Source organism: Halococcus sp. AFM35, assembly GCF_051195015.1.
Lineage (GTDB): Archaea > Halobacteriota > Halobacteria > Halobacteriales > Halococcaceae > Halococcus.
Window position 1 is genome coordinate 1 of the sequence record NZ_JBNTJU010000016.1, and the last position, 55,978, is coordinate 55,978.

Below are 55,978 nucleotides of genomic sequence, written 5' to 3' on the forward strand. Positions count from 1 at the left end.
GGACGCAGGTTGAGCGAACGAACGATGCGGTCAAAGACTGCGGCCTCGGGACGCTGCGCGCCCGAGGCCGCGTCCACACACGAGCGCAGGTGTTTCTCGCGCTGTGTCTCCGTCTCGTCGTCGCTATCACCAACTACGAACGAGGAGATAATCCAGGAAGCACCGTGATCACGGTGTGAGAACTATTCTATGACGATCTCGTTACGGGGTTTCCAACTCGAATATCTCGACAACCAATCTCGGATATCAGTCTCTGCGGTGTGTTTGCTCGGTAACGGCATATCCAGAGTCAATCGACGTTCAGTGTTAGTCGCGTATGTTGCCACACACGCCTGAGAAATTGCGGATGGCTCCTCCCATGTTTGAGTAGTTCCGTCTTCACTCTTACCTGCCACTCGGACGACATCGTCTTCAATAGTCCCGCTGAGTTCCTCCATGAGTTCCTCCAACAGATAATCGAATAGTTCGTGCTGCGGGAGTGGTATCACAACGGAGGGGTACCATTCGAGAACTTCAGGATCAAATGATACTAGCACCTCCTCCGCATCAGCGAACAAGGCCTGTACGGTGTCTTCTGGCGGATTACGTGATATCGGTGGGTTAGCTTGTTCTGGAACACTCAAGCGATAGAGCTTCTGATAGGGTGCATCCTCATCTTCAGTCAACTGCCGGTCAAGCATCGTGAATGTCCAGCCTTTGTTTCGAAGCACCTGACTTTGCGTGAAGAGTTTCTTCACTACGCCGGGATTCACAAGCGGCTCAAACGAACGATCCGAGTATCCAATTCTCCCAACGTCTGGATGGGAGGCCGTCCAGCCGTAGAGTTTAGCTTCTTCGATGATGTCTTCAGCCTGAACCGCACCAAGGTTCTGAGCTAGCCCAACCTGCTTCGATTTCTGCGCAGCCTTTTTTGATTGGGCTTCTGCATCGGCGGCAATAGCTTCCCCCGATTTCGTCGACTCACCCATCGCGACATCCTGAACTTCACTTTCCAGACCTTCAAGAATCGGGCGGAGAGGTCCAACGGCTTGTTCGAAGAGGTTGATACGCTCTCCGAGAGCCTCGTAGATCTCCTCATCAATTGTATCCTTATAAATATAATTCCAGATTATCACCTTCTTGTTCTTCTGCCCAATCCGGTCAATACGACCTATTCGTTGCTCTACCTTCTGTGGATTCCATGGCAAATCATAATTGATGAGCGCGTCGCACGCCTGTAGGTTGAGTCCTTCACTGGCAGAATCTGTACAGACAAGAATAGATAGATCACCCCCGGGGTCAGTAAATTCACGTTTTACACGCTCCTTCGATACACTTTGCCACATCTCATTGGTTGAGTTGTATATCTCACCTCCGTTGCCAGAATATGTACCGACATTTGGATGGCTAAGGCTGACTTTTCTCTTGATCGCGTCTAGAGTGTCCTTGTACTGAGTGAAGATGATAACAGTATCTCGAGCTAATGAACTGAGATTGTTCAGATCCTGCATCAATTGCTCCAACTTGGGGTCCTCAGGGACATCATAGAGTTGCGCGATGAAATCTTCCAACTCGCTCAATTCGAATCGGCGAACCTGTTCCCCGGTTGAACCAGTTGCTCCAATTTCGTCAATAGTTATTCCATACTCGCGTCGAAGAACCTCTTCCCGGTCAGCAATCGCTCCTGTTTGAAAATCAGTAACAGAAACGTCAGAAACATCATTGAAATCGGACTGAAGATTACTGCGACGCCGCTGCAGTGATTGATCAACTGCAAAGAGACTTGATGTGAGACGTTGTCGATAGGTCGTCATTACGAACCCAACGGCGGTCTTTTCCTTTCCCTCCAGCAACTTTTTCGAAAGGTCGTATACATCGTCGATATACGTCTTGATCCGGTCGTAGAGTGGTTTCGCGTCTCCAAGTTTGACTAGGTGGGTCTCCACCTCTCGCTTAGGAATGTTCTTATCAAGGAGACCTGCTCGCTTGCACATACGGAGGGTCTGCCGGGTGTTCCGAAACACGCGGGATTTGACTGGAGTTGTCTCTTCCCCGAGAGAAAGGAGAAATTGAAGGCCATCGACTGAAAGTTCGGAGAATTTGTCTTCCCAGTCGCGGGTGCCGAGTTTCCCGGTCCCAAGTACTCGGTTGAGTCGCCGCCGTTCGCTTAACGAGAAACCACTACTATCGATTCGCTCGTCTACCCATTCAGCAACGTCGTTGTGTGTTTGTACGAAGGACTGAACCATCCCAGCCCACGTGCGAAGATGTGTGAGACCCTCATAGGGCTCAAGCTTCCATTTCGAGGCGAGGTCGGGAAGTATTTCTTCAACGGTTTTCGACCCGTCAGCACCGATTTCAGTGAGTGCTTCGCTGAGATCCTGCTGCATCTCGAAATAGGTATCAAACGACTCGCGATCGTTCCATCCTTTTGGAAGATCGCATAGTCTGAGAAGGTCGAACAGTTCCGTTATCTTGAGTTGCATCGGCGTCGCGGTCAACACGTAATTGCACGCCGTGTCGTTCTGCAATTCTGTGAGGAGATCGTAGAGATTCGTTCCCTCGCGACCGTGGTGGGCCTCATCGACGAGCGTCAAGTCCCATTCGAAGCTACTCTTCTGTAGGTCCTCCGGATGTTTCTCCTGTTTGTGAATGCTTGGTGAGAACATCCCCATGTTCTGGATACGCCGGGCGGTGTGCCACGAAGCGAGAATTACCGTCGGCTCGTCCCGGTCGGAGACGAACTCGCCGATATGTGAGTCGTTCCACGCGTCAATAGTCTCGTACTCAGAAAGCGAGTGCTCGATACCGTAAGCATCTCGCAGGACGCGCTGTGAGCCGCTGTACTCGTAGGAGTAAGCGTTGATGTTGAACTTTTCCAGTAACTCTTCTTGCCACTGTGGCTGGACTGTGGCGGGGACGAGCAACAGGGCGTCGCTCACCTCACCGATAGTGAGGAGACGCGAAAGAGTGAGCCCGGCCTCAATGGTCTTCCCGAGGCCGACCTCGTCACAGAACAGAAGGCTCTCGGGGTAGATACTCGCTGCCGTGTCGGCAATGACACGCTGGTGAGGCCACGGATCAATCGAACTGATATCCTCGGCGATGTGGAGTGCACCAGGGAGGAGTTCACGCTCGTTGGCGATGCGGGTAACTGTCGCTTCGGAGGCAGGCGGCTCACTCGACTCCTTCAGGCGTTCGACGTGTTCTTCCATCTTCTCGTCGGATTCGGGCTGCCAGTCGAGGATATCCTGCTCAATGGCCTCGTCGATGTCCGTGACCTCGACATCCTCGTGCCCCTCGTTCCAGAGTCGTTCGAAGGTCGCCAAGTCCTCCTCAACGTACTTGTTTTCGACCTCGTCCCACGAGCGGTGGACTTTGAATCGCTCGTAGTTGCGGTACCACGCGTTGTACGTCTCGTTGATGCTCCCCTCGAACGTGATTCGGTTCCCCTCGGCGTCGGTCGCGATACCGAGCTTGGGATGGAAGATTCCCGAATCGGAGTTGTTCCGTGGTTCAGCAATTTTGAGTTGGAGACGTTCTTCATCCATCATCTGGGCGATGAGTGCGAGCCGTGATTCGCCTGCCTCCGAGAGGGGAGCGTCGTCGGTGAGAACTGGTTTGTTCTCTTGGCTCAACTGTTTTGAGGCGATGATTCGGATTTCTCCGTCAGATTCGAACGCGGACTCGATTCCTTGCAGCGCGTCAGCGAGGTTCTGAAGGCTCAGGTAGCCGGCGAGGCGGTCGTATTGCACAGTCTCAGAAAGCATTGGACGGTAAAACGACCCGACAAGAGTGTCTGTACCTCTGAACTCGCTCTCATATATGCGATTCCAAGTGTAATCTCGGAGGGCCATTCAAATGGTCAGAAGTCCTGTAAGGTAGTTCGCTCTTGCTCTTCTTCGTGATCGCTGCTCAGAAACTCCATGGAGATATCTAGTAGTTCACCTGTATCTCCTGACGATAGATTGATGAGCAGCTCATGGTCAGGATGGTCATTCGGAAGGACCTGAATGAGACTCTTGACCGTTCGCTTGAACCAGGGAGCGTTTTGCAAGTCGCGTTCTTGAAGCCAGTTCCAAGCGTAATCTCCACCCTTCGTATCGAGGACATTCAAAGCGGCATGAACCGCATCTATGTCGTTGCTGAATGACTCTTCACGCGGATCTACTGGATAGGCTCTCTTCCTCCGTTTCTCACCTGCTTCAAGAGCGGTGAAGTCACGCACACGGTAATCTTCCCCCTTCAGGAGGAGTTTGTCTCCACTTTTACCCCAAATTTTCGTATCTTGTTTAATTTCGTCTATTTGAACACCAACACCTAAGCCAAGTTGGCGGGCTTCATCATAGGGGATATTCTCTGTCTCGTAGACCAGCCACGATAGGATGTACCATTTGGTCAAAGCATCAACATCATCAATACTGTCTTCTAGTTCGCGTTCAATCAGAACCTCAGTCACCGCAGCACGTGCTTCTTCCAGCGCTTGTTTCGGACGAACTGGGTTGTCATGTTTATCGACAACAGGGTACTCTTCCGTGAATACCCTTAGAGTTGGACCGAACGCCCCGATTATGACATCGGTCTTGGTGAGGTTGAGATTCGAGTTCAGCAACTTTGTCGCCTTCTCTCTGGCTGCGTTTCTTGTCCGTTCGCGGATATCACTCCATAGTGTCGGCTGACGTGATTCTTTCTGAGGATTAGCTGGCTTCCGGCAGGTGAGAAGAAGTGATGAGTCAGCCGAAGACTGGCCCTGAACACCGATTCTGCTCGGGGTTTCACTAGAAATCGTGTGAGTTGCGGTAATAGTGAAGCTAGAGTCCATTATCGACATAGTCAGCGAATCCCATGCCCCAATCTCTTTGTCAGTAAAATAGATTGTTATTACTCCGCCGGGTTCAAGAACTCGGTAAGCTTCGGAGAAGATGCTTCGCATGCGGTCCTCATAGCGCTGTCGAGGTGTGGTGTCCCCCAACACCTCTTCGCCGAGGCCGGGGTTTTCTACTGCCTCGTCTTCCTTGTTGGTCTCTGTAGAACTGAACTTGTCCGGGAACACGTCGTTCAGATACTGACGCTGCCATACGTAGAAGGCATCAGATATCTCTGAATAGATGATGTTATCTCCATATGGTGGATCAATAACTACTGCTTGGACAGAATCGTCTTCCACAGGCAGGTTCCCAGCATCCCCTTGGTTAATTGAAATAAGATCTTCCTGTTCTTTGGAGACGGTGGGGTAATATCCTACCACTTTCTCGTAGAAATTCAACACGTTGCTTGTCCAACTCTCGTAAGACTTCCCGCCGGAGAGCATGTTGCTCTCTCCGAAGTGCCACTGGAACGAGAAGTTATTATTTCCAAGCATATTGTCAACAAAGCCTCGATTGGCTCGGATTGGAGTCAGCCGCGAATTATGGTTAATTTGTCTCGTTCCAATAAGAGTCAACAATACCAGAATCGCTTCAGCGGTTTCATCATTGTATTCTTCCCGTATCTCAGGTTTAACGTCGTCAAAAGCGTTGAGATAGGCTGCATGGGCTAAGAGTTGGCGCGGTGTATACAGGTCTCGCCATTTGGTGATTCCGTAAGGACCTGCTCGGTCATAATAACCAATATATCGATCCTCTTGAAGCAGGGTACTAAGCTGCAAGTTGTTGTTTACACGATCCTCTGCTGCCTCAATAGCCTCAAAATCATCCTGCGTAGGTGAGTGATACTTCGTCCCATTGACTTTGTCTACGAACTTGATTGCGCACACCTCAAATTCGAACTCTCCATTCTGAAATTTGGAGACTAGACCATCCCTTTCCGTAACGACTCCACAATGGAGACACTCTGCATCGCCCCCGTCAACAGTCCCCTCGCTCGGATCGAAATCCATTGAGTCGTCAATTTCGACGACCTTGTACGTGAGTTCGTCATCCTTGTAAACCGGCTGAACCGCGTATCCTCCACTTCCTCGGTCATCTTTATTGAACCACCACTGGTCAGAGAGAGGGAAACGACCGCCGCAGCTGGGACACTCGATACTGTACGTCCTGAAGTAGTAGTTTGGCTCTATCCCATTCCGAGATGGGAAGTATTCTGAGAGTTCTTCTCGAACTGCTGAATTGACGCGTTTCGCCCATTCTTGGACCTCCGACTCAAGCGAGCCTTCCGTCCTTGCGTACTGTAGAATTACCTTGTTCAGTACCCATGCGACTGGGTTCAGCTCGTTGGATATAGTCGGGAGTCCGTACCGTGAGGACTCAAACGGTATCGTGCCACCACCAGCTGTCGGGTCTATAACCGTCGGGAGGTCGCCGCCCCACGTCTCACGAAGAGTTTCATGTAGCCTACTTAGTTCGTCATCCGACGGAATCCTCTTATGAGCGTATGAGTAACCGAAATGGTCCTCAATAGACCCTTCTCGTTCGGTTTTCGTAGATTCTTTTCTCAATATATAGTCAACGATTGACCCGTCAATCTGCTCCTTTGGGCCTACGCACATCAACTTAAGCAAATCATCATCAGTGATGTCTGGAGGCAACAACGACGAGAGAATCGCTAACCTAGTAGTCACCGTAGGTCTCCTCGCGAACCATTTGAAAATGCGTCGGTGAGGAGACATCGTTTCGCTATAAGATTCTTTTACACTCTCAATGCCCGCCACGGTAGACGGAATAGGTTCTTCAATTTTCAGCGGCGTCAACTGAATCTCGGAGTCTGATTTTTCATGATTCATTGTAATTTAGTTCACGTGGTCGGAGAGGAGCACTCGGAGCGCTTTCACACCGTTCGGACTGGATGGAGATCGGCACTTCGCGTGCCAGTAGTAACACTCCTCTAGACTTATTCGGGCGATGCTGTCTGCGACGGTAGTCAGCTTCTCGTACTTCTGGAGGCGCTTCATCGCGAGGAACGCAATAGTCAGTCGAATCCCGCTACTCTCAGAGAGTACGACCGAGCCCTCCCCCCGCATCACGAAGCCAGGGTCAATCCCGCTGTCGTTCAGCACGTCACGAACCAGCCGGTAGACGGCCTGCTGCCGGCTGTCGGACAGGGTCGTGATTTTTAGGGCGCACCAATCGTTCCACTGCCAGTCGTTGGGTGCGCGGGCTGAGGGAGCCCCGACTTTGGAGAGGTCGAGGACGCCAGTCGAATCTTCCTGCACGTTCGGAATCGCGTCCGTGATGCTGGTCCTCGTGAGCTTCCGGTTGCTGTTCGCTCGACTGAACCGCTTCTGGCGTCCATCTGCAAGGTCTTCGGGAATCAGTTCGTACAGCGTGAGGCCAGCGTCGTCGCCCAGCCGACGCGTCAAGGTGAATGTCGGTCGGCCGCCGTATATGCTGCTGCCGTAGGCGAACGACTCTGCCTCGATGCTCATGCGCTCACCTCTTCACTTTGCTCCGACGCCTCCTTCACAACTCCTGAGACCACCAGTTCAACGTTGTTAATCCCACCAAGGCTTTCAAGCGCTTCCTGTAGCACGTTGAGCGTAGCCTCACGGGTGTTGTCTTCTATCGACTCCGTGTCGATAATCAAGACAGCCTCACCTTCGGAGTCTCCACCAGCGCTGATGAAGCTCTCCGGGATGTGGTTCGTTCCGAAGTGGTCGGCAAACTCGGTCGCAGACCCCTCGAAACCTGCCTCGAAGACGCTGGCAGAGGTGTCGGTTCCTTGTGCGACGTATTCGAACACGATGGAGGTAGCTTCCCCGATGGTATCTAAGTCTTTGAGCTTGTTTGAGATGAACCACGCTTTTTCCCAGACTTGGTCACCCTCCAGTTCGATTTCGATGGAATCGACCTCAACGACGATCTTGTTACTGGACACGTCGTAGTTGTCCCGCAAACTCATCTTCTTCTGGTCGATAGCACCGTTCACGTCCGAGAACGCGCCCTTGATTGCACTCGGCGAGTCCGTGCCGACGTTGAACGACAGCTCGGAACGCTGCGGCGGGCTGGTGCCGCCATTAGTCCCACTACCGCTAGTTCCTCCACCCGTGCCACCAGTACCACCTGCGCTCCCACTGTCAGAGCCACCTTCCTCCTCAATCTCCTCGGGGAAGTCAAGGTCGTGCTCAGCAAGTAGCTTTTCGGCGTCACCGTAAACGACGTGGTTCTCGCCAATCAGAACACTCGACATCGGGAGGTCCGTCGACATCTGTTCGGCCTCGGAGAACGTTTTCTCACCTTCCGCGGTGTTCACGGTCATACCCCCCGAGCAATACCCCTCGCCAGCCGTGTCGTCCCAGAACACGTACGTCGTCATATCACTCGTCGTCACGGCCCGAATGGTTGCTCGAAGCGGTCTTGGGTCGAGGAGGATACGGATATCCGTCCGCTTCGCGACGAGCTTGCGGATATTCAGCGTCGTCATCGAATCCGGATCTGACTGCCAGATACGGTTCCGGAACCACGCCGTCCCGAGTGCGCCTTCGTCCTGCGTGATGAGCTTGTCGAGGCTTGCGAGATTCTCGAAGACGATGTCGTGGAGGTCGGAGCTATCGTTGACGGAATCGATTGTCTCATTCGACAGCCTGCCAGAGTTCGGGTAGTAGAGATGCCGGTAGGACTTTCGAACGGATTCACCGAGGAGTGCGGATTCCTTTTGAAGACGCTCGTCGAGGTCGTCACGCTGAGCGCTGTTAAGTTCGGCCTCCCATGCATCTCCGTTGAGAATCCGCTCCATCGCTTTCACCCGCTGGGCGTGCTTGAGCGCGCCGTCCGTCTCTTGTTCGCCAGCAGAGAGAAATACTATATTATTTCGGTAGACACGTTTTTTCTCCGAACCCGGCGAATTGCCCGTCTTACTCGCCAACGTCTGGAGTAGCTCAGGCGGGTTGTCGAGATTGCTCGTGACGGTCACCGCGTCGAATCCCATCACACAGAGTCGAACCGTGTCATAGTCATCCGGAACCTCATAGGGCGCCTGCGGGTCGTATATCGTCTCGAAGACTCCACCGCCGAGCGCACTTCGGATGGTCTGTTCGAGGCGGTTACGAGCGACTCCAGACTCGATTTGCTGCGCTTCGTTGGTGATGAGCCTCGAGATTTTTGGCTCTCCCTTGAATCGGAGAAGACCGTTCTCCGTCTCATATAGGAAGAATGCCTCTGTATCCGGGTTCGATCCTGTCTCGTTCAGGTTTTTCAGGGCGTCACGATAGTGGTCAATGTCCACTCCGGGCTCTAGAATCATCTCCCAGAGTTTTCGTCGGGTTACACCACGACCACGGTTTCCACCAGAGACGATGCTCTTCCAGAGGATACTCGTTCCGAGGTAGGTTGCGATTGGTGGATGCCCCATCGACGTCCAGTTCTCGTCTTCGTATTGGCAGGCAGATTTGCCGTCATTGGTGTAGACATCCGATTTCGAGGCCGTACGAAGATCCTGCTCGATGTGCTCGAAGAGGTCAAGGAGTGTTGACCACACATGATCGTCCGAGGGATGCATATCGAACGTCCGAACGAAGTGGCGACCCTCGTTCGTACTGTGGTCCTTCCAGATCCGGTAGACCGCTCGAGAGACAAGTTTGAGTGCGCCACGAGTACGCTGAAAGCTCGGCAGAGTGTCGATTTCCTTCCCGAGAAGATCGATGAGTGTCGGGTGGAAGGGATATGTCCGTTCGAGTTGCTCTCGAAACTCTGCTTTCGTGACTCTATCCGGAAGTTCGTCCTCAAATGTCCGGTAGTAGGCCTGGTATTCCCCAGCTACCTCAGCAGCTATACCTTCATCAACTGACTCAAAAAGACGGTGACGGAGAACCGCAGCTACTTCGTCATCCTCGGTGGGCGTGACGGAATGCTCCGTCCGTTCAGAGATTTTATCGAGGTCGGCGATGAGCTCCTGTACGTCCTGTGCTCGGTCTTCAAAAGCGGTCGAAGACACCGACAGGATGATTGTTACTGCGTCGGTATTTTGGCTGGCTCGCATTAGAGACCACAGGAACGAATTTGTCTGGTCGGCAAGCGTGGAGTCTTCTACTCCGACTGCAGCCGCCTGCTCGAAGTACTGCGCAACTTCGTCAATCAGCACAAGGCCGGGATCATCAAGCAGATCGAACAGTTCGGCAATGTCTGCCTCTCCAGGAGCGATACGCTGATCATCGTAACCACTAAACAGAGCGTATCCATTCGCTCCTGCTAACTGATAAGCGATCTCGCCCCACATAGTTTGCGTGTCAGGAGCGGTGTCGTCCCCTTTGTTGCACTTCGTATCCGACGCGCTGACATACCCACCTTCGAAGACAGCAGTCTTGACTGAGAGCTCGGTTGTGAGTTCCTTGAGAGTCTCACGGGTTTCCTCATCCGTAATATACTGGGTGAGATCCTCGATAGCTTCTGGATGTCGTGATAAATGATACGCAGCGATTTGAGAGTGGGTTTTCCCGCCACCGAATACAGTATCAAGCGATAGAAGACCGTCCTCGCCGCTGTACTCTCCAGTTTCCCTCCCTACATACCGTTTGGCGAGTAACGTCAAGAGAGTCTGGAGGCCATCGGTAGCGTACGTTTTCGAGAAAAAGGTGTCTGGATCAGCATAGATGTCCGGTGCTTCGTCTTTGAACGCGACATCAGAGAGCTTTGCAGCGAATTCGTTTTCAGATAAGGTTCCTTCCAATACGTCATCATGCGGAGAGCACGATTCAAAGAGCGTTGGAATCTCTGGACCCATCGATAATAGTAGATGTCTTTGGAGGGGTTATAATGGTTTGTACCCAGCGACATGTGTGAGTAGAAGGGGTAGTCCGGCTTAATCAGGGTGTCCAGAAGGTACTCCTTTCTGACCCCTGTCCAGAGCCCCGGCTGTTGATAGACTCTCCCACTCCCTTCCCAGAAGTCCCGCTAACTGAGTATCGCCCTCAGAACCGCAAATTGACGGATGAAACTCCTGCATCCGTGATATCTGCGTTCCAACTGGGCAGTCAGAAGGATCGTCTGACGAATCAGCTGGTTCAATAGAATTATCGCAGCGGCCATCCCTCAACTGACGCGAGGGGATGTGGACGAAGAGTCGAGAGTCGTTAGTGACCTGCCTCAAGCTCGGTACCGATTTGCATCTCTTCGAGTTTGTCGCTGACAGTGTCGAGTTTCTCGTCGATGTCTGTAACGAACTCGCTTGCCTGGTCGGTTGCGATTGCACCGTTATTCGTCGGTTCGATCAGCTGTTCTTCTTCAAGCACCCGCAGCGAGTAGCGCACTTCGTGGTGTTCGTATCCCGTTTCGTTCGACATCCTCACGATGCCGATGGGTCCGTTCTCAAGAACCAGCTCTAACACTCGGAAGTGCCGTGATAGCATATCGGCCTCTTGTTCCAGTCTATCTATCATAATGTACAAATCACGTATTGATGAAGGTTAACTCTTATTGCCGTCTTTTGACTCTCTGACCGTGGTGAAGTCTGTCCCTGAATCCCTGCTTCGCTCACCTAGTCTCCGCAATCAGCCATCTCAGCCGCTTTCTGACTGTGTCTCGAACGAACTCGCCGGCGAGAACTCGGTTAGTTCTTCGATCTCCTGCTCCAAGCGTTCGACTTCCTGACGCAGGACATCTGCCTCGGGATCGTCGCTGACCGCCAGCCGGTCTTTCAGCCCCTGCAGGCGCGTCTCCTTGCGCTCTTCGTCCACCTCGGCTTTGCGCACGTACTCGCTCTCGGAGACATCATAGACGTCCTTCTCGGACACTGGGACAACATCCAGCGCTTCCTCGACCTTGCTCCGGTCGACACCGAGCAGTTGCTCGCGGTCGATGCCAGTCTCTTCGAACGCGTCGAGCACTTTCTCGTCATCTTTGAGCGAGCGATTCCGCCGCGTCGTTCGCTGGACAGAGCCATACTGACCGTGCAGCGGTCGGTCGTGCCCGACGCGCTCTAAAAGGACATCGGTCACATCCTTACGGAGGTCGTTGGCGTTGCGCTGGACGTCTGACAGTAACGTATAGAGGTTGACCAGCACGGGCGTCTCGACGTCATCGAGAGCGGCCATGTCCTCGCGTTCGAGCGCATCGATCAACAGCAGCATATCCGCATAGACGTCGATATCCGGCTCCTCGCGTTTGTTGTCCTGTTCGTCGTCCGCGCCTGCGCTCATTGACAAGTGCGGTGCATCGTCCAGCACGGCGCTCTCATCTGCCTCGTCGAGTTCGGTCAGCGTGCTCTCGCGTTCGTCGAGCACGTAGCGCGGATGGAGTCCAAGCACCGCCGCGTACGGTTCGGCTTTCGGCGGCAGCCGGGAGAGCTCGAAGCTATCGATAGCCTCGCGTGTGTGCTCGGTGAGCGCTTCGAACTGCTCGCGTTGCAACGGCTGCGAGTCACCCGAATCGACGTCTTCGATGATGATGCGCTGGTCCTGGACGTCGGTGATGCGGAATCGCTTCGAAGCCAGCGGTGTGATCAGCGTCGCCTCGTCGGGCAGGTCCTCACAGCGTTCGGTCAGCGTCCCCCACGTCGCAGCGAACGGGATGGCCATGTTCACTTTCAGAGAGCGGACGTGAAAACACCCGTGGGAGACACACCGGATTTCGAGTGACAATCACGGCTCCGTAGCGCGGTTCAGTCCGTGCCTCACGTCGGTGTGGGAGGGGCACGATACACGGTGAAACCGCCTCCGCAGGTCATGACTCAATCTCATAGAACGCGATCTCGCTTGAGTCGCATCTCGGGCAGGAGACGGCTTCAGGCTTGACGTTCGCACCGCAGTGCCGGCACTCGGCGATAGACTTCGATGCTGAGCGCGCCAATATCCGTCTGACTGTCTGTATCATGAAAGGGAGAGAGCGTGTGAGACTCTTTCGAGGCCCAGACCGTTCTGTCCTCGATACTCGGCTACCCCTCGGACGATTATAGAGGCTTTCCAACCGGAGTGAAAGTGAAACCTCGCCAATTTCGAGGTGCCGGTCACTCGTCGGTCGGCGTGATGCGAATCTGTTCTTCGACGAAATAGATGTACCCGCGGCTTTCGAGTTGTGCAAGCGCGTCTTCAGCACCCGCTTTGCTGACGCTCTCGACATCGGTGATCACGTTGATGGCCTCGTCTTTCGGGAGTTTCTCGCCGGTCCCACCCGCGGCGTCGGTCAACAGGGTGAGCGTGTCCTCGGCGAACGGCGGTATCCGCCGCTCTTCATCCATACATATGCTTCCAACCGCCAGTATATGAATCTGTATCAGCCAATCAAGCGTCAGAGCTCGTCGAGATGCTCGGTACCCTCTTTGGAGACGTTCGCTTCGGTGATCGTCTCGGGCATCCAGTTGGGTTTGTCCTCGGGGGCGTCGCTGCGCCACGCCCATCCTTCGTAGATGTGGAGTTTCTGCGTTCCTTTCTCTCGGAGACGGAACTGGTCGCGTGACGCCTGACCTTCGCTCTCTGCCGGGTCGAGCCGTCGAGCGACTTTCAGCGCTGCTTGACGTGGTGTGTTCCCGGAGAAGACACTTGTCTCCTCGCCGGTTTCCTCGCGCAGTGTGAAGTTTCGCTTGTCGCTTGCCATGAGTTCCTCACGCGAACATCGCACTACTATGTGATAAATGTACCCCAGTCAGGCGGTTTCTCTCGACAAATAGCCACTCTCTACGGCCGAATAATGACTAGCGATCTGTAGAAGTATCCGAGTCATCCTGCACTCGCGTGAACGCGAAGTTCTCGCGAGCGTTGGTGATCTCGACAGTCACTTCATCGTCAGGGCGCGCTCCGGGAACGAACAGCACGTATCCGCGCTCAACTTTCGCGATCCTGCTCTATTGAAAATGGACGACGGCGCAGGGATCGAAGCTAATCAGAGGTGGTCGTTGAGTATACTTTCGGTTTGATTTACGGTACAATATTGTGATTTTACCGTAATTCTGTGTAGCAAATCAGTGATTGCAGCTATACGGTAGCTGCTCCGACTGAAAAGTCGCCAACCTCACGTAGTCTTCAAACAATTTTGTCACTAGAACGGTGAGAAACGCTCATTCGATCTGATTTGAGAACTTCTATCCCGACGCCGTACCGCATTTTCAATAGAGCACGCGATCCCATCGCCTTGCTCGCCCAGCGATTCGATGGTCACCTCGCGGACGTCACCGCTCGATACCGGTGGCGTCGGCGACGATGACGATGACGCCCCTGCTGTCGCTGACGCTTCAGCCGGTTGATTCTCGCTTCTACCGGGTTGGGTCTCGTCCAAGATCACCACGCGATAGGTCTCGCCGGCTGAGACCTGCCCCGTATCCAGTTCCTCCCGTGGCACCTCGATGCTGTAGGAGCCTTCATCCTCTTCGACCGAACCAGTGAACAGACACTCCAGCCGGTCAGGGATCTCGACCATTAGACGCTCTCCGTACTAGCAGCGTTCAGTATCACTTTCGATGAGCAACCTCTCAAGGAACGAGCATCGCGAAGAGAAACTCTACTCATGGGCTGTCAGGCCTCAGCTTCAGTAGCCACGTACTGCTCTTCCCATTCCCGGCGGGCCTCGATTTCGCGGTGGCCACGCTGTGTGACCTCGTAGGAGTTCGTTCGGCGGTCGATCTGGCCCTTCTCGATCAGTCCCTTCTCGACGAGCGTGTCGAGATTTGGGTAGAGCCGCCCGTGATGAATTTCGGTCTCGTAGTACTCTTCGAGTTCGTCCTTGATCGCCAGCCCCTTCGGCTCGTCCTGTCCGGCAGCAGCGTACAGCAGATCACGCTGGAAGCCAGTCAAATCATACATGTCCAAAAGGTGGCCGTTCTATCAGCTAAAATATATCGATGTGCAAATATCGGACGAACTATTGAACCTTATTCCCCCCCCCCTTCTCTCCGAGACTATCGTGAAACTCCGTAGAGGCGGTTTTGTCGCCAATTCCCCCTCACACATCTCTCTGAGAGGACTGTTTGTACCTCAGATCACCCCAACCAGCGAACTTCACAAAGTTGTACTCTCCCAACGGTGAGTAAGTCAGTTGTGAGCACGGGGTTGAAGCTACTCCCGACAGCGATGTGAGTACCACCAGCGCGGTGTGAGAGCGGTACTCTCTCCATACACAGAACAGGATACTATGGTGGGTTCATCGTTTTAGCCAACAAACTTACTTGTTTCGAGTCCGAAGGGAGCGTAGAGGCAAACAACCATGTCCTCAGACCCTGCCGCGGTGGCGGCCGAAACTCCGTGTCCGAATTGTGGGTCGTTGCGCGCCGAACTCACGCCGGCGGAGGAACTCGAATACGAGTGCCAAGACTGTGGCGAAGGGTTCGACCTGCCGCGGATCGGGTAGAACTCGAAACCCGTGAGTTGACGACCGCAAGGAGTGTCGCTGAGGATGAGGTCAGACCAACTCCACTGACATCTGTCGTCAGAAGGTGAACTCCTTCCTCCGTTCTCTGATCTAGCTGTGAGGCTGAATGAGGCAGTTTACCCGTCAGTAATCGACCCATGCTTGCACCGCAGTCATGTACGGAACGATTATTCCTGTTTTCGAGCTATCGTTTGGCAGGCGGTTCTCTGACGGGGTTTACCTCGCGGCCGCTGACGACGGCTGACAGTCGCCGCCCCGAGCCGCCGCGGACTCGATGAGCATCTTCCCGTGGCGGTTGTGGTGGATAAACTCGATTCGGCCCTTCGAGAGTTCTTCGAGCGCTTCGGCGGCACGGTAGACCTGCCGCCATGCGAGCTTCTCGCCGGTCGCCGTCCGGACGAGGCTCTTGAGTCCGTCCTTCAGAACGCGGCCCTTCGGCGTCTTGTTGGACCACTCCCGCCAGTGGTCGAAGATTGAGACCGCGCGCTCGATGGAGGGCGTTACGTCGATGCCGGTGTCCTCGGCGTCCATCCGACTGAGGCGCTCGATGGGAGTCATCTCCGTGTCCTGTTGGGTGGTTTCGGCGGCGCCATCTCCACCTGTCGCGTCGCCAGACCCGGCCTCAACGTCGTTGAGTTGCTCCTCGACGTCAACGATGTCCTCGATGATGTGTCCGCGGCTGGCTTCGGCGCGTTCGAGTTCGCTCTGCAGCTGGTCGCGCTCGTCCTTGGTCTCCTCGACGCGCGCTTCGAGCTGCTCATGGGAACGACGAAGCTCGTGGTTTTCGCGCGCGAGAGCGTGACGGTCCTCGCGCCGCTGCTCATGAGCGGCGTCGAGTTCGGAACGGACATCTTCGAGTTCCGTGTGAAGTCGCTCGTTTTCGCCCTCAACGGCGTCGAGACGCTCCAGCGCCTGCGATAGTTGGTCTTCCAGTTCGTCGGTCGTCGGTCCGGTAGATTCAATACCGGTGGCTCTCTCTGTAGACATAGAGGCTAACTGGTTCCTCGGTTTCGGGGGATGTTGGTACCATCCCCCGGCCCGCATGGGTTGTTTCGCGAGCTACTGCAACACCGAAGCCGGCTAACTTGAATCTATGGGGTTCGCTATCGGCAATCTCGCTCCTTCGTTCAAATCAGCCTTCTTTCAATTGCCGATGTAATCGGATAGAGAACTATCCGCCTGTGCGCTTAGGCTCCGCCGATCCCGCTCCTTTGGATTCCCTCGCCGAGCCGGTCGGCAGTCTGGTCGCAAAGGTCGGTGCGCTATAGCGATTACTGGAGTAATTCATAGTTTTGCGCGAGTTCTTTCCAGCAGATGCGAGATACAGAGCGCGAATCGGTCACGCATGCGAAGCCAATTCATCCCGAACCGTGGCGGCAACCTCCTGTTGGGTCGTCTCTTCAACGCGTTTGCCGCTCCATCCCAGGTCAAGAGCATCGTCTCCATATCGAGGAATGATGTGAACGTGGGCATGGGGTACGTCTTGTTCCGCCGTGACGCCGTTCTCCTGGACGAGAGTGAAGCCATCAAGTTGGTAGGCCGATTCGAGCGCATCTGAAACGTGGCGAACGGTTTTGAATACCCTTCCGGCGAGAGATTCCGGCATGTCGGTTGTGGTTTCGTAGTGGGTCTTGGGAATAACGAGCGAATGCCCCCGAGTCGCAGGTTCGACATCAAGGAAGGCAAGCGAATGCTCGTCTTCGTACAGTCGATATGCAGGCAAATCCTCAGCGAGGATTGAGCAAAATACGCAATCTGTCATAATTGGTCAGTTCATCGCACCACCGATAATTCCACCGGCTGTCAGTACAACGCATTTCGTTCGTACAGCGTACAACCTCTGTATCGCGCACGTCTCTATTGAGAGCTATTGGGTAGTTTGGGTACCCTGTACTGCATGGAGAGCGCGAGTCGGTCAGGAGACGGCGCTCTCACTCAATACATCGGCTCGGGGACCACGGCAGGTAAACCGACCCGGCGACTGCCGACTACGACTCGGAGGACGCCCCGACCGCGTCAGAGATCGCCTGGAGGTCGGCCTTTCTGAACGTGGAGTCGTCTGCCGCCTCCGGCGACTCCGCGACGCCGACCTGCGCTCGGATGAGTCGGCGCATCTGCGTCGTCGACGATCGCCTCGACTCGTCGACGTCGACTTCGAGCGCCTCACAGATCGCCTGTAGCTCCTCCTTCGTAAACGATGCCTCGAATTCCCGTTCGAAACGACCCGCCGCCGCTCGAATCGCGTTCCGCACCTTGTGGACGGTCAAACTCATGAGTTTTCACTCTCCTGTCGCCACCCTCAAGCTTCCTACTCGATACGCTGAGCGTTTCAGAAGATGCGGATCGGATATAATCGTTGACCATTGCTGAACTCATACTCTAAGTCGGTCACGCCGATTTCAGTCGGTCAAGAATTTGCCACAGTAGAAAGTGTGAACAGATTCACAAATCACTATAGCTGTGAGTTACGAGGGTCAGACCCGATCAAAGTGTGAGTACACCTGCTCGGTGGTTTGGATCGTCGCATGGCGCAACCGCTTGGTCACATCATATAGCGTGTTTCCCTCTTCTCGGTTGAGCATCCGGTAGGCGACGCTGTGCCGGAGCGTGTGTGGTGTGACGTCGCTCGGCCCACCTTGACCGTTTACTGTAAATGGACGAGTCTCAGCGGCCTCGGCGGCGTTTCGTACGACGTTCCGGACGCTCTCGTTGGTCATTCGGTCGGCCTGTCGTGAAGGAAACAATGCGTTGCTGTCTTTCCAGCGTGAAGCGAGATACATTCGGAGCGTTCGGATGGTCTCGGGATGGAGTTCGATCTCAACGTACTGCGGCGAGCGGTCGGTCGGGTAGTCCTTCTGAATCTTTCCGGGGAGCATAGTGATCTCCTCGTCGAGGTCGAGCATTGAAACATCGAGTGCGACGAGCTCGCTGACTCGCAAGCCGGTATCGTATAGCAGCGCCAGCAGTGCGTCGTTGCGTGCGGCAAGATAGCTCGCGCTGTTTGCGACGGTCGCACTTCGCATCTCATCGACCTGTTCGGGTTTCAGCCACGCGTTCGCTCGCGGGTTGTACTCAGTCGCCGACTCCGACTGGGATTTAGACTGAGTTTGGGAGTTTGCTGGTTCGCTCATTCTGACCTGCTTTCTTTATATGTGAACGGGGTGAAAAGCGTGTTGAGTTTGGGATTTTATCGACAGAGTCCAAAACTCGCCCGGAAGAGTACCATGGCAGATTTTCGAACATCGGCTGGTATAGAGATCAGCACTGATTCTCGGAAATTTTTCTTCTGAGTCATCCAACAGCAGGCGGTAGAGTCACTCTGAACCGTCCACGGTAGCAGATGCGGATGAGAATCTATGAACTCCTCTGCTGATGCCTATAGCAAGACGTCCAGCACTACAGCGAAGTGCTATAGTAATTCGCGAAAGCGTTCGGATTTTCTAGCGTGATAGGTTCCTGTATGGCTGAAATCAGCGTGACCAACTCAGAGGGTGCAAAGGTACCATAACGAATCTACTAGCCGATTTCTGCGGGCGTTAACCACGGTTTGGGCAGCTTCTTGTTCAATTTGAAACCAATAATTGGCATAACGAAGCCCAAGAGTATACTTTGGTTGTCATTCATGTCGCAAAAACACTTATAAGCCAACAATCCCTGTATGTAAGCAAGCGCGGTGCGTCGAAGGAACAACCAATGGGAATCCTGGAATTGTAGGTTCGAATCCTGCTGAGAGCATGATGGCGGTTCGGAGAGTACCATCATAAAATTCTTTCGACAAATGAGCAAGGCAACACTCGTTTCGGCGATTATCGGCACCGTCTTTGCAACGACCGGCATGGCGCTTCCGGTTACCGTAGCGCTCATCGCGTACATCGGCATTGGGCTGAAGAACGTTGCTCTCACTCCTCCGGCCGCTGTCTGCTGAGAGCCATCTATTGCTCGTTCAAGTGGTTGCCACTTTATTGGCCAGAATACGGGTATAGGCGCGGCGGTTTAGATACAGTTTGAATTTCCCGCTACTGCATGATCTACGCTTAACGCTCTGCACATCAAGCCTCACTCACACTCTCTAACTTTTCAGGCTGAATTATGAGAACAAGGGCTAAGTTGCAGGCTTGGCATATCATAATAGACAATGGAGCTGACAGAGGCCCGAATTCAGAATTACAAATGTATCGACGATTCGGGATGGGTCGATTTCGAGAGAGTTACATGCTTTGTAGGGAAAAACGAGTCTGGCAAAACCGCTTTTCTACAAGCGCTGGAGAAGTTGAATCCGGTTGATTCCACTGGCAATTATGATCCACTTGAGGAGTATCCCAGACGATATTATACCCGATATAAAACACGCCACGAGGCTGACCCAGACATAGTAGCTAGTGCCCGTTACGACCTCTCCAGCCAAGAAATTGAGGATATTGAATCAGAGTATGGTAAGGGGGTCTTGGCTACTGATACAGTAGAAGTAACAAAGGATTATCAGAATAATCTTCATTGGAATGTCGAAATTAACGAAGAGCAGATCGTTCAGAAGCTACTGGGTGATTATGAACTCCACAACAGTACCCAACAGTCCCTTTCCTCAGCAACTACCCTAGAAGAACTTTGGACCGGTGTTGAAGACTCTGAGGCGAGTTCTAACGAGTTTTCGGATTTAATGACCGAGGTACAGGCCCTTCGGGGTGGGAGTTTAGATAATGAACTTGGAGAAAATATACTCAGATCGTATTTACCCCAGTTTTTATATTTTGACGAGTATTCAATCATGGAAGGAGATGTTTATCTCGACCACATCCGCGAAAAACAAAGACAAAGCAACCTGTCTGATTCTGATGAGACGTTTTTGTCATTGCTCTCTATCGCAAATCTGGACTTGGATGATTTCAGCCAGATTGACGATTATGAAGGGATAATAGCGGAATTAGAAGCTGCTTCTAACTATATCTCCGAGCAGGTGTTTGAGTACTGGACGCAAGGTCCGAACCTGAGAGTTGAATTTGACAAATCCAATGAAGAATCAGACGACCTTCCGGATCAAAATCCCAATCAAGCGCAAAATCAGAATCAAAACCAACCTCAGGAAAAGCAACCTGTCCTCCACGTCCGAATTTACAATGATCAGCACAAAGTCACTCTCCCGTTTGATGAGCGATCAAGGGGATTTGTCTGGTTTTTCTCGTTCTTGGCCTATTTTGGAGACATGGAAAATGACAACCGAGAGTTAGTACTTTTGTTGGATGAACCTGGTCTGAATCTCCACGCGAAGGCACAGCATGATTTCCTGCGTTTTATAAATGACCGTCTCGCGCCAAATCACCCGGTTGCATATACTACTCACTCACCATTCATGCTGGAGCCAGAGAGATTACACCGTTCGCGTCTCGTTATTGACGACCCAGAGAGTTCTCACGAAGGCACAGAGATCTCAGATGACATTTTGGGTTCTGATGAGGACACCCTCTTCCCCTTACAGGCGGTTTTGGGCTACGACCTGATTCGGACACTGCTAATTGGTCCAGAGTGTCTATTGGTGGAAGGAAAGTCAGATATGATCTATCTTCAAGTGATGTCGGATATTCTCGATAGAAAAGATCGAACACCACTGAGTCATCGCTGGACAATTGTTCCAGTTAATGGAGCGGATAATGTACCCACGTTCGTGTCGCTCTTTGGAGCGAGCAATCTCACGATAGGTGTCTTACTTGATGACGACAGTAGAATCGATCAACGGCTAAGGGAGATTGAAGAAAGAAGCGTATTAGACTTAGACCATGTAAAAACCGTCTCTGAGTTCATTGATAAAGACGAAGGTGACACGGAGGATCTGTTCTCTGAAGATTTCTACGCCTCGGTAGTATCAGAAGCTTATGGTTTCGAACTGAGAGCTGTGGAAGATGTTCCTGACACAATTAGCTTGAGTGATTTTCAAAGCCAGCACCCGCGAATCACCAACCAATTTGAATCTTACTTTGAACGGTGGCATGTTAACGAAGGGACGTTCAGACATCACGACCCTGCATCTGAACTCCAAAAGAAGAGAGACTACTTCGAGGAACGTATCGACGAGGAAACAGTGGACCGGTTTGAAGAACTGTTCAAAGATATGAATTCGATTATTGATGCCGAGTAAATCTCCCATGTCAGTAGTTAGTAGTGAGAACTCTCGTTCGGAAGGATCGCTCATCTCCCAGTTCCGCCGAGATCCCACGAATTGAGACTGTCATCTCCGACTATTCCGAGTTGTCAGCCATTCGTCTGACGTGAACTAATGTGTTCCGACCGTGAACGTGGTGTTAACGGTGTGAACAGATGGAGCACTTCGCTGTGCGCGTGCCGGAGGATACGCTGGAGGCTATCGAGGAGTACCGCGAGAAAAACGGCCTCTCAAAGAGCCAAGCTGGCCGTGAGCTGCTTGTGAACGGATTGGAACACGAGCGGGTAACACGTGAGAACGAGCGTTTACGCCGGCAACTCCAAGCGGCGAACAGCCGGCAGGACGATGTGGGCGAACTTGTCGAGTACGTGGAGGAGGAGCGAGCGATGCAGCAGCGCGAGCGCGAGCGGCGAGACGCGCCGCTGTGGACGCGGGCGAAGTGGTACGTGTTCGGTCGGTCGAACGAGGCGACGGCCGACTGACCCGGACTCTCGCAGCACGCACGGAACATGGTTTTCGTCAGCGGTTGCGTGCCACTCGGTTCCCTCGGACGCCCAGATCGATTTGGGAATAAGTTAATGTGTATACCCCATGTACGTTGTTCTCGTCCAACTCACTGGAGGAACATAGATGCTCACAAAAGCAGAGGTTGACCGGATGGCAGACATGGAGAAGGTCATTGAGGAAGACTGGGAGTGGGGTCAAAGAGGACCTAACTTAGAGGCAGAAGCAACAGTTTATTGCATCGATGAAGAATTTAACCTCTTGATGAAGGGTTGGATGCGGGAAAGTTATGGATTTACTTTGCTATACCGAGGATCAAAAATCGTTCGTAGATGGGACGATAGTATCCACACGAACCCGAATGGAGAGAGATTAGAAGGCTCACACAAACACTACTGGGACGGACAGCATGAAGACCGATTTGCATACAAAGTAGATGATATCGCGACAGATGATGTTGATGAAGCCTTTATGGACTTCCTCAACGAATGCAACATAGAACTGCGCGGCAACTACGACAGGCAAAAGAGGTTATGAAATGTCAACCAAATGTGACACCCTCATCCGGCCAGCACTCAATTCGGTGTTCGACGAGCAGATGCAGATTGAGGGATCAAATGGCGACTGCCGTGTCGTAGTACCGTTTGATCGCGCTGACTTCGACGCTATCACACTCTGGATATCGAGCCAAGCCGATCAGTACGTTATATCTGACCGCGGAGAGACATATGGAATGCTGTATTTATCTAACGTGGATCTGCGCCAAGAGAGGCGACAGAAGCGCCTGGAGAGCACTAAGCAGCGCTTCGACTTGGAAGAGGCTGAGTATGAGATACGTCTCAGCGCAGATAGCGAAACACTAGGAGAACGAATTCTTGACGCAATTCAAGCTGTACAGTCAATCTCCTATCTCGTCTATACTCGGCGATCATACTCCCAATCATCATTCCGCGAAGATGTTGGCAATTACTTGTCGGAGCATGACATCCACTATAGCCGAAACGCCGAAGTAGAGGGCGTCACCGAGATGCATCGGGTCGACTTCGATGTCACTGCTGCCCGTCCGACCTACATCGAAGCAGTCCACGCACAGAACGTTTCAACAGCACATAGTATGGCGCAACGGACAGCACACAAATGGACAGACATCGGTCGAACCACTTCAGAGGTCCATCGTGTCTCGGTACTTAATGATGAATCGGGAGAATATGATGACCGAACAGTCCGTATTTTGTCGGAGTATTCCGACTCGTATATCGCGTGGTCGGCACGGGGAGGGCTGATTGACGCCCTTGATTCAAACGCAGGCGTTGCCTAAGCGCGCGACCCTACCAAGTCTGGTGTTGGTGGCGACGGCGCGGGTGAGTGCCGTGAGAGAGCAAGCGCCAATACTCAAAGAAGACCGAATCAGGCAGCGTCCGCGGGGGATGCAGAAGGGCACCCAGACCGATTTCAGTTCGGTTGCGGCAATGGCTGTCATCTCGATTTCCGTAATGTCGGCTTGCTCTCCTCTATAACACGCGCGGAGCGAAGGGTTACGGGCGTCCTCTCGTCGACTTTTGCCAAAGCCGTTAGAGACGACGTAGGAGGTTTATTTGTAAGGCTATCGTACCAATAAAGGGAAAACCGCAAGACATCGAAGCGATGAACGTGAATTTATTGGTAATTCCCAGAGATGGGGAGGGGGGCCGATGAAGGATTAAGAATTAAGTATAATTATAATCGACCCCTCCCCCCACCTCCCGCGCACGGGCGATAAAAGATTGAGTCAGCCACCGTCGAACCCGCTCTCATGAACCACAGTTCAGAGTATGATGAGACTGTCTTCAATTAGCCGCCACAACTGAACCACAGTCACAACTGTTATAGGAGTATGTCCTATATGTGTATACATCTCGCCGGTGCCCCGCTGATGACGAACCACATCTCAATCAAGGTCGAAGATGATGACCAGTACGAACATCTACAGGAGATTCGCGATAGGTACGGCGTCACGTGGAAGGGGCTGCTCGTGCAGGGCACCTTCCATCTCGAAGGTCAAGACCGGACTATCGAAGAGGACGATGAAGCCTAACCGACACGGAGGACGGCAGTGATGCATCGACGCGGCCACGTCGGTGTCGCGATGCTCGCGTACGCTCCCGTAGGCTTCGCTCTCCTCACCGAGCGCCAGTTAGGTCTCGCAGTGGCGGGTCTGTTCGGCGTGCTCGCCATCGAGCCGCTCCCGGACAACGACTTTTGGATTCCTGGACTGAGCCACCGCGGAACCAGCCACTCGCTGTTTGCCGCCATACTGGTCGGTGGCGGACTCGGTACGCTCGGCTGGGTCATTGGCGACCAACTGGGCGCGTTCCTCGCCGGTCTCGGCCCATCGGCGGTCGGACCCTTCGCTGGCGTCTTCGAGATCGTCGGCGGGCAGCTGCGCGGCCTCGACGAGCGTGCGCTCTCGCGCGGAGGTTTCGCACTCGGCGTCTTCGGTATTCTTACCCACCTCATCGCCGACGCTATCACCGTCTCGGGCATCCGGCCGCTCCTCCCGCTCTCGGACTGGCGGTTCTCGCTCAGCAGCCTCCGCGCGGACAATTCCCTCGCGAACAACGCGCTGTTTGCCCTCGGCGTGGGGGCGCTCGTGCTCATCGCGTTCATGACCGCACCGGTCGGTCTCGTCGGCGTGCCCGGCGACCTTTCGCCGGTCGGCACTGCTGCCGGTCAGAGCGCCAACGCGACGAACACGACGAACGCCACGGTCGCGTTTGCGAATCAGACGACGAACGGGACGAACGTCACTATCGAGAGCGCGACGCTCCCCGAAGGCGGGTTCATCGCCATTCACAGCAGCGGCTATACCACGGGCGGCGCGTCCGCCGAGTCCTCGGTCATCGCGACGTCGAAGTATCTCAAATCAGGAAAGCACACGAACGTTACTGTCGAGGTCTCGAACGCGCCGCCGGGCAACTATCCCGGCCTGAATCGCTCGCAATTGAACAGTTCGGGCCCGCTCACGGCGATGGCCCACCGGGATACGAACGGCAACAAGCGGATGGATTTCGTCGCGTCTCTCGGGGCGAACGACACCGCATACAGCAGCAGCGCGGGGTCGCCAGTCGCTGATTCGGCGGGCATCACCGTGCCGATCGAGCCGAAACAACAGGCGTCGGTGATCGTTCGCAACCAGACGATTCAGGGCGATTCGGTGACGGTCGAGAGCGCGCGGCTTCCCGATGGCGGTTTCCTCGTCATCCACAACGAGAGCTATCGCCAGAGCGGCGGCGCGCTCGAAAGCGCCGTCGGTGTCACTTCGCATCTCGAAGCCGGCCAGCACAACGGCGTGAGCGTTCCGCTGCTTCAGGGAGCGGTCGAGAGCGACCAGCAGCTAATCGCGGTGCCGTACCGTGATACGAACAACAACCAGCGCTACGACTACATCACCAGCGACGGGTTCCGGGACGTCGCCTACGAGAACCGAACGGGCAACCAGTCGGTCATCGTCAACGACACGGCCCGTGCCGTGGTTTCGGGCAGCGAGAGCACCCCCGGCGAGTCCGAAGGTACAACCTCTCCGGCAAACACCTCGACGCCGTTCCGCATCACGAACCTCTCGGTGAGTAACCGGACGGCGCGCATCGACGACGAAATCGTCGTCACAGCACAGATTGAGAACCCCACGAACAGCCGTCTCGAAGACGACCTCGCGCTCGCGACGGCCGGCGAAATCGCCGAGACCCAAGACGTCGCGCTGTTCCCCCGCGAGAGCCGCGCCGTCACGTTCGAGCAGTCCTACGACGCGGCCGGTGAGTACATCGTGAAGGTCGGCAATCGAACCGAGCGCATCCGCATTGTCGAGGAGGGCGCACCGCTGACCACGACAACGGCAGTTCCGAATGCGACTGCCAACGGGTCGGTCGAATCGAGTGAGGCGATGGGCCTCTTCAGTTGGCCGATGTTCGTCGCTCTCGCCGTGCTCATCGGCGCGGCCGTGTGGGGCTACCGAAAGATGCAGGGACGCGACCGTCGCCCACGCTGATGTCGTCCTCGACCTCTCCCCGCCCGACGCGGCGGCAGGTTCTCGCTGGCTGCGCCGGGTGTGCAGCGGCGATAGCGACGCCGTCGGTGGCCGGCGCTCAGTCGTTCGGTGAAGAGGACAACACAGCACTCGCGAGCACGGGCGCGGGCGACATCTCGCTCGAAGGTCGGATGGCGATGGCCGACGTCGAGCGTCGCTTCCAACAGCAGCGCCCGCAGATGGGCCGAACGGTGCGTGCGGTCGAAGACCTCGGTCTCGACCCAACGGGCAGCGAACCAGTCAATGGGAAACTCGGCTCAGCGCTGTCGGGAATGTCGAACACGCGCATCGTCTTTCCGAAGGGTGGCACGTTCGCGCTCTCAGGGCATATCACAGCAATACCGGAGGGGCCTATCGAGATCGTCGGCAACGGCAGTTCGTTCGTGATTCCGGCGGGGATGGAGACGAAGAGCCTCACCTTTGTGCTGGAGAGTGGAAGTCTCATCCGCGACATCGTTATCGACCAGAGTGCGAAGGGCGCTCTCCAAGAACTGAGCATCCAAGCCGGCAACGGTGTCGTTCGTGCGGATAACGTGGCTATCAAAGGCTACGCGCCGGCGAAGCCCAGCTCCTCGGACGGCGGAGGCGTGGATGCGATGTTCTCGCCCATCGCCCGAACCAGCGGAGGAGTCGTCCAAGCGACGAACTTTCAGGCCGTCGGCGGAACCGCTGCCGGCACGCACAACGAGGGTGATTTGCCCGAATCTTCGCCGGAGAACACGCTCGGCTCACCGATGGGCATCTGGGTCGGACAGGCCAATCAAGGGACGGTACAGTTCGTCAACCCGAAGCTCCGAGGCTGGTCGAACGGCATCTACGGCGGCCGAACGACCGGAATCGTCGAAATCCGTGGCGGCACGTTCGTCAACAACTTCAATGGCAATGTGCGTCTCGGCGGCGGGGCAGTCGTCGATGGCGCGTCGATACTCCTCGACGACCGCCAGTGGTCCGATAAAGGGCCGTTCAAAATCGGCCATCAGGGCGTTTACGTCGCCCGCGTGGACGCGAAGCACGGCAATCAGACCGACCCGATCCGGTTTGTGAACCTCAAGGTTGTCGCAAACTCGATGCGCGAGGGCGCGGCGCTGTTCGAGTGGGAGAGCGAATCCGGTCCTGGAATCGTTCGCAACTGCCGTATTACGAACCACCTCGACCGCCCGGTCTTCCGCGCGCTATCGCCGAGCGCTCCAGCAGCGACGAACATCATGGTCGACCAGTGCCTCATCGGCGGGAGCTCGCCGACGGCGGTGATGGAGATGCAGGGCCGCCCGCAGTCGATGATACAGCGGACGTGCATCACGACCCCCGACGCGGGACCGAGTGACATCAACGGCGCACGAATCGGGTCGGGGGTGAGCTTCGGGCAGTGTACGAGCACGAGCGGGCTGGCCGCGCCGAAAAGGGTCGGCTCCGGTGGGAATCTCAGTGCGCTCCCTGCGCCGAGTTACAACGGCACCGGAGCGGCCGGGGCGAGTGGGATGAGAGTCGGCAAGATAGCTCTCGCTGGTGGGGCGCTGGTCGTGTTGGTCGCGCTGTTGGCGATTGTCGGCATTCCGGCGCTCGCTATCGGTGCTGGGTCGGTGCTCTCGCTGACGCTCGCGTACATCTTGAACGATGACTGAGAAAGCCCGTTTCGCTCGCTTAGGCCCACGGCTGGGCGATGAACAGCGCGATGACGAGCCACAGAAGATAGAGGAAAAACGAGATCGCGTCATGCAGCCACCGCCCGACGCGCAGCCGGCCGAGCGTCACAATCCCGCGGGTGGGCGGGAAGGCGATGGTCCCCGCGATAACCGCCGCGATGGACGCCCCGAAAGCATCGGTCAAAAACAGCGTCCAGAGACCGCCCGCGATGGTGATGAGACCGAGGATGGTCGACGACGTGGCTTCGAGCGCGCCACGTAGTGAGGGCTGTTGTGCGGCCATGCGAACACCCACAAGACACAACCATTTTACTGTTCCGCACGTTCTGCACAGTCGTATCATTCGAGATAAGCAGTGATTATATCGCATCAGCAGTAAGCTTTATATTCAATGAATGTGAAGGTGATATTGAGGCGAGTTTCGATGTTGAAAGAACTAGCGCGAAAAGCAGTCGGTAGAATCGCACCTGAAACGCAAGAGGACTGGCTGGGGATGCGTCTCGGGATTCAGACGACGGCTGCCGGGCTGTTCCTGCTGCTGGCCGTGGGGACGGCGAGCGCGCAGGACACCGTCTGCTCGACGGCTATCGGGACGTTCACCAGTGACCTCATCACCGCGATCTTCGGGGTGGCGCTCGCGCTCGTCGTGATTGGTCTCCTCGTGTCGTTCGGGGGCCGAGGGGTTGCCATCTCCGGTCGGGCGATGGGGATGCTCTCCTCGATGTCGTCGAACTCGTTGATTGGGCTGCTCGGGATCGTGTTCACCGTCGTCATCGTGACGTGGGTGCTGGGCTATGCGCCAATCGACATCCCACAGGGCTGCGTGCCCTTCGGCGGATAGTGACCCGACCGACTCTCCGCCGACTCTCCGCGATGGTTGTCGGGCTTTTGCTTGTTGCGAGCCTCGCTGTGACGGGAATCTCCGGCGGCGGAGTAGTCGCGGGCCAACCAGCGAACGGAACGAACGCCTCGACAACCACGGCCGGGCAACTCGGCCAGCTCGCCGGGCCGAATCAGACGAATGGGAGCGGTGAGAACGGAACTGGACAGCAGGCGGTCGTCGAGTTTGCACGGTCGCTCAAGCAGACCAACAAAAGCAACGCACAGCGACTGGTCCGTGAGAACCCATCGAAGTCGGCGCAGGTCATCGAACGCGTCGGTGGCGAGTATCCCGGCAACACGACCCAGCAGTTACGCGAGACGCCGAAACAAGTCGCTGGCCTGTACCTCGGACTCGTCGGGTCGGGCAGGCCCAACCGTGGCGACAACGGGCCAAGCGGGACGAGTGGCGGCGGTGACGGTGGCGGTGGGATGTTCGGGTTCTCGATGCGCAGCGACGTCATCCAGCCGACGCTGAACGCGAGCAAAAAGGGGCTGAAAGAGGGGATGATGTGGACGTTGAACCACTCGATGGAGGTGACGGCCGGCACGCCGGTCCCGGAAGACGAGGACAACAACGGCATCGTATTCATTCCGACAAACGACGGCTGGTCGAATATGTATCACCAGTATTACATCCCCTACATCTTCCCGCTCGCGCTCGTGTTGGCGCTGGCAAGTATGATAGCGAAGTGTGGGTTGATGCCGTGGCGAGCGCTGCGGAATCCGACCTACTCGCAGTCACAAGCGTTCGTGGGGTTCGTGCTCACGCTCTTCGCGATTGCGTTCACGGTGCCGATTATCGGCCTGATGCACACCTTTATCGACGTGCTGGCGACGAACGTCGCGCCGAGTCCTAAAGAGCTGACCCAGAGTACGAAGGGGATAATGAACCTCGGTTCGGGAGCGATATTCGCGGTCCTCGGCGCAGTAGTCATCGGCTATACCGAGGCGCTCGGCCTCGCGTTCATCTACGCGCTCCGCTACGGGGCGCTGTTCGTCGTTCCGTGGTTCCTGCCGCTGCTCGTGGCGCTCGCCTACAACGCGCCGCACAAACGTCTCTCGGGATTCGCCAGCGAGATGATTTGGCAATACATCGGGCTGTTGATTCAGGCGGTTCCGGTGGCGCTGCTCCTACGGGCCGCCTACGTCCTGCAATGGGACTTCGGCTACGGCGGGTTCATCGGAATGCTCGCCTCCGGGTCAATCTTCTTGGCGGCCATCGGCCTGCCCATCCTGACCTCTATCGGGATGTTCAAAGCCGCACCGTCGGTGCAGTCGGTCGCATCGGGAGCCGCCGGGTATATGGTCGGCTCACAGGCGAGCAATTACGCGCGTCAAGCGCCCGGACAGGCCGCACGCGGTGGCTACTCGATGATGGGCTCGGCGAGAGACACGGCGAGCGAGAAGTTCACCCAACTGAAGGAAGCTGTTCGCGAGTACCGCGAGAGCGGTGGCGAGAGCGACCCGAGCCGCGAGGGGATACCCGACTCTGGGCAGCTGTGATTGAACGAGGAAGTAGCATATGCCATCAACAACACGCGACACGACGGACGAATCGGCCGATGACCGCATTCTGTCGGATTTCTCTACCGAGCCGGAGACCGCCGGGTATGCTCACTCGACATGGGCAGCGACCATCCTCATCGTCGGGGCGCTGTTCGGCGGGCTGCCGATATTACTGCCGTGGTATATCGGGCTGCCGCTTGCCGCGGTGTCCGTGGCGCTGCTCGGAATCGCCTTCTCGGCAGCACCGCCGCACCTCTCTCCGCTTTCGTTCATCCGCTATCGCTTCGGCTACTGGACGGGTCAGCAGGTGTTCGTCCCGTCAAAACGTACGCGGACCCTTCGGAGAGAATCGACGACTGAGCAAGCAGACGCGGATTCGGAGACTGATACATGAGTGACGATACGTACGCACGAGAGACCGACCGGTCGTGGAATGGAGCTGTCGAACAGCCGCCGAACCAGTCGCCTATCGGCCGGCTGGCAAACCTACCAGTCGTCCGGTCGATGCCGTTAGTCGGGGCTGGGACATCGAAGACCGCCGAAGAGCACATCCCGCTACAGGATGCCGTTCGTGGCGAGTACGCCGTTCGACGCGATGATGGGTCGTACATCGGTGTCATCGAGATCGAACCCGCGAATCTGGCGACCTCCGACGACGACCAGTGGCGCTCGCAGATTGAGCGTCTATCGAGCGTCCTGATGTCGAACGCGAACGGCGAAATACAGATTTACTCGCCCATGCGCTCGGTCGATTACGGTGACCGGCAGGAGGTCTATCGAGAGCAGTCCCAGAAACGGGCAATGGATGATGGCGACGGCTACGGCGACGTTCGCGCCGACGTGACGGCTGAGCGCTCCGACAACGTGGCTGTTCGCGAACAGACCACTCTCTCGCGCACCCACTACGTCATCGTCTCGGTATCGGAGTTGGACACGACCGCGCAGTTCACCGAGGACCGTGGTGGGCTAGCGACCGTGCCCGTCGTCGGCGGGTGGCTCCAGCAGCGCGAAGCGGATACTCAGAAGGAGGAGAACGCACACGCGCGGGCGATGTGCGATAAGCTCACCTCGCGGGTCGAGAGGTTAGAGTCGGCTATCCGCGGGATGGACGGCGTCGGGGCGCGGGCACTCTCCTCGACGAAAGCCACGCAGGTCATCGATGACCACTACGGCCATGACGATGCGTTCGCCTACGACGATTACGCGAGTCTCGTCCGACAGGCTCCGCTCGTCTATGGCGATGAGGACGAAGCGGGCGACCCCGAGTATCCTATCACCCACGACCACCCGACGCACGAGTCGATACGCGAGCGAGAGCGGGGGCGCGAACCGGCCGCAGCCGATGGCGGCACGCAGGCCATCCGACAGGCCCAATCCCGCACACAGACCGCTCCGAGCGCCGCACAGCCGGAGCGGACGCTGGCCGACGTCGTTCATAACGAGCCGGATGCGCTTTCGGACCACTACAAGTCGCTGCTCGCCGCGCAGTTCGATACGAGCGACCCCGGCCACGTTTCCATCGACGACCGGACGCTCGCGAGCACCATCGCCGTTCGGAACTGGCCGCGTGTGCCCACCTACGGCATGTTCAGCCACATTCTGGCATCCTCGAAAGCCGGCGTCGAGATTATCCTCTCGGTGCAGGCCGAACGCGACGAGACCGACGACATGGACCAGAAGGTGCTCTCGCTCGAACAGAAGTGGAAGAAGGCCGAGGAAAACGAGTCGTTCACACGCGACCGGGACAAGCAGAAATACGAGACCGCGAAGGACATCAACGAGACGCGGAAGGCCCCGAACAAGGCGCTGTTCGAGGTCGCGGCCTACATCACCGTCAAATCCCGCGTGAGCGCCGCGCCCGACGGCATGGACGCCGTGGAGTGGCACAACGATACGGTGGCGAGCGTCAAGCGCAAACTCCAGGAACGGCCGGCCGACGCGGGAGGCATCCGCCTCGACTATAACCAGATGGACGGGCTGCATTCGTCCGCGCCGATAGCGAAGGACGTCATCGGCGAGACGGCGCTCATGAAGGACATGGGCCTCGCATCGGTCTATCCGTGGCACGCGAAGAACCTCACGGAGAGCGGTGGCGTGGTCGTCGGGAAACATCGCGAGCGCGATGAACCCACGGTGCTCGACATCTTCGCCCGCGAGACGGGCTATAACATCGCCGTCTTCGGCAAAATCGGGTCGGGGAAGACGACGACCGTCAAGCAGCTCCTGACGCGGCACAAGTTCCGCAACCCCGATACCACGATTGCCGTTATCGACCCGCTACGGGACTTCCACGGCCTGACCAAGTTCTTCGACGGCGAGCGCATCGTCATCGGCGGCGACACGCCCATCAACCCCTTCAGAATCGAGTCAACGCCCGAGGACGTGCTGGAGGACATGGGCCGCGAAATCCCGTTCAAGTCGGCGCTCCGGCAGGCCAAATCGTTCATCGAGACCTACTACCAACTGGAGGGCTTCGAGAACTACGACGAGCGGAAGGGGACATGGGAGAAAGCCATCAAACTCGCCTACGAGTGGGCCGGTATCACCGAGGACCCCGCGACCCACGACCGGCCGAGTCCCACGGTCACAACCGCGCTGTGGTTCATCCGCGACATGGCGAACAACCCCGGCAACTACGTCGACGACGCGCTCGAAGACACCGAGAAGGCGAAAAAGGACCGCCAGAACACGGCCATCGAAATCATCAACAACGAAATCGAGCCGTTCCGAGAGAACGGTGAGTATCACAACCTCACCAAACAGACCGACCTCGGCATCGAGGACGGCGGCTTCGTCTATCTCGACCTCCAAGAGTACGAGAACGATGAGCAAACGGGCGGGCTGATGATGCAACTGCTCATCTCGCAAATCTACGAGCAGACGAAATCCTCGCCGAATCCCTCGATAGTGAGCTTCGACGAGGCCCGCTACATGTTCCAAACCTCGTCGAACCTCGGCTTCCTGCGGCAGATCGTCCGCCACAGCAGGCACTACGACCTGTCGATGCTCTTCAGCACGCAGCAAATGGCCGACTTCTTCGAGGAGAAGGAAAACGAGCAGGAGGACACCATCAAAGAGTCGGCGAAGGACATCCTCGACAACACCTCGATGATGCTCTTTCACTACCTGAAAGAGATGAACGAGGACTGGGCCGAGGAGTTCGGCCTCACCGACGCCGAGCACGAGTTCGTCAAAGACGCCGAACCCGGCGAGCGTGACGTCGGGTATGCCGAAGCCCTACTGCGTGTCGACCGCGAGGGCGGCTTCCCGCTCCGTATCGAGATGGACGAGGCCGTGAACCCGCGTGAGTTCGCTCTCTATCGCTACGACCCGCAGAAGCATGGTGAGGACCTCCGCAAGTACCTGCGGAAGCATGACGACGTGTGCGACTGGCGCTGGACCGGTAGCGACCGCTTCGGTTCGCGTGAACGACGGCGACGGCGGCAGGAATGGGCGGACAAGATGCCCGACGACACGCCGAAGCCGCGCGATGTCGAACCCGCAGAACCAGAGTCGGACCAGCAGCCAGAGCCAGAGTCAGAGCCGAACGCGGAGGCGTCGGCGGACGACGGGTCCGACAACACTCCGCCGTTGCCAGTAACCGACGTCTCGGTGGTCGATGAGCGGCTGAGCGCGTCGCTGGAGCGGGCGGGCTATGAGACGGCTGAGAGCGTCTTTCAGACACCGAACGACGAGCTGGCCGGCGTCGATGGGATGGACCTGACGAAAGCCGCATTCACTCGCCGGAAGGCCGGTGAGGCGCTCGGGAAACCAATCGGCCACATCCCAACGCCGACCGACGAGGAGATCGCCACGGCGGACGACCCCCCGCTCACCGCAATCGATGGCGTCCAGGAGTCGCGCGCATCGCTGCTCTCAGCCGCCGATTTCGAGAGCGTGCGGAGTGTGGCGACCGCAGACGTGAACGAGCTAACCGACGTACGTGGCTTTGGCGAGAAACGCGCTGCACAGGTACAATCCGCTGCACAAGACATATTGGGTGGTGCCGTGCAGGAAGCGGACGGAGGCCAACAAGATGAGCAACAATGGCGATAGTTCAGGGTCCAGCCGTAGTTCGATTTCCGTCTCAGAGAGCACGAAGGCGCGGTTCAACACTCTCCGACGGCAATATGCAGCCCATGCTAACGAGGACATGACCGGCGACGATACGCTCGAACTACTGCTCGATTCGTTCGAAGAGGAGCACGACTGGGCGAACACGGAGGGAGCACCGTAAGCTATCTATGGATCTGTTCGGCAGCAACAAAACGCTCCCCGAGGCGACGGAACTCGACGGCGAGTTCGTCGATGACATCCGCTCGTCGGTCGCGGAGCATGGCGAGGTGTTGAACGTCCGCCCCTACCGCGATGACGGCGACCTCCGGGCAGCCAAGCAGCTGCTCTCGTCGATTCACGAGGTCGAAGAGTCGGGCGGTCTGCGGTCAAAGAACGACACGCCGCCCACGGCATTCGAGCCGTACTTCGCCGATGATGCGGTGGGCTATCGGTTCGCCCCCACCGACGAGCACGTCCTCGAAGAACTGGAGCGGCTCATTCCGAACTTCTACCGCGATGCCGACGTGACGCGCGGCCCGGCAGAGTTCGTCCCCATGCGCGAGGGACAGCACATGGCCGCTGCCCGGCTCTCGCTCGCGGATAGCGACTACTTCAAGCCAATCAAACATTTCGAGATTTCGCCAGAGGAGTTCGAGACCGACCCCTACGGTGCAATCATCCCCGAAATGATTGGCAATACCGCAGCAGGCGGCGGGGACGTAGCGACGGTCGTGCAGGTACTCATTCGCCCCGCGTGGTCGAACCATCCGCGAAGCAACCGGAAGAACTGGTATCACGGGGTGGACAAGACCGCGAAGCAACTGCGGAAGGGGGAAATCGGCTGGCGGCCCAGCGCCGTCCTCGAAGGGTTCGGGTCCGCTCTCGTCGGCGGCGACGGCGAGGACATCGACCACACGAAAACCCGAGAGACGACGAGCGCGCAGAAGCAGGCCGCCGACATCGTGGCCGACCAACGCGGCGAGAAGGGCTACCACTTCAACGTGCGCGTGGCGGCCGTCGCTGACTCGGCGGACGAAGCCATCGAGCGCGTCGAGGACACCGCCGGGATGTACCGCCGCTTCTATACCTCGGTGTACGAGCAGGGCTTCGAACCGATTTGGTACGACGAGCAGGAAGCCCGCGACATCGTGCGTCTGATGGCGAAACGCGAGTGGATTGACCGGGACATGATACTCTCGGCGGGTGCTCTCGCAGGCGTTTGCCACATCCCGACGACGCTCGCGACGCCCGAAATCGACTACTCGCGCACGAGTGGGTCGGGGAGCACGCCCAGCGAAGCGCCCGCGTTCGAATCGTTCGAGGAAGAGACCGGCGGGAGCGAGGAGCGGCCGTCATGAGACCGAGACCGCACCTCGTACTTCTGTTCGCCAGCGTAGCGGTGTACGTCGGCCGCGGCGGGCTGCTGGGAGAGTGGGCAGTCCATCCCGGCTTTCTCGTGGCGTTCGTCGTCCTCTCTGTCGGCGTGTACGCACTCCGAGACGACTACTACCCAATCCATGAGTGAAACAGCCGATACCGAAGCCGAAGCGGAGAGGGAAGAGTGGCCCTACGCCGTGACGCCGGCGAGCGAAGAGGAGCAGCGCCAGTTCACGCGCCAAGAGATGAAGATGAAAGCCGAGAACGGCAACATCTACGCCGGTTCGCGGGCGCGAGCGATGGTCGAATACGCTCAGGAGGTGCCCGACCAGCCGCGATGGATAGGCGAGACCGAACGGGATGCGAAAGACGTCTCGCTCCCGTACGAACTCCTGTTTCGCCACGTATTCATCGGCGGGCTGACCGGGATGGGCAAATCGACGCTGGAGAAAAACATTGCCCAGCAGCACATCTACGCTGACAAGGGTGTCTGTTATATCGACCCGAAGGGCGACGACGTGCTCGACCTGCTCATGTCAGTTCCGAAGGAGCGCTGGGACGATGTGATTTTCATCTCGCCCGGCAGCGATGCGTTCAAGAAACAGGTCGGATTCAACCTGCTGGAGACCCATACTGACCCCGGAGACCCCGGGTTTGACGCCGAAGTAGAGGGCATCGTCAACGACCTCAAAGCGTTGCTCGCCGCTGACGACTATTGGGGTCCGCGCATGGACGGTATCGCGTCGAACATGCTGCGCGGGATGATTCGCCACGAGTTCGACTTCACGCTCGCCGATATGTTCGGCGCGCTGCTCGATGAAGAGTCCCGCGCCGAGTACGCGAACTTGATTCGGGCGAGCGACGAAGACCTCTCGTTCATCCAAGGCTACACCGACAAGATAGCCGAACTGGAGGACATCGACCTCGATGCGATTCGCCGGCGGCTCAAAGACTGGGTAGAGGAGCCGACCATGCGCCAGATCGTCGCCCAGCGCGACGCGAAGACGTCCATCCCGCAGGCCGTCGAGGACGAGAAAATCATCCTCGTGAACAACAACCTCCCCGACGAGCCGAAGGAGGCGGTCGCCACGGCCATCCTTCGGCAGATTTGGACCGCTGTGGACTCACGGCCCTCCCAGCGCGACCAGCTGATGCAGGACATGGCCGACGCCGACGACGGCGGTGTAGGCGAGTTCGACGAGGAGGCCGTCGACGAGGCTGTGCGAGAGCACGAGGAAGCCGGCGGGTCACTCGACGCGGACTACATTCCCTACTTCCTCGTGATCGACGAGGCCCACGACGTGCTCACCGAAGGGAGCAAGATCGAGAAGATGCTCGCAAAGGCACGGTCGAAGCGGTTGGGATTGACTATCGCCACCCAGCAGCTACGGCAGTTGGACGAAGGCGCCCAAGATGCGATTCTCGGTAACTGCAATTCGCTCATCGCCTACGACCCCGGTCACCCGGACGAGGCGCGGCTGCTCTCGCGACGGTTCGGCGAGAAAGACGACCAAGACCTGCTCGAAACCGATCAGTTCCATGCGTGGATGCGGACGGCTACGGGACCGGGTAAGCGCTCGCGGCCGTTCCTCGCCGAAGCGTTCCCGCCGTACCCGCCGCTCCATAGCATCAAGGACGCCTACCGGCTCATCGTGAAGAGCCTCGACGACTACGGGACAGTCCCGCCAACGAGTGAGGAAGTACAGGACAAGATGCACTTCTCGACGGCAGCGGGCACGGTCGAGGAGACTGTCGAGGAGAGTCAGGAAATCGACGACCGGCAGGCCGCGCAGGTTGCGAAGGCCGCCTACGACGAGTGGCTTCGCCGGGAGAACAAGGAGAACAGGGAGAACCAGAACAACCAGCAAAACCAGAACAACGAGGAGAACGAGGAAAGCCAGCAGAGCGAGGAGAACAGTGGCGATGGAGAGCGGTGGGTCCCGGTCGAGAAGCCGACGACTCGCAAGCGCGTGGACCGCTACCTACCGACCGTCGACGTCAGCCACGTCAGCCTACTCTGGCACGTCATCGACCACGTGCCCGACGACCTACTCGAAGTTCGCGAGCGCGATGGCGAGATGTTCATGCGCTGTACCGAACGCGGCAAGAACAAGATATTCGAGACGGGTTCGGCGGGCAGCGCTGGCGGCGGGAAGCATCGGACGCTACTGAAGGATGGCTACGCGCCGCTACTCCGAACGGGTATGGTTGTTTCACTCCCCACGCAGGGCGACGGCGATATGCCCGACGGCGTGGCCGACCTCTCGGATGTAGCGATGCTCGACTTCGAGATCGGCGAAAGCACTCACCGCGACGTCTGGAACGTCAGCCGGCAGTTCGAGCGCCAGTACCCGCTGCTGGACCGCTTCGCCGTGCCGGAGAGCGCAAACCCGGTCATCATGCAGCGCACGGAAGGCCCGGCGGTCGCCATCGAGGCCGAGAGCAGTACCGGCGACTCGAAACCGGCACAGTCGCTGTTCAACCTCGCGCAGGCGTACAACAAGGGCCAGCGCTGTCTCTACACCGCCCGCGAGAAGGTCGCCGAGACACTCTGGCAGACGCTCACCGAGAACGGCTACTACTCCCACAGTTGGGACGGCGAGTATGAGCGCTGCTACAACGGCGGCGAACTCGCGGTCAACGACCAGATGATGCTTCGGCCGAAGGGCGCTCGCCAGACCGTCTGGCTGTACGACGACGAGAGCGGCGAGTATATCCTGCGCGATAGCGACGGCGAAGAGCATGCCCGCTTCGAGAGCGCCGCCGAGGTGTTTGAGAATCCGCAGAAATACCCGGCAACGAGCGAGGTCGTGCCCGATGACCAGCGCGACAAGTACGTGCCCGTGTACCGCCCGTTCATCCCGGAATATCACTTCGAACACGGGGTCTCGGAGAGCGCATGGGACATCGTAGTGGTTCCCGAGGACGGGGACCAGCGCGAGGACCTCCGACTCTACCGCGGCCCCGACGCCGAGCAGGTACCCATCACCGAGGCCGTTGACGCGGACCAGTCGGCGAGCGTGAGCGTCCAAGAGAGCGATACCAGCAGCGACGACAGCACCGACCGGGCCGATACCGGCGCTCCGAGCGAGGAGACACCAGCCGAGGACGGAGAGCTATCCGACGAGCAGCAAGAGCAGCTAGAAGAGGAGTTCACCGACGACGGCGACGGGTCTCTACCGGGACCAGTCAACCTCTAAGCGCCATCAAGGCTCTTCACGTATTCTCGCAGGTCGTTGAAAGCGTCGGCCAGTTTCTCGTTCTGCTGGGCGAGTTCTTCATTCTGCTGCTCCAGTTCCTCGACCCGCTGCTGGAGATCGCGGACGTCATCGGCCTGCACACCAACGTCATCTACCACTTTCTCGAAGGATTTCTCACCGGTCTCAGTCAGCGTGAACAGACGGGCCGGAGAGGGTGCGCCGATATTGACGTGACCCGCCACCTCGATGAGTCCCTCGTCGCCCAGCCAGCCGTCCTCAGTCCGCAGGTGCTCCGGCGGGTTCAGGAGCGTGTCGATGTGGTGGTCGAAGCTCCCGCGAGAGAGTCCAGTGTATTCTCTGACTTCTGAGGTGTTGGCCTCTCCGCCGTGGAAGCGAATAGCCTGAAGGATGCCCCGGCGGCGGCCAGTGACCCATGCAGCGAGGTCCGTTTCCGTGTCTTGCTCATCGCTCGTGGCAGCCATGCACCATGCAATGACCTCCAAGGGTAAAAAGGAAGGCTATCCCCCTACGGTGCTCGCCAGCGGCGAAGGCAGTAGCTGTGAAAACAGGGGGGAAGGGGGAGCTAAAACCGGGCCGAACTGGGAGAAATAGGAGTGCCGAGGATGCACGGGAAAACTGACCGAGCCAGTTGTGAGAGCAGTGCTGATTGTGACCGGAGAGCCGAGGCGTGCGAGCAGAACGAGAAAGGAACGAACCCGCCAGTCGAGGCGTATCAGGAAGGTGGTAGAACAGGGGTCACGGATCGAACTCAGCGAGGCGCTCTTCTAACTCATCGTCATCCATATTCTCGATAGCCTCTATGCCAAGGGCAACGACCAGCGGCTCGAAATGGCGTATCTTCTCGACGTGTTTCCCGGTGCGACGGCGGCGGGCTGTATCCATCTCATCAGCGACGAGGTCGAACTCCTGACGGAGGTCCTCAGGCAGGTAGATGTACGTACCCTGATACTGGTCCTTGATGCTCTGAGACTCCTTCTGTTGTTCCTGTTGTTCTGGTTCTGCTGGCTCTTCTGGTTCTGCTGGTTGTTCCGGTTTTTCTTCTTTTTCTGTTTCTGCTGGCTGGTCCGAGGACCGGCCCTTCCGACGACTACTGAGTCTGTCTGCGCGGTCAGTCATCAGCGGGCCTCCCGAGCGGGTTCCGTTTCTGCCGGGGGCAGTCCAAACTGCTCATCGAGAGCGCTGGCGATGTCCAGGAAGACGTCGCACATATCGACCTCCGGGTCATGCTCGAAAAGCGAACTGCCGGCGCTGTGAGCGCGCTGGAGAGCGACCCGTTTCCGCACCTCGAAGCGAGGCGTGTCATCGAACGCGCGGGCGAACCAGTCCATCATTTCCGATGCTTCATTGGTCTGCTCGACTCTGTTGGCGACCACAGCCCGTTCCTGAATCGAGATACCGAAGTCACGTTCAATCGAGGTTACGTGGTCGAACAGCAGTTCCACAGCGCGCTTACTGGTGCTCTCTGCGAGAGCGGGTATCAAGAGGTTCTGGGCAGCGTAGAGCGCGTTGTCCGTCAGATGGCCAAGCGACGGTGGGCAGTCAATCAGCACGTAGTCATAGTGCTGGCCGATGCCGCGAAGCGCGAGCGCCAGCTGTTCCGTGGGCCGGCGGACGTGGGTCATCTCACGTTCCGTGTGATGATGGTCGACGTTGCTGGGAACGACGTCCATCTCTGCGTGCTCCTCGACGAGGCGCTTGATCTCTCCGCGCTGCTCCGAGTCCGTCAGTACGTCGAAGATGCTGGGCGGCTCCGCATCGTAGGCGTCAGCGAATCCGAGGCCCTCTGTGGCGTTGCCCTGCGGGTCGAGATCGACCAGTAGGACGTCACGGCCACGCTGGCTCAGTGCTCCAGCCACGTTTACGGCGACGGTGGTCTTCCCGACGCCACCTTTCTGATTGGAAACGGCGATTGTGACCGGCTGTTTCACGTCGTCCAGTTCTTCCGGTTCTTCTCGTTTTTCCAGTTGTGCCATACGAGCCAGTTTTCATGGGCAAACCACTTAGTTCTATGGCATACGACACACCGGGTTTCGACTGTGACCTGCCGAGAGAGCCAGCGAGAGCGTCGAGAATGGATAGCTTGAAGGAAACGGGCACGGGAAGGCGTCTGTGACGGATTTCATCGTCAAATCGGCTGTGAAGGACGAACTGGGCGACATGAACGTGTCCGGCGATTTCTACGACGCGCTCAACGAGGACGTGAGCGAGCTGCTCGAGGATGCCGCACGGCGAGCCGAGAGCAACGACCGGAAGACGGTGCAGGCGCGCGACCTGTAGGCAGCGCCACAGCCTCTACCCGACTTCTACGACAGACCACCACGCGCGAGCGAAGATCAGCGTGACTGCCGGCCGGACTGCCAACGAGCGGTAGCCAACTGGACTGCCAGCCAGCAATAGCCAGCAGGAGCCAGGTGGATGACGGCCGAGTGCAGCAAGCGAGAGCCGACGGGACCTTGGCAAAGACCTCATGGTGAAATCGAGAAGTGGAGCGAGCGAGTGGTGGATGCGAGAGGCGAGCTGAGGACAACGACCGGAAGACCGTGCGACTATGCAGGCACGGGCCTGTAGGCGGTCAGCTGTTCTTCTCTGGTGCGTAGTACTGCTCGCGGCCTGTATCATCGTGGCGCACGAGCGTCCCCGACGGAAGCGAAAGCATCAACAGTACTGTCCGAACGTCGAGCACTGCACCAGCTGCATTCACGGCGAGCAGCACACCGGCAGCGATGACGAGACCTTCACCGCCGACGGCGAGTGCCACGATTCCGAATGGCGTGAACAGCGCTAGCGGCGCGAGCGCGATTACAGCAGTCTCCAGCCGTGTCTGAAAGTCTCCGAACGTGACGACCGAGACCATCCAGTCGAGCCGCGTGTTGATGTGAACCTGTAGGGCAACATCGTACCCGAGCAGGGCAGCGGCGAGTATATGTAGCGATTCATGGATGACGACGAGAAGGATGACCAGCGAGAGAATCCAGCCGGTGTAGAGAGCGAATGCAGCGGGGTTGTGTGGGACGAAGGTGATGAACAGTTCGAGAGCGTCAGCGGCACCATGGACAGCGAAAATGAGGGCTGAAACGGCGAGCACCGAGAGCGGGACCCAGAGGGCGATTAGAAGACGAGCGGTGAGAGGAGGAGCAGAGGGCGAATCACGGTACCTGAATCCGTCCGGTGGGGCGGGCGGCCAGTCCGACGCTCCACTGGAGGCGGTCATCGATCAGCATCAGCCGGAGGATTATCGTCGTCATCCCGCTCCACCACGTGCCGATCACCATTCTCATAGACCACCTCATCGCCGACGGTGATTGGCTCATCAAGGTCAGTGCTCAGCTTCCGAAGGGTCGCCTCGTAGTCCGCGGAGTGGTCTTCATCGGTCTCAGTTGCCCCGCTCTCCGCAGCCCCTTCTGCGGCCGCCTCATCGGCCATGTCTTCCAGCGATACATTCTCACTCTCGTTCTGTTGGAACGCAAGTTCCTCTTCGAGGTAGTGGAAGTCCGAGAGCCGAGGCACGTCAACGTCGGTCTCCATCGACGCATGCTCATCCGACAGATGCGACCAGTGATACTGGAATCTCTCGATTCTCTCATCTCTATCACTAATCGAGGAAAGCTGTTCTGCGAGCAACGGGGAGAGGGCGTGTTCGATGAAACTATTTGAGCGGGCATGGCGCGAGAGCCGCTGAACCTCTTCAGAGTCACGAATCGTGCCGGTGACGAGCAACGTGCCGATTTCCATTGGACTGAGCGGCACCCCGCGTTGGAACTTTTCGTACGTCTCCTCGGCGCGGAGTTTCTCTTCAACCTCGACGTCGAAATCGACATCAACGAGCAACGAACCATCGTTTTTCTCGTGTTCCGCGTCGTGGACGCCCGATGCAAGCACCGTCTCGAAATCCACGAGGCTAGACTCGTCAAGCGCGGTATAGAAGAACTGAATCGCGCTCTTGAGACCGATTTGTAGTTCCCAGTTATCCCAGTCGTCGTTGCTCTCGCGGAAGATGAGATCGCGGTCCCGCTCGCTCAGGTACTCCGTCAGCAGCCAGAAATCGACGATGCTCTCGCGCACGCGACTCCGAATCCGATGACGGATGTTGACGTGCGCGTTCTCACTCTTTGCTATTGTCTCGCCGCCCGAGGCGAGGTACTCCCGGTCGGCCCGCGAAAGTCCGCGCTCGCGGCCCTGTTCAAGCAGGCGGTCAGGGTATTTGCGGTCGAACGGTTCATCCTCTGCGTCGGAATTGTTGTCTGTCATGGCATTCTGACCAGCGAAAATCGCTGGTGAAGTCGCTCCCTTCCAGGTACTATTGACCACAATTACTAATAGGTAGCGACCTCAAGCGGGAAGTGTAATGCCAACGGAAACCAGTATCCCCTGCTCGAAGGAGGTGAGGGACCTCGTGAAATCCCACAAGGAACACGAGTACCAGCCCTATGACGACCTCCTACGAGAGGTCTTCGAGGAGCGGGACAAGCCAGAGGATACGAGGAGCTAAGCGGTCTATGGCTCCAAAGGCAGGGTTGAGTCCGCGTGCGATGTCTCAGGTCGCACGCGAACCAGCGCTACCGAGCGTGACCTCGGTAGACGGACGCGCACAGGCGGGCGCGGGGGTGGGTACCTGTGATTAGCGTTTATGCCGCATCTTACATAGGTCTTGTCACCCTCCGCGCTGACCAACGGTTTTCGGCAATCGCTGACACGCCTCGCCTGTCGCTGTCCGTCGGTCCTCGACCCACGACTGCTAAACTGGGTCCTGAACCGACACGTGTCTCATCAACGGCAAGCTAATCACCGACAGCGAAGCGACCTGCGAGCGCTTGACCACCACGAGTCCTGGAGAGACGTCTATACTCTGCTGGAGGTCGAGCCAAGTATCGAGCCGACGAATACGACGAGCGGTCAGAGCAACAAGCTAGATGACCCTGACAGCGCCGAGAAGCGTGCGCTCAGCGACGGAAGACTCGCCAGTGCGACCGGTTCGGACAGTCAGGGCGATGAATCACAAATCGGACGGGAGAACGAATGAGCGCCGATAGCGACTCCGGCGACGATCCTGTGCCTGTCGAAGCCGACGGCGAGGTACTGGGCTACGAATGCTCCGAGTGCGGGACGATGAAGAACACGAGGGAGCAGGCCGTTGCTCACTGCGCAGAGACCGAATCCGATGACGAACCCGAACACATAGAGACCGCGAGCGCGCTTTCGCAGACGGATGTCCGCGAGCACCACCGACGCATCAAGAGCAGCGTCGCGCCGCTCGGCGACCTTGATGCAAACCCGACGCTCGCAGTCACTGACAAGAAGGGGTGGTATATCACCCGCGACAACACCGACCCCGCCGAGGACGAGATCGGTCAGTTCCCGAAGAAGCGCCGGGCGCGGAACTTCACCACCGACTACGGCGACGTCGTCGATGGGTCGCTCGAACGCACGCTCTACGCGCTCACCTCCTACAAGCGCCCGGAGGCGTTCGAGCGCTGGGAGCCGGCGCGGTTCGACGAGGACGAAGGTGCATATGAGTACCTGAATCAGAAGCCCACGCCGGCCATCGAGGACAGCGCCGCTATCAGCGCGTGGGGCGACATCGACCTCGCAGACGACCTCAAGCCTCAGCGCCCGGACCTTGATACGGACACCTACGCGACTACCGAGGCGGCGCTGGAGTCGTACATCGACGCCTTCGCGGACCTTTACGGCGGGCGGGACGCCGTCTACGCGCTCGACAGCGTGGGCGGAGCGTACGTCTTCGGTGCTCCCGAGGCGACCTTGCCAATCACCCGCTACTACGAGGACGACGAGGACGCCCGAGGGCGCGTTCTGAGCGCGTTTATCGAGCGGACAAACGAGTATCTTCAGGACGCCGAGGCGCGCGTCAACGAGCGTGTGGAGGGTGCCAGCGAGGTTATCAAGCCCGATTGGGCGAACAACCTGAATCGGCAGTACAAGATTCCGCTCACCATCCACGGTGACCACGACGCCGTCGTGACCCCCCTCGACGTCGAGGACATTCGCTACCGCGAGCCGGTCGCAGTCGAGGACGCCAGCGACGAACTCCTCGACGACGTTCGGGAGTGGTGCGAAGCGTTCACTGCCGTCGAACACACCGAGCGTGTCGACGACCTCGTGGCGACGCTCTGGCCTGACGAATACGACGAGCATGGCGGCTGGAAAGCGGCGCTCGATGCGTGGGTCGCAGCCGAGCGCGAACGCGAAGAGCGCGAAGCACAGCGCCGTCAGGCGGCCCGAGAGCGCCGCGAGGAGCGCATGGAGGAACTCGGCGACGGTCTCGAAGGCCATCCGGTTACGCCGTTCATGCAAGACGTCTACGACGCGCTCGACGCTATCGACACAGCCGATGTCGTTCGGAAGTTCGCGAGCGACGGCTGGGACACCGGTACCGATGCGAGCGGGAAAACGGAGTTCGACCCCTCGTGGCGCGACAGCGACAGCGGGGCTTCCTGCTACGTCGACCACGACGCAAACCGTTTCGGTGATGCCGGTGCGAGCGGCGGGGGCTACGCCGCGAAGGCAATGGCACTCGGCGAGGGCATCATCCATGACGCCGATGACGATCTCGGCGGCCAGCAGTGGGGCGAGGCGGTCGAAGCGCTGCGCGAGGCTGGCTACAACATCCCTATCTGGGTGCCCGAGGCCGGGTCGCAGCGAAAGGGCGGCGGCGAGTACGACCAGATGCCGTTTTGGGCGGTTCGGAAGGCCGCCGTCGCACTCGGTGACTTCCCTGAGGATGGCTTCATCGAGAAGACCAGCGACGACGAGAGCACGTATCCCGGTTTCCCCGGCCCAAAGTCGTACAACAACGCTCTCGACGCCATCGAGGAGGCGGGGCTGGAGCACGGCCGCGAACGCGCGGACGAAGGCCCGACCCATCCCATCTACGAGCTGCTCGAAGACGAGGAGGACGCGCCAGACGCGAAGCTACACATCATGCCCGTAACCGGGAAGAAGGTGAAGCTCACCGTCGAAACCGATGGGAAGCGGACATACGAGGAAAACCTAGACCGGGGTTTCTGGACCAGCGGGACGAAACGCGGACGGGTAGCTGGCCGCGTGAAGGGGTCCGTTCCCGGTGCGGACGTGAAGGCGCTGAAAGAGTCGGTGAAAAGCGCACTCACGCAGGCCAGCATCGACGCCGACGAAGACTGGTTCACGGAGTGTATGCGCTCACCACGCGAGCAGGGTCTCCGAGACCGGACGGTCAGCGTCGTCGCTTACCCCGGGTCCGGCGAAGCGGAGTGGGTCGTAACGATGCTTCCACCCGCCGGCGGGCACGAGAGTGAAGAACAGAAGCTGACGTTCGACGAGGGACAGATGCACAACGCCGATCCCGGTGGGTTTCAGATGGCGCACCTCGCGCACTTCCTCGAAGAAATCGACCTCGACGCCGAGGAGTGGGCGAATCTGAAAAGCTACTGGCTCGACATCCAAGAGCGCCGCGAGCGCGAAGAAGATCCGCGCGAGCAGGCTGCCGTCGAGACGTTCGTTGATAAGGTCGAGATGATGACCGTCTGGGCCGACGAGGAGGGTTTCAGTTGGGACTCCCGGAACGGCTACTACTTCGAGCAGTACGAGGACGGAGAGGACGCGGTTCTGGTTCCGGGCCGATGGGTCATGAATTGGCTCAAAGACTCCGATTACGGTGACATGAATTTCTCGCGCATCCTTCAGGAGCGCGGCATCATGGTGGCTGAGACAGAACGGAAGCAAATCGCCGGGCGGCAGAACAGCGTTTGGCCGGTCGCAGCGAGTGCAACAGGACACACCCATGAGAAGAGCCATCGAGTGAAAGACGAAGACGACGAAGACGCGCCGGAGGGGCTGAGATGACGAGCGCAGACGTTACTAAGTTGGTCGGGTCACCGGGCAGCGGGAAAACGACGAAGCTACTGGAGTTCGTCGAGCGAGAAGCCGAAACTCACGGTACCGACTACTCGGACTTGATGTTCCTCACCTTCTCACGGAGCGCACGCCAAGAGGCAGCCACCCGAATCATCGACATCTATCCCGACGAGGACGAAGAGGACGTGATGGGTCGCGTGAAAACGGTTCACGGTGCGGCACTCATCTCCTGTCTCATCGACGGTGCGATGGAAATGCGGAGTGAGGATGACCCCAACGACACAGGGCAGCTCGTCATCACCGAGGACCGCGACAACGGCCTCGAATACTTCAGTTGGTTTTTCGAGACCAACTTTCCCACGATTCGGTACGACGAGAGCGAGAACGACCCCATCGCGCAGTTGAACGAAGGCGATGCGAGCGGCATCGCGACTGGAAACAAGGCTATCGCCGTCTATGACTACCTGAAAAGCAAGAATTGGCCGCTCTCGAAGCACCATCGCGCGCCGTTCGACCTCGAACTCGACCCAGAGACGACGATGGAGGTGCTCGAAAGCTGGGATTCGTACAAGCAGCGCAACGACCTCATGCAGCACGATGACTACGTCGAGCTTGCGCTCGAGCGAAACTGTATTCCGCCGGTAAGCGTGCTCATCATCGACGAGTTCCAGGACCTTTCGCCGCTCCAGACTGCGCTCTACGAGCAGTGGCGTGACAGTGGCCATATCGACCGCATCTACATCGCCGGCGACAGCAATCAAGCGGTGTACGGATTCCGTGGCGCGGAGCCGACGTATTTCCAGCGAACGAGTGTTGACGAAGTGGTTCACCACGAGGAGAGTAAGCGCTGTCCCGAGGCAGTCATCGACGCGGCGGTCCCCATCGCCGAACCGATACCCGAACACGACATCAGCCGCGTCACGGCGTGGCGCGACGGCGGCCGCGTCCGACATGTCGACGCCGACGGGCCGCACGAACTCAGTGCGCTCGTCGAGGAGGGGCTTCGGAACCTTCCCGATTCAGACAGCGACGAACTCTACCTGCTCGCCCGCACCAACCGACAAGCCGGGAAGATCGCGTACGGCCTCCGCGAGGGAGGTGTGCCGTATCTCGATCTCAAACCGAACGGTCCGCTTCGGCGGTGGCGACAGCCACTTCCCATGATTCTATCGGGGATGCAGGCGGTCGGTGATGGCCGCCATCTCCCTCTACCAGTAGCGCGGGCGCTGTTGAAGAACACATCGCGCTCGCCGGTTCGGGAGGCAGCACAGAAGCGAGCGGCGGACGGGGGACTCTCGGCGACCCAGCGCATCCGAGGGGCCGTCATTACACAGGAAGAGTACCGCGAGTGGTTCCCCGACGTTGAGCAGGCACGAGACCTCGTGCCGGAGCTGTCGGTCGACAGCTGGCAGCGCGAACTCATCAAGGGAGCGCTCCGTAGTGGCGCGACCCACCGCCCCGGACAGGTTCGCGTCGGGACGATTCACGCGGCGAAAGGGCTGGAGTCGCCGCATGTCTTCGTCTTCCCGGCGTATACCCACAAGCAGATGGAGCGCTTCGAGAACGGCGACGAGGCCGAGGAGCGCCGACTGTTCTACGTCGCCATGACACGGGCCTCCGAGCGGGTCGAGGTCGTCCACGATTACTTCGGTGGGGACAAAGAGTTCCCCCCGCTCGCCCGATTATAGCGAAACTTGTTCTAGGATTGGCAGTAGCCGCAGTACCCGGTAGCACCCCGATAACACCCCCGGGGGGTACTACTGAATATAGACTTACGAGACCTTAAGAGAGCCAAAATCGGCAAAATAGTTAGGAACGCGTGCGCGCGACCCCCTCGGGGGGTGAGCCAGACCGACCATGTTAACACAAACCATTCATCTGGCTCTCTACACCGGGGAGGGGGTAGGGGGAAGGGTGTTACTACAACTGAGAGTGGCGAAAAACAGGATTACAAGCGCTGTACCTGTAGTATCCCAGGGGGTACTACTAGGGTTCTACGGGGTACTACAACCATTACCTCTCTCCGGCGACCCGGCGCTCTCTGCGGCTGGCCCCGTCCCCTCCTTACCTCATCACAACGGAACGGTAGCCGTAGGCGTTGTGCGTGCGCGTTCCAATAGGCAGAGTCGCCGGAGCTACCGCGCTATAGTAATTCGCGGAAATGTTCGGACTTCTAACGTGAGAGGTTCCTGTATCGCCGAAATCAGCGTGAGCGACTCAGAGGCTGTATCTCGCACTTGGCCTCTGTCGCTATCTCTTGTCCTCTACCTACCGAGGTGCCACTGTCAGCAACCAAGTGGCTGCTAACAGGGTTAGCGGAGGCACGGCCACTTAACTACGAGATGATCAGATACGTCAGAGCGCCAATACCGAACAGTCCACCTGCGATAACGGCCATAGGTACTGGTCGAAATTCATGTTCGGTGGGACCATCATCGAACCACTCCGGGTTACGCAGTCGGAGAACTCCGAGGTAAAACAACGAAGAAGCCCCAAGAAGCATCAAAATACTGTAAGTCCGGTCAAATACTGATACCGCTGGCTCAATGATCACTGGCACGAGAATTGGGAGTTGAGCGAGAGCGAGTACCAGCGCAATAATGGCTGTTCCAATACCCTGTTGACGGGTGGGGTGCATATCGGTTTGTTTTCAGCACGTCCTCAAAAGCTCTGTGTCGGTTCCTTCGACGGTCGGGCCGTCGCGCGCTCTCACGGCCCTAGGGGCAGGGTATTGGCGAGATAAGTATGAGCATGGGATGTGCAAGATACGCGCCCTGTATCTCGCATGCTGTATCTCCCAACTGCTGGGGAGGACTCGCGCAAAACTATGGATTGCTCCGAGAATCGCTATAGCCAGTCTAGTGTGTGAACTCGAATCGCTCGCGGCCGCTCTCGTCGAGGATTTCGCCGTCGTCGCCCGCAACCCGAGTCCGTGAGCTATCGCTGCTCATAGTGCGGTTTCGTTCACCGGGGAACGCCCGCGCTGCTGGCACTCGGCGCACTGGTCGTCATCGCCGTAGGCGTAGTCGCTGCACGTTGAGCAGCCGTGGACGTCGACGGTCCCACGCTCTTTGCCGCCGCTCTCCTGCTCGTCGTCAGCCGCGAGTTCGTCGGCCGTTTTCCGGTCGCGGCGCTGGTGTCCGCGACGGATGGTGTCGCAGGCTCCACAGAGATGCCGGCCGTCGGTCGTGAGTGCCGTGTATCCGGCCGGCTGTTCGTGAGCTTCGGCGAGCGACAGGCCGCAGTCGTCGCACGTTCCATCGGTCAGTGCTCCGCCGTCATCCGCAGTCGTTTCAGGTGCCATGGGTCGAAACGGGAGTGGTGCCCCCCGTACACCTACATTGTAGGCATAGGATAATAAAACCACTGGTTCCCAGCGCATTCTGGCGGTTTGGACGTCTCTCGGCGGTTGGGAGTAGTGAAAGAGGCCCCGTCTCGACCCATGGCAGGGAAGAGAAAGCGGGCCTCTCGTAGGGCAAAGCCCTACGGACGTATCTACTCACAGTCGTTCAGAAAAACGTTCGGAAGCGCGGTCGGTATGGTTTCTCGCAGTCCGCGCGCGTTGTGGCCTCAGCGCTCGACGATGCCCGAGGTCCGCACTTCGCCGCCCGGAACGCCATGCTCGTTCACGTAGGTACCTGTGCCACCGCAGTCAGCGCACTCGTAGCGTTCGAAGGCCGTTTCCGGGCCGGCGGAGACGTCCACGACCTCAATGGACCCACCACAGTCGCCGCAGTGCATCGCTAGGCGTCCTCCGGGCCGTCTTCGGGGCTCTCGTCTTCGCCGGGCTGCATCTCTCGGGTCTCCTCGACGGTCTCCCGGACCATCTCCAGCATCGCCGGGCGCTTCTCCTCGACCGCTTCGAGGCTGTTACGCCCGAGCGTGGCGGTGACGCGGTCCTCGTCACGGGTGCCGTCGCCGCGCTTGGTCCGCACCTGAAGGGTGCAGAATCCGTCGTCGTTTTCGCGCAGTTCCGTCCGTACGTCGTCGGTGTGGTTCTCGTTTGCCATGGGTCGAAACAGGGCATCTCCCTGTACACCTATGTTGTAGGTGTATCCACTTAATCCCACCGATTCGGCAGACTGCGCGGGGGAATCGGTAGCTTTATTATCCTACACCTACAATGTAGGTGTACGGGGGAACACCACTCCCGTTTCGACCCATGGCAATGGAATCAGCGACCCTCGACGGAAGCGACGAATCGGAAGAAATCGACATGGACGCGCTCGATAGCGACGAGCGCCGCGCTGTTCGCGCTCGCCGCGAAAGCATGGTCGTCGTCCCGCAGACCGACGCGGACGGCGAGTGCATCGGCATGTACGACGTTCACAGCCAGTCGGGCAAGCGCTACACGGTCATTCTCGACCACGAGCGCGGCTGTGACTGCCCGGACACGGAGTACAACCACGCAGAAAACTGCAAACACCGCCGCCGGGTCGCCATGACCATCACCGAGACCGACTGTCCCGCGCCCGGCCAGAAAATCGGCGAGTACGGCGATACGCTGGAAGAGGTTCGCCAGCAGTTGGAGCGCGAACGCGAGGACCTGCTCGGCAAAATCGAGAGCCTGAACGCGATGATGGACGGCTTCGAGGACTGAACAGCCGGCCGCTCTTTTTCGCGCGCTTTCGCTCGGCAGATTCGCTCGCTCACTTTCGCCGCGAGCGGGTAGTTTTGCGACAGCAAAGTGTCGCTGTCTGTCGGAATCGGTAGCTTTATGGAGGTACACCTACAATGTAGGTGTGCGGGGGAACACTACTCCCGTTTCGACCCATGGCACCCGGAAAGACAGCGGACGAGAGCGGAATAGACGCGCAGGCGCTCGCCGGTACGCCGGTCGGCGGCCTCGGCGGCAGCGCCGCGTGCGACACCTGCAATCGACGGCTCACCGACGGCAAGCGGTCCGGTGACGCGCCCGACGCCGAAGCGGATACCGTGTGCGTCTACGCCACGCGGCCTCAGCGGTCGGACACGTGGGCGCTTCGCTGGGTCAGTTGCGAATCCTGTGGCCCGCCCGGTGATGGCGGCGCGCTCGAAGACGGCGAGGTAATCGCCAAGGCCACGCTCGGCTACGAGGTGACATTCGGCGCGTTCGTGCTCGAAGACGTGCGCGAGGTCGAGGTGAGCGCCTGATGCCCCGGATTCGGTGTGCGAACTGCGGCCATTCGCTGCGAGTGGACAAGAACGGGACCGTGCGGTGCCCGAACTGCGGGACGAGAAACAGCGGGTAGCGGTCCCTCGCTGCCCGCTGAAAACGACAATGCGGGTTGGGGCGCACCGTCGAGATGGCCGCGTGCGAGCGCTGGCAGCTGGAGCATGTCGCCGGCGAGGTTGCCGCGCCCGGCTGGTACGATGCGCTGACGATGTGGGCGCTCTCAGACGTCGCAGATGCCACATGAGTGCGTTCGGTTCAGTCGAGTCACACACCGGTCCGAGGTCAAGGCGGCCCGCTACCGTGTACAGGAGGGGCTTCTCGCCCCGTGGGCGTTGGTGGCTCCGGAGTCCTCGCACCGCGCCCTAGTCGACGCGGACGGCGAGTACGCGCTCGCGGTGTACGACCCCGCCCCGGAGCTGGCGACGGTGTGCTCGCGCTCGCGCTTCGGCCCGTGTGGTGGGTCGGCACTCGTGTCACGGCGTGGTCGCCGTACGGTCCCGGCCATCGAGCCGACCGCGCCGCGTGCGTCCCATGGAGTCGGGCGTTCAACCCAGCGGACGTTCGGTAACGCGAGCGCTTTTCTCCGATGCCTGTCGCCACCCAACACGCGCGAGCCTGTCGGAATATTCGCTCGACGACGGCTAATCGATACTTTTATTATACTATACCTACAACGTAGGTGTAGGGAGAACACTACTCTCACTTCGACCCATGGCAAACGACACTATGCAAAACGACGACGAAACGGTCGGCCTCCGGTACTTCAAGGCGGGCCAGCGAGCGCACGACCGCGAGAGCGAGGATGGCAGTCAGGTGCTCGTTCTCGGCGCAAAGGGCACGACCGCCGAAGAGTGCTACGTCGCGGCCATTGAGCAGACGGTCGCCGAGGCGAATCCCGAATATCCCGCGAGCGACGCGGTGGCGGACGTCGCGTTCGTCGAGGGCATTGAGGACGCGCTCGGACTTGGCTGGAGCGCCGACGACGTGCTCGAACTGTACGCTAACGACGAGCTGGACCGCGCGCGCATCCGGCGCTACGCCTACCCGGAGAACCGTCTCGCGCCGGTCGAGAGCGGGGAGGAAGCATGAGCGAGAGCCAGTCCGACCTCCTCACCTACGCAGAGGAAATACCCGAGAACGCTTGCGCTCGCTACGAAATCTGCGGGAACACGGTGCTTGGACGGGGACAGATGTGCGGGGAGTGTCTCGACATAGTTCGCGCTGGCGATCGTGAGCAGCGGAGGGAACTGTGACGAAACTCGATGAGCCACAATCACGCAAACAGCGGGTTCGGAGCGCAGTCATCCGTCTCTTAGATACCGACAAGTATGGCAATAGCCGTCGGTATTTCCAAGCAGGGGACATTGCGAACAGCGACTCAGAACTCACGTCGAAGATGGTCGGGTCGTATCTCCCGAAATTAGAGGCTGAATCGCCCTTTGAATCGGGAGTTAGTGTGGCACGGTATACGGTGCGGAATAGTTCGACGGTGTGGATCGTCGAACGGGAAGGAGAAGGTGAGGGAGGGAGCGAATGAGCGATTCCAAGCTCACCGTCGTCCGACCCGTCAAGGACGAAATCGAGAGCGTCGAGATCAGCGGCGATGCATTCGTCGATGGGGGCCACGTCTCCTGCGACGACTGTGGCGAGCAGCACGCAACGCGGGCTGTACAGTGTCCTATCGACGAGGACCGCCAGCTGGACCTCTGCGCGGACTGCTACGACGAGCGCGGGCCGGGCATCGAGATCTGCCACGTTCGTCGCGACGAGGACTGGGACGTCAACGGCGGGCGAGCATCGCCGAAGGTCGAGGGCGGCGAGAAGAGCCACATGGATAACACGGCGTTTCCAGCGCCGGGCTGGATAGGCAACCCACATCCGATGGAAGAAAACAGCGACGTCGAACGCTGGCGGGTGCTCAAAGCATTTCGCCGGGACCTGCTGGAGAAGGTTCGTGATGGCGAGTTTTTCGCCTACCACCTCGGCAAGCTCCGCGGCAAGCGCGTGGCCTGTTGGTGCCGCTCAGAGAGCGAAGGCTGGCCCGATGGCGACGGCGACCCGTGCCACCTCGACGTCGTCCACGCGGCACTCATGGGCCTGTATCGTGCGGAGTAGACGGTTGCTCGCACCGTGGTCGGGTGGGTGCGCCCGTCGCCGTTCGATTCGGCGTGCGAGAGTCAGGGACCAGACCCTCGAAATCTGGATAACAGGAGAACTCGACCCATGGCACTGAAATCACAATCCATGTCCGCGAACGAGAGCACCGACGTTCGAGAGGTACAGACAGCGCGGCTGCGGCGCGACAAAGCGAGCGAGAACACGGTCATCGTCTCGGCTACGAAGGCGATTCGTGCGGCCGGTCTCGAAGACGGTGGGTCGTTTCGCTTCGCCCCCGGTTCGGTCGACGACATCGGAATGCTCGCAGCTATCGGCAGCGAGGAAACCGGCGACGGCCGCAGCGACCGCTTCACGAGGAACATTCGCCACGAGGGCCAAGATGGGGGAACGCTGCGGCTGGTCATCCCCCACGAGGCGCTTGCGGAGCTGACCGACCCTGAGAGCATCGACTGGGAGGACCCACCGGAGGTGAACGTCTGGGCGGGCGACCGCCTGCTCGCGTTCGAGATGGCAGACCCTGAGAAGCGGACGGTGGCGATTGACATCGACTCGCAGGAGGACGACACCGAGGACGAATCATGACCGACGGTGGCCTTGACGTCGACGTGAACGCGCTCGACGCGCGGGAGGTCCCGGTACCCCATCATCCGTGGTCGGTCGCGAAGCGGGTCATCCAGGAGGCGTGCGCTGCCGACGAACACGACTGGATAGAGCTCACCGGTGCCGAAGACCCGCCGGGGTACTGGCGGGAGTGTAGAACCTGCGGAATCGCCGACGTTACCGCCGCTGCTCTCGGCCAGAACGTCGCGACACCGAACGCCGATAGCGTGGGCGATGTGGAGGGTGACAATGCCGACTGACGGTTCTGAAGATGCTCTGTACCGAGTCGTTGATGCTGACGGAGAGCCGCTATGGTATTCAATCTACGAAGACGAGAAAGAGGCGCTCTCACGCCGCGCACGCGAGATGTCCGAGCATCCTGATGGTGACGAAGTGACTATCAAGAAGTACGTGCTGGTGGACCATCCATGACCGATCAAGAGCGGAGAGGAATATCTCGGCGTCCCCGCGCTGACGATCAACTAGCCCGCCGATTGGCTGCTTGGGTGTAACACTGCATACTACCGAAACCTTATTCGTGCACCTGACATACACGTCGTACGATGAGCGAGTCCCTGCAACCTACGAAATTCGAGGTCGTCCGCGAGGACACCGTCTGGGTCGCCACCCATACTGAGACAGGGATCGCAAGCCATGGCGATGATCCGACCGAGGCTGTCGCGATGGCAACGGAAGCGGTCGAACTCGTCGAAGAGGACCCCGAACCCGCGTCGGCTGCCGAGCAAGAAGAAATCCGTCGCGAACTCGGTATCGAGGTATCCGAGGACGAGCGCGGAATCGAGTCGCCGAGCGGGATGCCCTAGTCCTGCTGTATGCCGCGGCGTCAGTTTTCGAGCCGGGAAGTGCTCAAAGTGTTCGACAAGGCGAACTGGGAGTATGCAGGCGCTGGCTCTGGCAGCAGCCACGTCGTCATGACGAAGCGAGACCACAGCGGCCACAAATACACGATTACGATTCCGATGGGGAAAGACCCGATTCCCATAGGAACGCTCAAAAGCATCATGAAGCGGGCCGGCGGCGATGATTGGGACAAGTTTTGTCGTTGGCTGGACAACAATTGTTAGAGTCGCTCAGCGCACGCTCACGCCAGTCGAAACCTCATACTCGACATCGACGACCCGCGTGCTCAATATCTCAGCCAGCTCTGGCGTCATATCTTCGTGCTCGACAGCTTCGGCGAGAGCTGGCAGCATCGCTTGCGTGAATTCGCATGAGTTCTCGACAGCGCCGACACGCGTGTTCTCGCCGAGCAGGTCGGCGACGTCGTCGACGAGACCTTCCCGGTACGCGAATTTTCCATCGGTTCGGATTCGCATGCCCACTCGTACACACGACCTTTCAAAGTCGTGCTGATTGGGTGAGAGACTGCCGTGTTGTCATGCGTCTGGCGTACGAGAGTCCGACGTCTATCGGCGTGTGGACACGAACGGGAGGGGTTCGGTGGCGAATGTACACACGAGTTCGCGGATTTCGTGTGTCAATCGAGGATTGGCGTCTTCGATACGTGCAAGCGGGGGAGTCGCAGCAAAATCGGGTTCACTACCTCCCTAAGGTTGCTCCCTAACTACAACAGATTTCATTCGGAACGTGGGGTGTTCGCCCTCAATCACGCTGGAGTGCC

General features: G+C 58.3%; 57 protein-coding genes and 1 pseudogene. 32 read left to right on the forward strand and 26 right to left on the reverse strand.

Annotated features, from left to right (window positions below; genetic code table 11):
• Window positions 1–179: pseudogene (locus ACQUQO_RS12600) on the forward strand (IS5/IS1182 family transposase); the annotation flags it as partial.
• Window positions 180–182: 3 nt separating this feature from the next.
• On the opposite strand, the gene ACQUQO_RS12605 reads toward ACQUQO_RS12600, so the two are convergent.
• From ACQUQO_RS12605 to ACQUQO_RS12655, 11 genes are all read right to left on the reverse strand, one after another.
• Entirely contained in the window at window positions 183–3,836 is a 3,654-nt protein-coding gene (locus ACQUQO_RS12605) for a DEAD/DEAH box helicase (RefSeq protein ID WP_435078373.1), read from the reverse strand.
• A gap of 8 nt (window positions 3,837–3,844) precedes the next feature.
• On the reverse strand, window positions 3,845–6,667 hold the full coding sequence (locus ACQUQO_RS12610) for a DUF1156 domain-containing protein (protein WP_435078374.1): 2,823 nt from the start codon (window positions 6,665–6,667) through the stop codon (window positions 3,845–3,847).
• A 39-nt stretch (window positions 6,668–6,706) separates the two neighbouring features.
• Complete coding sequence (locus ACQUQO_RS12615) at window positions 6,707–7,342, reverse strand: DUF7680 family protein (protein ID WP_435078375.1); 636 nt, start codon at window positions 7,340–7,342, stop codon at window positions 6,707–6,709.
• Window positions 7,339–10,632, reverse strand: a complete 3,294-nt coding sequence (locus ACQUQO_RS12620) for an ATP-binding protein (protein WP_435078376.1) — start codon at window positions 10,630–10,632, stop codon at window positions 7,339–7,341. Before ACQUQO_RS12620 ends, ACQUQO_RS12615 begins: the two co-directional genes overlap by 4 nt.
• Window positions 10,633–10,981: 349 nt before the next feature.
• Window positions 10,982–11,287 carry a hypothetical protein gene (locus tag ACQUQO_RS12625; RefSeq protein ID WP_435078377.1) on the reverse strand — a complete coding sequence of 102 codons (306 nt, stop codon included), beginning with the start codon at window positions 11,285–11,287 and terminating at the stop codon, window positions 10,982–10,984.
• 120 nt (window positions 11,288–11,407) lie between these two features.
• Window positions 11,408–12,424, reverse strand: coding sequence for a hypothetical protein (locus ACQUQO_RS12630; protein ID WP_435078378.1), 1,017 nt, complete (start codon window positions 12,422–12,424; stop codon window positions 11,408–11,410).
• A gap of 428 nt (window positions 12,425–12,852) precedes the next feature.
• Complete coding sequence (locus ACQUQO_RS12635) at window positions 12,853–13,083, reverse strand: hypothetical protein (protein WP_435078379.1); 231 nt, start codon at window positions 13,081–13,083, stop codon at window positions 12,853–12,855.
• A 50-nt stretch (window positions 13,084–13,133) separates the two neighbouring features.
• Window positions 13,134–13,439 (reverse strand): non-histone chromosomal MC1 family protein, encoded by a 306-nt coding sequence (locus tag ACQUQO_RS12640; protein ID WP_435078380.1) that lies wholly within the window; start codon window positions 13,437–13,439, stop codon window positions 13,134–13,136.
• A 97-nt stretch (window positions 13,440–13,536) separates the two neighbouring features.
• Entirely contained in the window at window positions 13,537–13,680 is a 144-nt protein-coding gene (locus ACQUQO_RS12645) for a TRAM domain-containing protein (RefSeq protein ID WP_435078438.1), read from the reverse strand.
• A gap of 200 nt (window positions 13,681–13,880) precedes the next feature.
• Window positions 13,881–14,258 carry a hypothetical protein gene (locus ACQUQO_RS12650; RefSeq protein ID WP_435078381.1) on the reverse strand — a complete coding sequence of 126 codons (378 nt, stop codon included), beginning with the start codon at window positions 14,256–14,258 and terminating at the stop codon, window positions 13,881–13,883.
• A gap of 95 nt (window positions 14,259–14,353) precedes the next feature.
• Complete coding sequence (locus ACQUQO_RS12655) at window positions 14,354–14,641, reverse strand: helix-turn-helix transcriptional regulator (RefSeq protein WP_435078382.1); 288 nt, start codon at window positions 14,639–14,641, stop codon at window positions 14,354–14,356.
• 400 nt (window positions 14,642–15,041) lie between these two features.
• Here ACQUQO_RS12655 and ACQUQO_RS12660 point away from each other — a divergent pair, with 400 nt between their 5' ends.
• Window positions 15,042–15,185, forward strand: coding sequence for a hypothetical protein (locus ACQUQO_RS12660; RefSeq protein WP_435078383.1), 144 nt, complete (start codon window positions 15,042–15,044; stop codon window positions 15,183–15,185).
• A gap of 237 nt (window positions 15,186–15,422) precedes the next feature.
• Here the strand turns inward: ACQUQO_RS12660 and ACQUQO_RS12665 are convergent, their stop codons facing one another.
• The 4 genes from ACQUQO_RS12665 to ACQUQO_RS12680 form a co-directional block, all read right to left on the reverse strand.
• The gene (locus ACQUQO_RS12665) at window positions 15,423–16,193 is read right to left on the reverse strand and encodes a hypothetical protein (RefSeq protein ID WP_435078384.1); all 771 of its coding nucleotides are present in this window, start codon (window positions 16,191–16,193) and stop codon (window positions 15,423–15,425) included.
• Between the two features lie 352 nt (window positions 16,194–16,545).
• The gene (locus tag ACQUQO_RS12670; protein ID WP_435078385.1) at window positions 16,546–16,968 is read right to left on the reverse strand and encodes an HIT family protein; all 423 of its coding nucleotides are present in this window, start codon (window positions 16,966–16,968) and stop codon (window positions 16,546–16,548) included.
• Window positions 16,969–17,194: 226 nt separating this feature from the next.
• Entirely contained in the window at window positions 17,195–17,479 is a 285-nt protein-coding gene (locus tag ACQUQO_RS12675) for a hypothetical protein (RefSeq protein ID WP_435078386.1), read from the reverse strand.
• A gap of 201 nt (window positions 17,480–17,680) precedes the next feature.
• Complete coding sequence (locus ACQUQO_RS12680; protein WP_435078387.1) at window positions 17,681–18,337, reverse strand: tyrosine-type recombinase/integrase; 657 nt, start codon at window positions 18,335–18,337, stop codon at window positions 17,681–17,683.
• A gap of 647 nt (window positions 18,338–18,984) precedes the next feature.
• Between ACQUQO_RS12680 and ACQUQO_RS12685 the strand changes: the two genes are divergently transcribed.
• From ACQUQO_RS12685 to ACQUQO_RS12720, 8 genes are all read left to right on the forward strand, one after another.
• On the forward strand, window positions 18,985–19,131 hold the full coding sequence (locus ACQUQO_RS12685; RefSeq protein ID WP_435078388.1) for a hypothetical protein: 147 nt from the start codon (window positions 18,985–18,987) through the stop codon (window positions 19,129–19,131).
• 210 nt (window positions 19,132–19,341) lie between these two features.
• Window positions 19,342–21,336, forward strand: a complete 1,995-nt coding sequence (locus ACQUQO_RS12690) for an AAA family ATPase (RefSeq protein WP_435078389.1) — start codon at window positions 19,342–19,344, stop codon at window positions 21,334–21,336.
• A 179-nt stretch (window positions 21,337–21,515) separates the two neighbouring features.
• A complete protein-coding gene (locus tag ACQUQO_RS12695) occupies window positions 21,516–21,842 on the forward strand; it encodes a ribbon-helix-helix protein, CopG family (RefSeq protein ID WP_435078390.1) in 327 nt (108 codons plus the stop codon).
• A 148-nt stretch (window positions 21,843–21,990) separates the two neighbouring features.
• Window positions 21,991–22,401, forward strand: a complete 411-nt coding sequence (locus ACQUQO_RS12700; RefSeq protein ID WP_435078391.1) for a DUF6978 family protein — start codon at window positions 21,991–21,993, stop codon at window positions 22,399–22,401.
• Window positions 22,402–22,447: 46 nt separating this feature from the next.
• Entirely contained in the window at window positions 22,448–23,182 is a 735-nt protein-coding gene (locus ACQUQO_RS12705) for a DUF1828 domain-containing protein (protein ID WP_435078392.1), read from the forward strand.
• A 594-nt stretch (window positions 23,183–23,776) separates the two neighbouring features.
• On the forward strand, window positions 23,777–23,938 hold the full coding sequence (locus tag ACQUQO_RS12710) for a hypothetical protein (protein WP_435078393.1): 162 nt from the start codon (window positions 23,777–23,779) through the stop codon (window positions 23,936–23,938).
• Window positions 23,939–23,959: 21 nt separating this feature from the next.
• A complete protein-coding gene (locus tag ACQUQO_RS12715; RefSeq protein ID WP_435078394.1) occupies window positions 23,960–25,888 on the forward strand; it encodes a metal-dependent hydrolase in 1,929 nt (642 codons plus the stop codon).
• Between the two features lie 86 nt (window positions 25,889–25,974).
• Entirely contained in the window at window positions 25,975–27,549 is a 1,575-nt protein-coding gene (locus ACQUQO_RS12720) for a hypothetical protein (RefSeq protein ID WP_435078395.1), read from the forward strand.
• 19 nt (window positions 27,550–27,568) lie between these two features.
• On the opposite strand, the gene ACQUQO_RS12725 is transcribed toward ACQUQO_RS12720, so the two are convergent.
• Window positions 27,569–27,853 (reverse strand): hypothetical protein, encoded by a 285-nt coding sequence (locus ACQUQO_RS12725; protein ID WP_435078396.1) that lies wholly within the window; start codon window positions 27,851–27,853, stop codon window positions 27,569–27,571.
• A 141-nt stretch (window positions 27,854–27,994) separates the two neighbouring features.
• Here ACQUQO_RS12725 and ACQUQO_RS12730 point away from each other — a divergent pair, with 141 nt between their 5' ends.
• From ACQUQO_RS12730 to ACQUQO_RS12765, 8 genes are read left to right on the forward strand one after another with little or no spacing between them, the layout of a single operon-like run.
• Window positions 27,995–28,411 (forward strand): hypothetical protein, encoded by a 417-nt coding sequence (locus ACQUQO_RS12730; protein ID WP_435078397.1) that lies wholly within the window; start codon window positions 27,995–27,997, stop codon window positions 28,409–28,411.
• A 32-nt stretch (window positions 28,412–28,443) separates the two neighbouring features.
• Window positions 28,444–29,955: a hypothetical protein gene (locus ACQUQO_RS12735; protein WP_435078398.1), complete on the forward strand. Its 1,512-nt coding sequence runs from the start codon at window positions 28,444–28,446 to the stop codon at window positions 29,953–29,955.
• A 19-nt stretch (window positions 29,956–29,974) separates the two neighbouring features.
• A complete protein-coding gene (locus tag ACQUQO_RS12740; protein ID WP_435078399.1) occupies window positions 29,975–30,352 on the forward strand; it encodes a hypothetical protein in 378 nt (125 codons plus the stop codon).
• Window positions 30,349–34,014: a helix-hairpin-helix domain-containing protein gene (locus ACQUQO_RS12745; RefSeq protein ID WP_435078400.1), complete on the forward strand. Its 3,666-nt coding sequence runs from the start codon at window positions 30,349–30,351 to the stop codon at window positions 34,012–34,014. The genes ACQUQO_RS12740 and ACQUQO_RS12745 overlap by 4 nt, the downstream gene beginning before the upstream one ends.
• A complete protein-coding gene (locus ACQUQO_RS12750) occupies window positions 33,995–34,195 on the forward strand; it encodes a hypothetical protein (protein ID WP_435078401.1) in 201 nt (66 codons plus the stop codon). The genes ACQUQO_RS12745 and ACQUQO_RS12750 overlap by 20 nt, the downstream gene beginning before the upstream one ends.
• 7 nt (window positions 34,196–34,202) lie before the next feature.
• On the forward strand, window positions 34,203–35,372 hold the full coding sequence (locus tag ACQUQO_RS12755; RefSeq protein ID WP_435078402.1) for a hypothetical protein: 1,170 nt from the start codon (window positions 34,203–34,205) through the stop codon (window positions 35,370–35,372).
• Window positions 35,369–35,539, forward strand: a complete 171-nt coding sequence (locus ACQUQO_RS12760; RefSeq protein ID WP_435078403.1) for a hypothetical protein — start codon at window positions 35,369–35,371, stop codon at window positions 35,537–35,539. Before ACQUQO_RS12755 ends, ACQUQO_RS12760 begins: the two co-directional genes overlap by 4 nt.
• A complete protein-coding gene (locus ACQUQO_RS12765; protein ID WP_435078404.1) occupies window positions 35,532–38,591 on the forward strand; it encodes a type IV secretory system conjugative DNA transfer family protein in 3,060 nt (1,019 codons plus the stop codon). Before ACQUQO_RS12760 ends, ACQUQO_RS12765 begins: the two co-directional genes overlap by 8 nt.
• Here the strand turns inward: ACQUQO_RS12765 and ACQUQO_RS12770 are convergent.
• The 3 genes from ACQUQO_RS12770 to ACQUQO_RS12780 all read right to left on the reverse strand — a co-directional run bounded on the left by ACQUQO_RS12770 (window position 38,588) and on the right by ACQUQO_RS12780 (window position 40,585).
• Window positions 38,588–39,073 carry a hypothetical protein gene (locus ACQUQO_RS12770; protein WP_435078405.1) on the reverse strand — a complete coding sequence of 162 codons (486 nt, stop codon included), beginning with the start codon at window positions 39,071–39,073 and terminating at the stop codon, window positions 38,588–38,590. The two genes, ACQUQO_RS12765 and ACQUQO_RS12770, sit on opposite strands and share 4 nt — an antisense overlap.
• Window positions 39,074–39,347: 274 nt before the next feature.
• On the reverse strand, window positions 39,348–39,728 hold the full coding sequence (locus ACQUQO_RS12775; protein ID WP_435078406.1) for a hypothetical protein: 381 nt from the start codon (window positions 39,726–39,728) through the stop codon (window positions 39,348–39,350).
• Entirely contained in the window at window positions 39,728–40,585 is an 858-nt protein-coding gene (locus ACQUQO_RS12780; RefSeq protein ID WP_435078407.1) for a ParA family protein, read from the reverse strand. The genes ACQUQO_RS12775 and ACQUQO_RS12780 overlap by 1 nt, the downstream gene beginning before the upstream one ends.
• A gap of 136 nt (window positions 40,586–40,721) precedes the next feature.
• Here ACQUQO_RS12780 and ACQUQO_RS12785 point away from each other — a divergent pair, with 136 nt between their 5' ends.
• Window positions 40,722–40,889 carry a DUF1931 domain-containing protein gene (locus tag ACQUQO_RS12785; protein WP_435078408.1) on the forward strand — a complete coding sequence of 56 codons (168 nt, stop codon included), beginning with the start codon at window positions 40,722–40,724 and terminating at the stop codon, window positions 40,887–40,889.
• A gap of 295 nt (window positions 40,890–41,184) precedes the next feature.
• On the opposite strand, the gene ACQUQO_RS12790 is transcribed toward ACQUQO_RS12785, so the two are convergent.
• Window positions 41,185–41,697 carry a DUF3267 domain-containing protein gene (locus ACQUQO_RS12790; RefSeq protein WP_435078409.1) on the reverse strand — a complete coding sequence of 171 codons (513 nt, stop codon included), beginning with the start codon at window positions 41,695–41,697 and terminating at the stop codon, window positions 41,185–41,187.
• 122 nt (window positions 41,698–41,819) lie between these two features.
• On the reverse strand, window positions 41,820–42,860 hold the full coding sequence (locus ACQUQO_RS12795) for a hypothetical protein (protein WP_435078410.1): 1,041 nt from the start codon (window positions 42,858–42,860) through the stop codon (window positions 41,820–41,822).
• 97 nt (window positions 42,861–42,957) lie between these two features.
• Between ACQUQO_RS12795 and ACQUQO_RS12800 the strand changes: the two genes are divergently transcribed.
• The 3 genes from ACQUQO_RS12800 to ACQUQO_RS12810 all read left to right on the forward strand — a co-directional run bounded on the left by ACQUQO_RS12800 (window position 42,958) and on the right by ACQUQO_RS12810 (window position 48,151).
• The gene (locus tag ACQUQO_RS12800) at window positions 42,958–43,101 is read left to right on the forward strand and encodes a hypothetical protein (protein ID WP_435078411.1); all 144 of its coding nucleotides are present in this window, start codon (window positions 42,958–42,960) and stop codon (window positions 43,099–43,101) included.
• Between the two features lie 527 nt (window positions 43,102–43,628).
• The gene (locus ACQUQO_RS12805; protein WP_435078412.1) at window positions 43,629–46,451 is read left to right on the forward strand and encodes a hypothetical protein; all 2,823 of its coding nucleotides are present in this window, start codon (window positions 43,629–43,631) and stop codon (window positions 46,449–46,451) included.
• Window positions 46,448–48,151, forward strand: a complete 1,704-nt coding sequence (locus ACQUQO_RS12810) for a UvrD-helicase domain-containing protein (protein ID WP_435078413.1) — start codon at window positions 46,448–46,450, stop codon at window positions 48,149–48,151. Before ACQUQO_RS12805 ends, ACQUQO_RS12810 begins: the two co-directional genes overlap by 4 nt.
• Window positions 48,152–48,798: 647 nt before the next feature.
• On the opposite strand, the gene ACQUQO_RS12815 is transcribed toward ACQUQO_RS12810, so the two are convergent.
• From ACQUQO_RS12815 to ACQUQO_RS12830, 4 genes are all read right to left on the reverse strand, one after another.
• Entirely contained in the window at window positions 48,799–49,101 is a 303-nt protein-coding gene (locus ACQUQO_RS12815) for a hypothetical protein (RefSeq protein ID WP_435078414.1), read from the reverse strand.
• Between the two features lie 309 nt (window positions 49,102–49,410).
• Complete coding sequence (locus tag ACQUQO_RS12820) at window positions 49,411–49,767, reverse strand: hypothetical protein (protein WP_435078415.1); 357 nt, start codon at window positions 49,765–49,767, stop codon at window positions 49,411–49,413.
• Window positions 49,768–50,033: 266 nt separating this feature from the next.
• Window positions 50,034–50,204, reverse strand: a complete 171-nt coding sequence (locus ACQUQO_RS12825) for a hypothetical protein (protein ID WP_435078416.1) — start codon at window positions 50,202–50,204, stop codon at window positions 50,034–50,036.
• A 2-nt stretch (window positions 50,205–50,206) separates the two neighbouring features.
• Complete coding sequence (locus ACQUQO_RS12830; protein ID WP_435078417.1) at window positions 50,207–50,473, reverse strand: DUF7389 domain-containing protein; 267 nt, start codon at window positions 50,471–50,473, stop codon at window positions 50,207–50,209.
• Window positions 50,474–50,631: 158 nt separating this feature from the next.
• On the opposite strand from ACQUQO_RS12830, the gene ACQUQO_RS12835 reads away from it, so the two are divergent.
• The 10 genes from ACQUQO_RS12835 to ACQUQO_RS12880 all read left to right on the forward strand — a co-directional run bounded on the left by ACQUQO_RS12835 (window position 50,632) and on the right by ACQUQO_RS12880 (window position 55,421).
• Window positions 50,632–51,063 carry a hypothetical protein gene (locus tag ACQUQO_RS12835; RefSeq protein ID WP_435078418.1) on the forward strand — a complete coding sequence of 144 codons (432 nt, stop codon included), beginning with the start codon at window positions 50,632–50,634 and terminating at the stop codon, window positions 51,061–51,063.
• A 173-nt stretch (window positions 51,064–51,236) separates the two neighbouring features.
• A complete protein-coding gene (locus tag ACQUQO_RS12840; protein WP_435078419.1) occupies window positions 51,237–51,596 on the forward strand; it encodes a hypothetical protein in 360 nt (119 codons plus the stop codon).
• 733 nt (window positions 51,597–52,329) lie between these two features.
• The gene (locus tag ACQUQO_RS12845; protein WP_435078420.1) at window positions 52,330–52,707 is read left to right on the forward strand and encodes a hypothetical protein; all 378 of its coding nucleotides are present in this window, start codon (window positions 52,330–52,332) and stop codon (window positions 52,705–52,707) included.
• On the forward strand, window positions 52,704–52,871 hold the full coding sequence (locus ACQUQO_RS12850; RefSeq protein WP_435078421.1) for a hypothetical protein: 168 nt from the start codon (window positions 52,704–52,706) through the stop codon (window positions 52,869–52,871). Before ACQUQO_RS12845 ends, ACQUQO_RS12850 begins: the two co-directional genes overlap by 4 nt.
• A gap of 280 nt (window positions 52,872–53,151) precedes the next feature.
• Window positions 53,152–53,733 (forward strand): DUF4326 domain-containing protein, encoded by a 582-nt coding sequence (locus tag ACQUQO_RS12855; protein WP_435078422.1) that lies wholly within the window; start codon window positions 53,152–53,154, stop codon window positions 53,731–53,733.
• 108 nt (window positions 53,734–53,841) lie between these two features.
• The gene (locus ACQUQO_RS12860) at window positions 53,842–54,318 is read left to right on the forward strand and encodes a hypothetical protein (RefSeq protein WP_435078423.1); all 477 of its coding nucleotides are present in this window, start codon (window positions 53,842–53,844) and stop codon (window positions 54,316–54,318) included.
• Window positions 54,315–54,596 (forward strand): hypothetical protein, encoded by a 282-nt coding sequence (locus ACQUQO_RS12865; RefSeq protein WP_435078424.1) that lies wholly within the window; start codon window positions 54,315–54,317, stop codon window positions 54,594–54,596. Before ACQUQO_RS12860 ends, ACQUQO_RS12865 begins: the two co-directional genes overlap by 4 nt.
• The gene (locus ACQUQO_RS12870; protein ID WP_435078425.1) at window positions 54,586–54,768 is read left to right on the forward strand and encodes a hypothetical protein; all 183 of its coding nucleotides are present in this window, start codon (window positions 54,586–54,588) and stop codon (window positions 54,766–54,768) included. The genes ACQUQO_RS12865 and ACQUQO_RS12870 overlap by 11 nt, the downstream gene beginning before the upstream one ends.
• 131 nt (window positions 54,769–54,899) lie before the next feature.
• Entirely contained in the window at window positions 54,900–55,160 is a 261-nt protein-coding gene (locus ACQUQO_RS12875; protein ID WP_435078426.1) for a type II toxin-antitoxin system HicB family antitoxin, read from the forward strand.
• A 9-nt stretch (window positions 55,161–55,169) separates the two neighbouring features.
• The gene (locus ACQUQO_RS12880) at window positions 55,170–55,421 is read left to right on the forward strand and encodes a type II toxin-antitoxin system HicA family toxin (RefSeq protein ID WP_435078427.1); all 252 of its coding nucleotides are present in this window, start codon (window positions 55,170–55,172) and stop codon (window positions 55,419–55,421) included.
• 6 nt (window positions 55,422–55,427) lie between these two features.
• Here ACQUQO_RS12880 and ACQUQO_RS12885 read toward each other — a convergent pair whose 3' ends face one another.
• Entirely contained in the window at window positions 55,428–55,673 is a 246-nt protein-coding gene (locus tag ACQUQO_RS12885; protein ID WP_435078428.1) for a DUF7692 domain-containing protein, read from the reverse strand.
• Window positions 55,674–55,978 lie beyond the last annotated feature (305 nt).

Bases quoted from the DNA above. Each gene is read 5' to 3' on its own strand.
- ACQUQO_RS12605 (WP_435078373.1), bottom strand. From the start codon at position 3,836: ATGGCCCTCCGAGATTACACTTGGAATCGCATATATGAGAGCGAGTTC.
- ACQUQO_RS12615 (WP_435078375.1), bottom strand. From the start codon at position 7,342: ATGAGCATCGAGGCAGAGTCGTTCGCCTACGGCAGCAGCATATACGGC.
- ACQUQO_RS12620 (WP_435078376.1), bottom strand. From the start codon at position 10,632: ATGGGTCCAGAGATTCCAACGCTCTTTGAATCGTGCTCTCCGCATGAT.
- ACQUQO_RS12625 (WP_435078377.1), bottom strand. From the start codon at position 11,287: ATGATAGATAGACTGGAACAAGAGGCCGATATGCTATCACGGCACTTC.
- ACQUQO_RS12630 (WP_435078378.1), bottom strand. From the start codon at position 12,424: ATGGCCATCCCGTTCGCTGCGACGTGGGGGACGCTGACCGAACGCTGT.
- ACQUQO_RS12635 (WP_435078379.1), bottom strand. From the start codon at position 13,083: ATGGATGAAGAGCGGCGGATACCGCCGTTCGCCGAGGACACGCTCACC.
- ACQUQO_RS12640 (WP_435078380.1), bottom strand. From the start codon at position 13,439: ATGGCAAGCGACAAGCGAAACTTCACACTGCGCGAGGAAACCGGCGAG.
- ACQUQO_RS12650 (WP_435078381.1), bottom strand. From the start codon at position 14,258: ATGGTCGAGATCCCTGACCGGCTGGAGTGTCTGTTCACTGGTTCGGTC.
- ACQUQO_RS12655 (WP_435078382.1), bottom strand. From the start codon at position 14,641: ATGTATGATTTGACTGGCTTCCAGCGTGATCTGCTGTACGCTGCTGCC.
- ACQUQO_RS12660 (WP_435078383.1), top strand. From the start codon at position 15,042: ATGTCCTCAGACCCTGCCGCGGTGGCGGCCGAAACTCCGTGTCCGAAT.
- ACQUQO_RS12665 (WP_435078384.1), bottom strand. From the start codon at position 16,193: ATGTCTACAGAGAGAGCCACCGGTATTGAATCTACCGGACCGACGACC.
- ACQUQO_RS12670 (WP_435078385.1), bottom strand. From the start codon at position 16,968: ATGACAGATTGCGTATTTTGCTCAATCCTCGCTGAGGATTTGCCTGCA.
- ACQUQO_RS12675 (WP_435078386.1), bottom strand. From the start codon at position 17,479: ATGAGTTTGACCGTCCACAAGGTGCGGAACGCGATTCGAGCGGCGGCG.
- ACQUQO_RS12680 (WP_435078387.1), bottom strand. From the start codon at position 18,337: ATGAGCGAACCAGCAAACTCCCAAACTCAGTCTAAATCCCAGTCGGAG.
- ACQUQO_RS12685 (WP_435078388.1), top strand. From the start codon at position 18,985: ATGAGCAAGGCAACACTCGTTTCGGCGATTATCGGCACCGTCTTTGCA.
- ACQUQO_RS12690 (WP_435078389.1), top strand. From the start codon at position 19,342: ATGGAGCTGACAGAGGCCCGAATTCAGAATTACAAATGTATCGACGAT.
- ACQUQO_RS12695 (WP_435078390.1), top strand. From the start codon at position 21,516: ATGGAGCACTTCGCTGTGCGCGTGCCGGAGGATACGCTGGAGGCTATC.
- ACQUQO_RS12700 (WP_435078391.1), top strand. From the start codon at position 21,991: ATGCTCACAAAAGCAGAGGTTGACCGGATGGCAGACATGGAGAAGGTC.
- ACQUQO_RS12710 (WP_435078393.1), top strand. From the start codon at position 23,777: ATGACGAACCACATCTCAATCAAGGTCGAAGATGATGACCAGTACGAA.
- ACQUQO_RS12715 (WP_435078394.1), top strand. From the start codon at position 23,960: ATGCATCGACGCGGCCACGTCGGTGTCGCGATGCTCGCGTACGCTCCC.
- ACQUQO_RS12725 (WP_435078396.1), bottom strand. From the start codon at position 27,853: ATGGCCGCACAACAGCCCTCACTACGTGGCGCGCTCGAAGCCACGTCG.
- ACQUQO_RS12730 (WP_435078397.1), top strand. From the start codon at position 27,995: ATGTTGAAAGAACTAGCGCGAAAAGCAGTCGGTAGAATCGCACCTGAA.
- ACQUQO_RS12735 (WP_435078398.1), top strand. From the start codon at position 28,444: ATGGTTGTCGGGCTTTTGCTTGTTGCGAGCCTCGCTGTGACGGGAATC.
- ACQUQO_RS12740 (WP_435078399.1), top strand. From the start codon at position 29,975: ATGCCATCAACAACACGCGACACGACGGACGAATCGGCCGATGACCGC.
- ACQUQO_RS12745 (WP_435078400.1), top strand. From the start codon at position 30,349: ATGAGTGACGATACGTACGCACGAGAGACCGACCGGTCGTGGAATGGA.
- ACQUQO_RS12750 (WP_435078401.1), top strand. From the start codon at position 33,995: ATGAGCAACAATGGCGATAGTTCAGGGTCCAGCCGTAGTTCGATTTCC.
- ACQUQO_RS12755 (WP_435078402.1), top strand. From the start codon at position 34,203: ATGGATCTGTTCGGCAGCAACAAAACGCTCCCCGAGGCGACGGAACTC.
- ACQUQO_RS12760 (WP_435078403.1), top strand. From the start codon at position 35,369: ATGAGACCGAGACCGCACCTCGTACTTCTGTTCGCCAGCGTAGCGGTG.
- ACQUQO_RS12765 (WP_435078404.1), top strand. From the start codon at position 35,532: ATGAGTGAAACAGCCGATACCGAAGCCGAAGCGGAGAGGGAAGAGTGG.
- ACQUQO_RS12770 (WP_435078405.1), bottom strand. From the start codon at position 39,073: ATGGCTGCCACGAGCGATGAGCAAGACACGGAAACGGACCTCGCTGCA.
- ACQUQO_RS12775 (WP_435078406.1), bottom strand. From the start codon at position 39,728: ATGACTGACCGCGCAGACAGACTCAGTAGTCGTCGGAAGGGCCGGTCC.
- ACQUQO_RS12780 (WP_435078407.1), bottom strand. From the start codon at position 40,585: ATGGCACAACTGGAAAAACGAGAAGAACCGGAAGAACTGGACGACGTG.
- ACQUQO_RS12795 (WP_435078410.1), bottom strand. From the start codon at position 42,860: ATGACAGACAACAATTCCGACGCAGAGGATGAACCGTTCGACCGCAAA.
- ACQUQO_RS12800 (WP_435078411.1), top strand. From the start codon at position 42,958: ATGCCAACGGAAACCAGTATCCCCTGCTCGAAGGAGGTGAGGGACCTC.
- ACQUQO_RS12805 (WP_435078412.1), top strand. From the start codon at position 43,629: ATGAGCGCCGATAGCGACTCCGGCGACGATCCTGTGCCTGTCGAAGCC.
- ACQUQO_RS12810 (WP_435078413.1), top strand. From the start codon at position 46,448: ATGACGAGCGCAGACGTTACTAAGTTGGTCGGGTCACCGGGCAGCGGG.
- ACQUQO_RS12815 (WP_435078414.1), bottom strand. From the start codon at position 49,101: ATGCACCCCACCCGTCAACAGGGTATTGGAACAGCCATTATTGCGCTG.
- ACQUQO_RS12820 (WP_435078415.1), bottom strand. From the start codon at position 49,767: ATGGCACCTGAAACGACTGCGGATGACGGCGGAGCACTGACCGATGGA.
- ACQUQO_RS12825 (WP_435078416.1), bottom strand. From the start codon at position 50,204: ATGCACTGCGGCGACTGTGGTGGGTCCATTGAGGTCGTGGACGTCTCC.
- ACQUQO_RS12830 (WP_435078417.1), bottom strand. From the start codon at position 50,473: ATGGCAAACGAGAACCACACCGACGACGTACGGACGGAACTGCGCGAA.
- ACQUQO_RS12835 (WP_435078418.1), top strand. From the start codon at position 50,632: ATGGAATCAGCGACCCTCGACGGAAGCGACGAATCGGAAGAAATCGAC.
- ACQUQO_RS12840 (WP_435078419.1), top strand. From the start codon at position 51,237: ATGGCACCCGGAAAGACAGCGGACGAGAGCGGAATAGACGCGCAGGCG.
- ACQUQO_RS12845 (WP_435078420.1), top strand. From the start codon at position 52,330: ATGGCAAACGACACTATGCAAAACGACGACGAAACGGTCGGCCTCCGG.
- ACQUQO_RS12850 (WP_435078421.1), top strand. From the start codon at position 52,704: ATGAGCGAGAGCCAGTCCGACCTCCTCACCTACGCAGAGGAAATACCC.
- ACQUQO_RS12855 (WP_435078422.1), top strand. From the start codon at position 53,152: ATGAGCGATTCCAAGCTCACCGTCGTCCGACCCGTCAAGGACGAAATC.
- ACQUQO_RS12860 (WP_435078423.1), top strand. From the start codon at position 53,842: ATGGCACTGAAATCACAATCCATGTCCGCGAACGAGAGCACCGACGTT.
- ACQUQO_RS12865 (WP_435078424.1), top strand. From the start codon at position 54,315: ATGACCGACGGTGGCCTTGACGTCGACGTGAACGCGCTCGACGCGCGG.
- ACQUQO_RS12870 (WP_435078425.1), top strand. From the start codon at position 54,586: ATGCCGACTGACGGTTCTGAAGATGCTCTGTACCGAGTCGTTGATGCT.
- ACQUQO_RS12875 (WP_435078426.1), top strand. From the start codon at position 54,900: ATGAGCGAGTCCCTGCAACCTACGAAATTCGAGGTCGTCCGCGAGGAC.
- ACQUQO_RS12880 (WP_435078427.1), top strand. From the start codon at position 55,170: ATGCCGCGGCGTCAGTTTTCGAGCCGGGAAGTGCTCAAAGTGTTCGAC.
- ACQUQO_RS12885 (WP_435078428.1), bottom strand. From the start codon at position 55,673: ATGCGAATCCGAACCGATGGAAAATTCGCGTACCGGGAAGGTCTCGTC.